Below are 57,671 nucleotides of genomic sequence, written 5' to 3'. Positions count from 1 at the left end.
AGCAAAACTAATGATGATCAATTCTACCTGATCGGCGTGCACAGCTTTTAAGATGTCACGCCGCGCAGCATCGCCAAAATAGACCTTTGCGCCACCAGCAATAGCCTCTTGTACGCGCTTGGTGTCGTGATCAATGGCCAGATGGTCAATGCCTTCATTGGTTAAAAAGCGGCTAATGGTCTGTCCGACACGTCCAAACCCAAGCACCAAGACGCGTTTAGGCTCAGATACATCGGGTTGAGTGATGTCTTCTTCGTCACTCCGCGAGCGGCCGCGAACCAGTGGCGTCACTAATTGCCGACAGCGTTGAATAACCAGCGGCGTGACCGCCATTCCCAGTACACCGACCCCGACCAGTAGCGATGCGATGTCCTGTGGTAGTAAGGCATAGGTCAGTGCCAACGAAACTAAGACGAAGCCGAATTCTCCCATTTGGAATAGCATCAGGCCGGCGCCCCATGCGTCTTCCTCGCGCTCTCCCATACCGCCAGCTAACAGGCGCACAACGACCATCTTTATCGCGCCGATAAGCACAACGGCAAGTAAAATCCAATGTAGATTCTGCCAGAACACAGCCAGATTCAGCTGCATGCCTACAGTGATGAAGAAAAGGCCCATCAGAATATCGCGAAATGGGCGAATATCCGCTTCAAGCTGATGCTTGTACTTACTTTCACCCAACATCATCCCAGCTAAGAACGCCCCCAGCGCCATCGACAACCCAAACACGTGGGTGAGACCACCAGCAACCAATGCGACCAACAGCGTTGCCAGGACAAAGAGTTCATCGGTACGCAAGCGCGCAATCTCGCGAAAGATGTGGGGTAGCACCCATTTGCCAATGGCCATCAGGACGACCACGACACCAGCCCCTTTGAGCAACGCTATGCCGAGGCTCTCCCAGATACCTACTTGTGCATTCTCAGCAGCAAGTAATGGAATAATGATCAACATTGGCACCACGGCGATATCTTGGAATAACAACACGGAGACCGTGGCCTGCCCTTTGCGGGTGGTCAGCTGGGAGGACTCCCCTAATTGTTTTATCACCACCGCCGTTGAGCTCAACGCCAGTGTACCGCCAATAACCATCGCCGCCGTCCAATCGCCCATCCAAATGTAAGCTAATCCGGCAAAAATCAACGTGCAGATGATGACCTCACCAGCACCGAGCCCAAATACAAGGCGGCGCATGGCAATCATTTTCGGCAATGAGAATTCCAAACCGAGCGAGAAGAGTAAGAGCACGACACCTAACTCAGCAACGAAATGATAGTCATTGGGATCTTTGATCCAAGCGGTTACGTCGGGGCCAGCGATAATTCCGGCCACCAAATAGGCCAAAATTGCAGGCAATTTTATGCGCCGAAAAGCCCACACCAATGCCACCGCAATAGCTAGCAACAGCAGTACGTCAGCGAAGGCTCCGTTCATACTTTTTTCCTTTGTAGATATAGACCAAGACAAATCAAGCTTAGTCCAATTAAGGTCGTAACTTGAATAACTTCATCCAATATAAAGTAAATAAGTAACAAACTCATGAACGGGCTCAAGAAAATCAGCATTGATAGTTGCGACGTTCGTTCGGCTGTGCGCATGGCGGTCAACCAAAGTAAAAATGTGATACCCATCTCAAATAAGCCGACATAGGCCGCTGCCGCCAGAGCTCGCCACTCGTGCCAAGGCAACGGACGCGGGTCAAACAACAGCGCCAGCGCTAACAACAAGCTACCAAAAGCAAAGCACCAAAACATTGCTGGGATAGGTGCGTCTTTATTTTTGGTGTTGATCAGCCAATAACTCGCCCACAACAGGGTACTTAATAGTGCTAACCCTATTCCCAGCCAATTGGTCTCGGCAAAATTCCATTGCCCTCCAGTGGCTATCAACACCACGCCACCGTAGGCCACCACCATTGCCAACAGCTCCCGTTTCGTTAAGCGTTGTTTTAACATCGGCACTGCTAACAAGGCCATGGTAATCGCCCACGTATAGTTGATGGCTTGGGCTTGCTGAGCGGGGAGTTGGTCATAGGCAGCGAAGAGCACCCAATAATACACAAATGGGTTAAGTGCACCTTGGCCCAAATAGAACAGCCAACGCTGCCGCCCTAGCCTTATGGTTTCTATGCAGCGACCTTGCCAGACGAGCAGAGCAAAAAAGGTAAGGGTGCTGGTCAGTGCGGCGAGAAACAACAGATGTAGTGGCGTTAGATAGCCCAAAGCAAGCTTAAACGCAGTTGCCACCGTCGACCAAAGCGCCACTGCGGCTAAGCCAAACATCAATGCACGACGTTGGTTCTGTGCCACTGGAGGAGCCGCCATGTTCTATCCTTAGCTGCTGGTGCGTTGCTGCAATTGCAAGTAGCGGTCGCGAGACCGAGTCAGTAAAAAACGCCCCCATGCGACTTGGGGCTGTTTATCATTGCCGGTTTGCACCATTTGAGTGCGTATTTGTTCAAGTTGCGCATACGACGGCATCGTTGCACCATTTTGGTGCAGCCAAGCGCGCAGTAAAGCTCGCTGCGTGGCCGCAGAATGCGACTTCAGTTGATCAACCGCCAGTTCCCCTGCTTCGTTCACCGCCGGTTTCAGTTGCTCATGCAGTAACTCTTCAAGAACATCTTGCTGTTCTGCACAAAGCTGGGCACTACGTAACACCGAATTACCAAACTGAGGCCAGCGCTCTTCAAGTTTCGGCACCACCTCATGCCGCAAGAAGTTACGATCTATTGCTGTGTCATAATTGGTGTCGTCTTCGATCCAGTGTAATTTGTGGTGTTCAGCATAAGCGTAGATTTCGGCTTTGCTTACCCCCAGCAAAGGGCGCAGCCACGTCTGAGAGCCAGAACGATGAGCGGCTTCGCCATCGATGGTCTGAGCCATTGCGGCCAAGCCTTTTGGTCCGGCTCCGCGCTTGAGCTGTAGCAGAAACGTTTCGATTTGATCATTGCGATGCTGTCCGAGCAGCATTACCGCATCATCGTCAGCAAGCTCATTGAGCCGCTGATAACGCGCTTCACGCCCCGCCGCTTCTTTGCTAATCCTTGCCCCCTGCGGCACCGGCAAAACTTCACAGAGCATTGGAAAGTTGCGTCGCAGGCAGTCCTGGCGGAGACCTTCGGCCCACTCACCGGAACTCGGATGAAAGCGGTGATCAAGATGAATAGCTAAATAATTAAAGTCAGGATGCTCGCTGCGCCAGCGGTCGAGCAGATCAAGAATAGTTTGCGAATCGGCGCCGCCGCCAAGACAGGCAACGAGTTGTTGGTGCGGTCGCAGCGTTAGTTTGGCTAACGCTGCGGCAAATTCAGGATAAAGGTCGCGATACTCAGTGTTCACGTAAGTCGATGACGCCGCTGTTTAGCAATAACCAAACGACATGAGCTTCTGGTAACGCTGCTCGAGCAACGCGGTTTTATCCAGACCTTTCAGCTCACTCAAGTCGGTTAACAAACGCTGCTTCAGGCTTTGTGCCATGGCCGTGTAATCGCGATGCGCACCACCCAATGGCTCTGGAATAATCTGATCAATCAAGCCTAGCTCAAGACTGCGATCTGCGGTTACGCCCATTGCTTCGGCAGCAATTGAGGCCTTCTCAGCGCTCTTCCACAAAATCGAAGCACAGCCTTCAGGCGAAATGACCGAATACGTTGAGTATTGCAGCATGTTCACGCGGTCACCGACGCCAATCGCCAGTGCACCACCTGAACCACCTTCACCAATAACAGTACAAACAATAGGTACGTTCAAGCGCGCCATCACTTTCAAGTTCCGTGCGATAGCTTCTGATTGCCCGCGCTCTTCAGCACCGATACCTGGGTATGCCCCTGGCGTGTCGATAAAGGTAATAATCGGCATCTTAAAGCGTTCAGCCATTTCCATAAGACGCAACGCTTTGCGATAGCCCTCAGGTTTTGGCATACCAAAGTTACGAAAGATTTTTTCTTTCGTCTCACGCCCTTTCTGGTGACCAATAATCATCACTGGTTGACCATCAAGGCGCGCAGTACCGCCGACAATTGCACGATCGTCGGCAAACGCACGGTCACCGGCGAGCTCGTCAAAATCGGTAAAAATATGCTCAATGTAGTCCAAGGTATAAGGACGCAACGGGTGACGCGCCATCTGCGCGACTTGCCAAGCGCCTAGGTCACCGAAAATCTTTTCGATCAGCTGTTCCCGCTTCTCTTGCAGCTTAGCAATCTCTTCTTCGATGGAAATGTCGAAGTCACCTTTGGCACCGACTGCCTTCAGCTCGTCAATTTGTGCTTGTAGCTCAGCAATTGGCTTCTCGAACTCTAAAAATTGCAAATTCATTTGGACTCCCATATGCAACGGCAATATGCCGTTGCGGATCAAAATTCTAGTGCGACCTGTTGCGGTCCAAGCTGCTGTTCCAGCTCATAAATTAATTCATCTTCTGGTGTTATGAACCATTCGGTTGCGGCTTGATAGCTCGCTTTCACATCGGGCCGTTGATAGTCGATCAACAGCGGGCAAGCGCCGCCTTTATAGGCTTGCAATGTCGCGAGGAGGCGCTTCATACCTGCACCTTCAAGGTGTTCAGGCCGCACCGCAACGCGCAAACCTTTCGCATATTGCTCACGCATACCCGTAATGGTCATCACTTCTCGGGCGGTCATTGTATTGCCCCCCGAGTAATCATCAAAGCTGACCTCTCCTTTTATGACCAAAATTTGGTCTTTCGCCAGCAAATGCTCGTAATTTTCATAATCTTGCGCAAAAAAGCGTACATCAAACCGGGCCGTTTTGTCATCTAGCGTCACAATCGCCCAACGCGCACCTTTTTTATTCACCATAACCCGCATGTCGATCACGAGCCCAGCAATGGTGGTCATTTGATCACGCCCTGTCGGCCGTACGTCACTTAGGTTACAGGGCACATAATTGCGTAATTCACGTCGAAAGCGATTGATCGGGTGTCCGGTTAAGTATAGTCCAAGGGTTTCCCGCTCGCCGTCGAGCCAAACTGCCTCGGGCCACTCTGCAACCTGCTCAAACTCATGTTCAATAGTGTCAGTATCGGCTGCACTCGTAAGAACCCCGAACAAATCTGACTGGCCAATTGCTTCCGCACGCGCATGCTGCTCTGCTTGGCGCATGGCTTTTTCCAAGGTTGCCATCAGCGCCGCACGGTGTGGCCCCAATGAGTCCATGGCACCGGCACGAATCAAGCGCTCCAACACTCGGCGATTGAGCTTTTTCAAATCCACCCGACAGCAAAAGTCGAAGAGATCACTGAATTCACCACCTTCATTACGAGCCGCTAGAATTGCCTCAATCGGGCCCTCGCCGACACCTTTAATCGCACCAATGCCGTAGACAACATGACCTTCATCATCCACGGTAAATTTGTACTGACCGACATTGACGTCAGGTGGCAGCAACTTCAGTCCCATTTGTTCACACTCATCGACCAAGGTAACGATTTTGTCAGTGTTATCCATATCGGCCGACATAACTGCTGCCATAAACTCTGCGGGATAATGGGTTTTCATCCATAGCGTTTGATAGGACACTAAAGCGTAGGCAGCCGAGTGTGATTTGTTGAAACCATAACCAGCGAATTTCTCTACCAAGTCAAAGATTTTCATCGCCAGATCTGGGTCAATGCCGTTCTTTTCAGCACCTTCCGCAAAAACCGCACGCTGCTTGGCCATTTCTTCTGGTTTTTTCTTACCCATGGCACGGCGCAGCAAATCGGCTCCGCCGAGTGAATAACCTGCCAACACCTGAGCAATCTGCATGACCTGCTCTTGGTACAAAATAACCCCGTAGGTAGGCTCCAGAATCGGCTGCAGCAACTCATGTTGGTAGTCTTTATCGGGATACGAGATCTGCTCGCGACCATGCTTACGATCGATAAAGTTGTCGACCATGCCTGACTGCAATGGCCCAGGCCGGAACAACGCCACCAAGGCGATAATATCTTCAAAACTATCGGGCAACAGCTTCTTAATCAGCTGTTTCATGCCGCTCGATTCAAGCTGAAATACCGCGGTGGTTTGGGCTTTCTTCAATAATTTAAAGCACTTCGGATCATCGAGTGGAATCCGCTCAATGGCAATCGGCCCATCACCTGTACGCGCGCGTTTGTCATTCACCATATCCAGTGCCCACTGGATAATGGTTAAAGTACGCAGACCTAAGAAGTCAAACTTCACCAAGCCGGCAGCTTCGACATCATTTTTGTCGAACTGAGTAACCGGTTGTTTCCCTTCTTCATCGCAGTACAACGGCGAAAAATCAGTGATTTTCTCGGGTGCGATAACGACACCACCAGCATGTTTGCCGGCATTACGCGTTACCCCTTCAAGAATCCGTGCCATATCAATCAGATCACGCACATCTTCATCTTGATCGTACATTTCAGGGAGACGTGGCTCGACTTCAAAAGCTTTTTCAAGGGTCATGCCGGGATCGCCCGGCACTAATTTGGTGATCTTATCGACAAAACCGTAGGGGTGGCCGAGGACACGGCCAACATCACGAATCGATGCCTTGGCGGCCATGGTACCAAAGGTAATAATTTGCGAGACCGCTTCACGACCATACAGTTCCGCCACATGATCGATAACCTCATCGCGGCGCTCCATACAGAAATCGATATCGAAATCCGGCATAGAGACCCGCTCGGGGTTCAAGAATCGCTCGAAAAGTAGATCGAGTTCTAGCGGATCAAGGTCAGTGATTTTTAACGCATAGGCAACCAATGAACCAGCGCCTGAACCACGCCCGGGGCCGACAGGTATGTTGTTATCTTTTGACCACTGGATAAACTCCATGACGATCAAAAAATAGCCAGGAAAGCCCATTTGATTAATCACGTCGAGCTCTATTTTTAAGCGCTCGTCGTATTCTTTACGCTTTTCTGTACGCTCAATCTCGTCAGCAAAGAGTTGTTGTAATCGTTCTTCGAGCCCTTCTTGCGATTTCTTGACCAAGAAGTCCGCTGGCGTCATCCCACCGGTCGGAAACTCAGGCAAAACGTACTCGTCAAGCGTGATGGTGACGTTACAGCGCTTGGCAATTTCCACCGTATTGGCGAGTGCCTCTGGAATATCGGCGAACAGCTCCGCCATTTCAGCGGAGCTTTTTAAGTATTGCTCGCGGCTGTATTTTTTCGGACGGCGCTTGTCATCAAGGGTGTAGCCATCGGCGACTGCAACCCGCACTTCATGGGCATGAAAGTCATCCGGTTTGAGGAACACTACCTCATTGGTCGCCACCACCGGCACGTCATGTTCGGCCGCCAATGCCACCGCCGCATGCAAATAATCATCTTCTTGCGGACGCCCAGTGCGCAGTAACTCGAGATAGTAGCGATCAGGGAAATGCTGTTGGTAAAACGCCAGTTCGGCTTCTGCTTCGGTTTTGCGGTTTTGTAAAAGTTTACGACCGACATCACCCTCACGACCACCGCCTAGTAACAGTAAGCCCTCTGCATGCTCAGCAAGCCACTCCTTATTCACGCACGGTCGCCCAGCGCGGTGTCCGGCTAGATAGCCGCGGCTAATCAATTGGGTAAGCTGCTGATAACCGTCATTGTTCATCGCCAACGCAGTTAAGCGGAATGGGGGCTCTTGATGGTCCGGCGTCCAGCCCTCTGGTAACACCCATAAGTCGCAGCCAACAATGGGCTTTAGCCCTTTACCTTGAGTGGTGCGATAAAACCGCACAAGGCCGCACATATTCATTTGATCGGTTAACGCCAAGGCTGGCATTCCAAGGTCTGCGGTCGCACCGCAAATGGGTCCAACTTTGGCAAGGCCATCGATCATCGAGAAATCGCTGTGTACCCGTAAATGAATAAAGGTCGGCGCTGATTCTTGAGCTTGTTCCGTCATGCGCAATCGGCTTTTCTTATCGTGAGACTATGCATCTATTGTGCCGCATGCTTCGACCGATGTCATGTTCTGATTCCATCTGTCATGGTGTCTTTTCTGTGTTAATCAGCTAAGCTCAGGCGACACCCATTTCATGAGGTTTAAATGATGAAAAACATACTGCTAAGTACACTTTTGCTTGTGGTTCTTGCGCCATGCGCCGTAGCGCAAGAGCATCACATCGAGGTGATTAGTGACGGTCACCAGTTTACTGAGGGCCCTCTTTGGCATGATAACGCGCTATGGTTTTCGGATATTCCCGCCAACACCATTTGGCGTTGGCAGCCCGACTCAACAACCGAAGTAGCGGTGCGCCCCTCCAGCGAAGCAAACGGCTTAATCGTCGACCACGACGGCCAGTTAGTGATGGCACAACACTATGCGCGACGCATCGCTCGGTTAAATAAAGATGGCACCCAAACAGCACTTGCCACGGAGTATCAGGGCAAACGCCTCAACAGTCCAAATGACCTTGTGCTGGGCGACAACGGCGTACTCTATTTTACCGATCCGCCCTTTGCCATTAGCGAAGAACAACAAGAACTCTCTTTTTCCGGTGTTTTTGCGCTGTCTCCCACTGGCGAATTGACACTCATCGACGATGAACTGCATCGCCCCAATGGCATTATCCTTAACCCTCAACAAACAACGCTTTATGTAACCGACGCCTACCGTTGGCAAATTTTTGCTTACGACGTCACCGCCGAAGGAGTAAGTAACAAACGACTCTTTGCCGAGCTCGACGGTGACTACGATCAAGGCATGGACGGCATGGCGGTAGCAGGCGATGGTACCTTGTACGTGGCAGGTCCTGAAGGAATTTACGTTTATGCGCCAACAGGCGAACTAAAAGAAACCATTTCGCTACCCAACTTTACGGCGAATGTGACATTAGTTGAGACCGACAAGCGGGTACTGTACGTGACCAATCAAACCGAGGTGATTAAAATCACGCTTAACCATTCCAATTAAGGTATTCAGCATGCGACGTACTTCGATGACCACATTAAGCTCAGCCTTGTTGGCGCTGAGTGCTCTGCAGATAAGCAATGCGGCAGAAACCGAAACCACCGAAAACGCTTATGCTGCAGGTTACCTCGCCGGTTTTACCTGTAGCGCAGTGTTTAATGGTAACAAAGAAGTTAGCGCTATTCGTCGCGACGAGCTCACTGGGATCTATCCGCTGGTGGCTGACAAAGTTCAGCAAATGGAGCCAGAAATCAACCGTGACCACCGCTATGTTCGCGTTACCTACGATGAAGGACAACGTGCACGCATTTCGGTTTGGCGGCCAAAACTCGGTTGTGTCGACTTACCGGTAGGTGCCAGCATCAACGCTATCGCTAAGGTCGCTAATCCTTTTGCTGATGCAGTAGCTTCCAGTGGCGACGATGGCGCACCGTGGGCGGAACGCCCTCTACGACTCAACGATGAACAGCAACAAGCCTTAACTGCAGTGATTGACCGCGCGTTCGGCAAAGCGTACGGCAGCGGCGCCCGAACATCGGCTGTGTTGGTGGTTAGTCCTGAACATATTATCGCCGAGAAGTATCAACCGGGTTTTACACCAGAAACAGCACAACGCACTTGGTCGGTTGCCAAAAGTATCGGCGCCAGCGTCATTGGCGCCGCTGTGCAGCAACGTTTGCTCGAAGTTGACGAACCCGCAGGTCTCGAAAACTGGTCCCACGAACTCGACCCTCGTCGCGCCATAACCCTCGAAAACTTATTACACATGGCATCGGGGCTCGACAGTAATAAAGCGGGTAACCGCACCGACCGTGTCTACATGGGGGGAGGACTGGTTAGCGATACCGCCACAGAAAGCGCATTAGAAGTCACCCCAGGTGAGCGTTGGAAGTACGCTAATAATGACACCTTACTTGCCCTACGTACGTTACGCGAGCGGTTCGCCACACTCGACGACTACCTGCGCTTCCCTTATGCGCAATTGCTCGACAAAGTCGGCATGGAACACACGTTTTTAGAGACCGATTGGCAGGGGGATTTCATTCTTTCGTCGCAAGTGTGGACCACCGCCCGTGATCTTGCGCGACTCGGCGTTTTACACCTCAATAATGGCGTCTGGAACGGCGAACAAATCTTACCCGCGGACTGGCTGAACTACATCAGCAGCCCTGCTCCAGCACAACCGCCGACAGCAGCTCCCGGTTACGGCGCACAATGGTGGCTATACAACGAACGCTTTCCGGAACTCCCCAATGACACCATTGCGGCGCGCGGAAATCGGGGCCAGTTCTTAGTGATTATCCCCAGTCGTAATCTCGTCATCGTTCGCCGTGGCTACGATATTGCTGGTGAGCCCGGTTTCAATGAGCACGACTTCACCCGAGATGTGCTAAGGGCGCTCGCGCTCTAAGTAAATGCGATAAAAACCGTCACTGTCCGTGGCATCGAAGATTGTTGAATAGTCTTCGGTGTACCACGGCATCTCGATCAAACGCTTTTGCAGCCGCATCATGGTATCAATGGGCGAACCTGTACGTGCCGACACCAGCACCTCACATAACGTCATACGACAGGTAACGCCGCCCAAATGTTCCTTATCAAGCCCGGTAACGTCGGCAAATACACGCTCAACATCACTGGTTACCTGATAGTTCCAATCTTGATCAACACCCTCACGCTGCAAACGTTGAGGATAATTTTGCGCACGTTGAAGCTGTGCTAGCATGCGCGCATTCGCGTCTTCATTGGCGTCATTGTTCGTCGCTTCCGGCGCTGACGGCAATTGCTCGTCGTTATCAGCTAGCGCGCCATCGTCGGCCGCCGCTGTTGGTGGGACGCCATTCGCTTCGTCTGCAGATACCCATGTTGCGGTCGCACTATCATTAGATTCGACATCTGCACTCGTGATTTCAGTTTGCGTTGCCTCGCGCGCCGCTGAATTGATTTCAGCACTTTTCTCAATAGTGGTTACACCACTACTTGACGGCATGTCTTGGTGCTCCCGCCAAAGCAACATAGCTAAAATGATAATCACCGACCAATAAATAAAGTGCATTAACTTTGTCATGGGTACTTTGTCTCAAAGTTGTTAAAAAATGATTTCATAAGCTAGCACAAATTGCTGCAGTGTCACCAGTAACTATGATACAAATACATCCCACGTACGACTCAGTGCAATCGAGGTAGGCATGCAACCTGTCATTTTGTTTATTCATGGTTTCGGTTCTAACGGTTTTGGCAGCAAGGCACAAATTATGCGTGACTATTGCGCCGCACACGACATCAGGTTTATCGCCCCGTCGCTGTCTCATATTCCGGCGTTAGCATGGCAAACCCTGACAGAGTTAGTCGAACAACTCAACGCAATGTTAGCGCCTAAGCAATTGTGCTTGATGGGATCATCATTAGGTGGTTTTTATGCTCACGCATTGGCACAGAAATACGACCTCAAGGTCACACTTATCAATCCGTCTATGCACGCGGGCAAATCGTTACGGCGCGCTTTAGGACAAGCGATCAACTATTTCGATGACAGCCCATACGAATGGCGCGAAAGCTACGTCGAAACGCTACAGCAACTTGAGCCTCACTATCCATCAGCATTAACACCGCAAACCTGTTGGTTACTGGTACAAACTGGCGATGAATTGTTGGACTATCGTGAAGCGACAGCTGCCCTCCCCGATGCAAAACACACCATAGAGCAAGGTGGCGATCATGGGTTTGTCGACTTTGCTCGTTATCCGAAGGAAATCGTTGCGTTTTTTTCCGCAGCACTTTAGGCATTTTCGACACTAAAAGCTTGGACAAAATCTAGACAGCTTCTCGCTGACCGAGTAAGGTTAGTACATGTAACCGCAATCTTGGTATGGCACTGCAATGCGCTATCAGAACAAACCTGCGATCACCTTCATCGTTTTTGCATTGTCATTGCTAAGCACTCCTGCGTTCGCCGAATTGAAAGAAACTTACACGGGACTCTTCGACGAACAATCGCCCGTTACTCCTGCGACGACAACACCACAACAAGATCCCGAGCTTGAAGCGCGCTTAAATGAGCTCATGGACGGTGACTTCACGCCGAGTAATCATGCTGCATTAGAAGAGTTACTGCGAACCGTTGATGTCGGTACGCCAATCGAAACCTTTGTCCGTGCGCAAGGCTATCAAATCGTCTCATTGGCAATGGAACAAAAGCTTCCTGCAGCACTTGCGATCGCCGATGAGGTTCTTATTATTGCAGAAAAATCTGGGAATCCTAATGCGATAGCCGAAGTACACATCGATATCGCTGAAGCCTACCTTGCCAATTCTGACTATGCGGCAGCTCTTGCGCAAACCAAGAAAATAGAAGCTTGGTTGCCCGATGTCACCAACCCACGCGTGCGCTACAATGCGAATCACTTGATTGCTCGCACCTTACAACAAAACGGGCAAATTCCCGCAGCCTTGGAATATTTGCTTGCCGCACAAACACTCATTCCGCAAACCGAACCCAGCGAACAGCAGCGCCGGCGCCAGTTTTTGAATCTTCATTTAGCGCGCATTCAAGCCAACTTAGGCCGTTGGCAAGCTTCCGCAGAGACTGCTGAGCGCGCCATCACAGAAGCGTTACGCACGGGCAACACTAATCACCTTGCCGATCTCTATTTAATCGCAGCCTACTCTCGTCAATATCAACAAGGCCCCTCTGATGAAATCGTTGCTGCTTTTCTAAAAGCTGCTGAGGCCGGTAAACAACTGGATAATCCACGTGTTGAGATGCTCGCCTACAACAATGCTGGAGCAGCCAAGCTGCTGATGGAACAGCTCGACGAGGCCAAACTCTATTTGGAGCAGGGGCTAGCGATTGCCAAGCAAATCGGCAATGTCAACGAACGTTCGGTGACAGAGTTTAACTTAGGCTATATCAAGGTACTCCAAGGACAGCACGAGCAAGGTCTGCAAGAGATGTTGGCAGCCGCTGAAGTATTTAATAGCTTTGCGCAAAAACGTGAGCAAGCCATCTTACTTTCGCATATTGCCAAGGCTTATGAGGTTGCGGGTAAGTATCAAAAGCAAGCAGAAATACTAAAACAACAAGTGCAAATGACGTCAGAGCTCGCGGCGGCTGAACGAGATCAGAAAGTTAACGAGCTACAGGTGCGTTACCAAGCTGCGGAGAAATCATACGAAATTAAACTTCTCGAACAACAGGCCGACCTACAAACACAAGAACTCGCCGTGCAACAACGTCAACAACAGCTTTTTGCTCTTGCCGCCGGCTCATTGGTTTTGCTCATTCTACTCTTCGCCTTCGGCTACCGTAAAACGCGTAAATTGAATGCCTTGCTGAATGAAGCGAACGCCGAATTGCACGAACAATCGCTACGCGATCCGTTAACCGGTCTTTATAACCGTCGTGCTGTTTATGATCAGTTACTTCGCGACGAAAAACGTCTATACACTGGCAATCATGCAGTATTTATCATCGACATCGATCACTTCAAAACCATTAATGATAAACACGGCCACAGTGTAGGCGACGAAGTCCTCATCGAATTCGGGCGGCGATTAAAACAAGCTGTGCGGAAGACCGATATGGCAGTGCGTTGGGGCGGTGAAGAGTTTCTTTTAGTGTTAGAACACGTGAATGCCGAACAGGTGTTACAAGTTGCGCGCAAGTTACTCAACGACATTAGCGAAAAGCCATTTCACACCAGCGCTGGGCGTTTGCATATCACCTTAAGTGGCGGTTGCCGGGTCATCGCAAGTAGCCGAACACCACCAAACTGGGAAACCACGGTGAAAGATGTCGATACCCTTCTCTATCAGGCCAAGAGCGAAGGGCGCAATCGAATACGCTACCAAGTTCCAGGTGCTGAGCCGGAAACTCTGGTGGTGCATTAAATACAAAAAAGCCGCAATCTAAATTGCGGCTTTTGTTTCTTTTACCTAACTTATCCGTTAGTCAAACTTACAGATTTGCAAGCGCTTCATTCAAGGTTGTTGAAGGCCGCATTGCGGTCGAAACGAGTTCACCATTTGGTTGATAATAACCACCAATTTCAACTGGCTTGCCTTGTACACCGTTAAGCTCATCGACAATCTGTTGTTCATTGTCGTTAAGGAAGCTTGCTAGTTTACCCATGCGCGCTGCCAAATCTGTATCGTCTGTCTGCGCAGCCAAGGCTTCAGCCCAGTACATGCCTAAATAGAAGTGGCTACCACGGTTATCGATTTGACCTAGCTTACGTGCAGGCGACTTATCGTTTTCGAGGAACTTAGCGGTCGCTTTGTCCAACGCATCAGCTAAAATCTGAGCACGTTGGTTATCGGTACGCTGAGCTAAGTGCTCCAACGAGGCAGCAAGTGCCAAAAACTCACCCAATGAATCCCAACGCAAATAGTTTTCTTCAACGAACTGTTGTACGTGTTTCGGTGCTGAACCACCTGCGCCAGTTTCAAATAAACCACCACCGTTCATCAAAGGTACGATCGACAGCATTTTAGCTGAAGTACCCAGTTCAAGGATTGGGAACAAGTCAGTTAGATAGTCACGTAAAACGTTACCAGTCACTGAAATAGTGTCCTTACCTTCTTTCATACGTTGTAAGGTATGACGAGTGGCGTCGACCGGCGCCATGATCTGAATATCAAGACCATCAGTGTCGTGCTCTTTGAGGTAAGTCGTTACTTTCTCAATCAACTGCGCATCATGAGCGCGATTCGCATCTAGCCAGAACACAGCTGGCATGCCACTCAAACGTGAACGATTAACAGCAAGTTTCACCCAATCGCGAATTGGTGCGTCTTTGACCTGACACATGCGCCAAATGTCGCCTTGCTTCACGTCGTGGCTGAATACTTCTTCACCTGCCTGATTCAGTACTTTCACAGTACCATCTGCTGGAATTTCAAAAGTCTTATCATGAGAACCATATTCTTCAGCTTTTTGCGCCATCAAACCAACATTCGGGCACGTTCCCATGGTTGCTGGGTCGAAAGCACCGTTTTCACGACAGAAAGTAATGGTTTCTTGATAAACACCTGCGTAGCAACGATCTGGGATCATCGCACGGGTATCTTGGCGCTCATCGTTTTTATTCCACATTTTACCTGAGTCACGGATCATCGCCGGCATCGATGCATCGATGATGACATCACTTGGAACGTGCAGGTTCGTAATGCCTTTGTGCGAGTTCACCATGGCTAAATCAGGTTGATTCTCGTACACCGCTTGGATGTCGGCTTCAACTTCGGCGCGTTGCTCGGCTGGCAGTTCAGCGATTTTCGCAAGCACATCACCGAAACCATTCGTCGCATCAACACCCAAATCTTTGAACAGATCAGCGTGCTTATCAAACAACGCTTTGAAGTACACCTTCACCGCATGACCAAACATGATAGGGTCAGAAACCTTCATCATCGTTGCTTTCAGGTGCAACGATAACAATACACCCTCGTCTTTTGCCTTCGAGGTTTCACGCGCAAAGAATTCTTGCAGTTGCGCAACGTCCATACGCGCGGCGTCAACGACTTCACCAGCTAAGACTTTTACCGAGTCTTTTAATACGGTTTGGCCGGCTGGTGTATTCAGAACAATCTTTAAGTCGTCAGCTTGTGCGAAAGTGGTCGATTGCTCGCTGCTATAAAAGTCCCCATCATCCATGTGTGCAACACGGGTCTTGGAGTCATTACTCCACGCGCCCATACGATGAGGATGCTTTTTCGCATAATTTTTTACTGATGCTGGCGCACGGCGGTCAGAGTTACCTTCGCGCAACACAGGGTTCACCGCAGAGCCTTTAACCTTGTCATAACGAGCTTTAATGTCACGTTCTTCATCAGTTTTTGGCTCAAATGGGTAATCCGGCAAGGCGTAACCTTGGCTTTGCAACTCTTTAATACACGCTGTCAATTGTGGGATCGAAGCACTGATATTTGGCAACTTGATAATGTTCGCTTCAGGCGTTTTCGCAAGTTCGCCAAGCTCAGCCAAAGCATCATTGATGCGCTGTTCTTCGGTCAAAAATTCAGGGAACAATGCAATTACACGGCCAGCCAATGAAATATCGCGAGTTTCAACTGACACCCCAGCAGCCTCAGTAAAGGCGCGGATAATAGGCAGTAACGAATAGGTCGCTAAACGTGGCGCTTCATCCGTTTCCGTATAAATAATCTTTGATTTGTCATTCGCCATTGTCATTCCTTACTTGGTTGCACTTACCTAAATCGACGAAAAAACGTTCGTCGCCAATAGGCTCGCAAAGGATGTGAAAAGTGGCGCGAAGTATAGCAAGAAAGCGGATTATAGACCAGTAAGCAAAGCTTGAATTTGACTATTCATCACATGAATTAAGCCCCTATCTTTGACAGTTCAGCAGCCAGGGTCTATCTCTCTAAGTGGCCATTCGCATGGTTAACCGAACAAATAACAACAAAGAGGAAACCAACATGGTACTTAAATGGCTTAAAATCTTACTTACCGCTAGCTTAGCGCTACTGTGCCTATTTTACGCGCTGCAAAATATTGCCAATCTGGATGCGGTATACAGTGTAATGGCGGCGGTGATGGGCATGGAAAACCATAATTACTATCCTGCTACTTTTGCCTTTGCGATCTCACAACCCACACTTATATGGCTGGCAGCAGCATTGGTTATTGCCGCCGAGCTCACTGCTGGCCTAGTGTTTTTAGTCGCTGTATGGAAACTCATCCAAGTGCGCAACGCCCCATCCAAACTTTTCCAAGCCGAGAAGTCTTGGGTTCTTATAGGTGCAGGAATTGCATTGTTCGTTTGGTTTGGCTTTTTCCAAGTCATCGGCGGTGCCTTTTTCCAAATGTGGCAAACCGAGCTTGGCGACGCTTCCATGCGTGGTGCATTCATTTACCTAGCGTCTGTAGCCTTAGTGACCTGGTTTGTTTATCAACCCGAACCTACTTAAAATTCGCCATAAAAAAAGGGACGGTAGAGCCGTCCCTTTTTTATGCTTTGGTCATCGAATTAAAACTTATAACTGAATTTACCGTACACAAAGCTACCGCGAGGGTTATGGACAGATGATGCGTAACCATAAAGGTCGCCATCACCATCACCAATTGCAAACGGTGGTTCTTCGTCGAGCACGTTCGTGCCGCCCAGAACTAATTGCATGCTGGTTGACACGTCATAGCGTACTTGCAGATCCAAGAGCGTTTGCGCATCAATCGTGCGCGCCTCACTCGACTCGACAGCTTGTGGAGCTTGGTAATCTTCAAACTCACCGATGTACGTTAAAGTTGCAGTTGCACCAAAAAATCCACGTGTCCAGTCGGTCGAAGCAACCCAACGATGCTCAGGATAATTGTATTCACCAGCGTAATCGATACCGTTTTTCTCGAACTTAGTCATATACGACCAATCCAACGCAAACTTGAGGTCACCCATGTCATCAAGCGACATCCCATAATTGGTCGAGAAGTCGATACCACTCGCCTCTTGCGAGCTGATATTGATGTAGCTGTTATACAACCGCGACAACGGACCGAGGGTTTCGCCGGGCAGCGGATCTAAACGCACGCATACGGTACTGTTTTGGTTATCACACTCAGCCTGATAGACCAACTCATAGTCATTTCGGTCGATTTTATTGTCTTGCGTGATTGACCAGATGTCCGCGCTGATATCCCAGTCACGAGTTACCTGCCAAACTGCGCCAAGGTTCCAGCTTTCCGAAGTTTCAGCTTCAAGGTTCGGGTTACCACCAAAGACAATCGTATAGTCGGTTGCCGCACACGCTGGGTTGCTCGGATCAACCTCTGGACAGCGATAGGTATCGAGGAAGAACTGTGATACTTGTGACGGACCAAGGCCAATCTGTGCCAATGACGGAGCACGGAAGCCTTCACCGTAAGAAGCGCGGAAGCTTAAGGTATCAGTTGCCGTCCAGCGCAGCTTCACCTGTGGATTCGTTGTGGTACCGAAATCGCTGTAATCATCGTGACGAGCAGCAACACTTAGCTCAAGATCATCCGTCAGCGGTGCGAGGAACTCTACATAAGCTGCCCACTGGTCACGTTCAGCACTTGCCGACACCGATTCCGTACCAAAGATCAGACCACGCTGGAATTGGTCGTCTGGAATATCCTCAACATCTTCTTCACGGTATTCAAAACCTGCCGCCATCATAACTTGACGTCCGCCAAGCTCAAATGCCTCACCAGTGATACTGCCGTCTACTGCTGTTAAATGCGACTCGCCACGGCGTACGAGGCTGGTAGTAATCGCATCGATAACGCTTTGTGGATTGGTGACACCACCAAAGGGATTGTAGCGACCTGCGTTAATTTCTTGCTGTAGAAAGTCAGTGCGAACCCAGCCTTGTGACTTATCCCCTGTTTGCAGTGAACGACTTCGGGCTTTTTGCACTGCAACGTCCCAGTCCCACATACCGACCATACCGCGCAAACCAGCTACTAAGCGTAAAGTATCAGACTCGATACTCCAAACACGGTTTCCTGCATCAACAGTGCGATAGCGGTTAATGTCGACGCGTTCACCCCAAGGGTTATTTGGGTGGTCGGCTGGCACGTAGAGCCCCGCATCGAGATCTAATGGTGTCGCTGCACCACCTGCCATTGACGAGTTGTGTTGCGCCGCTATTTCGACATAGCCCTCGACGTTAGTGCTCAGTTGTCGGTTGGCGAGAATCAGTGCGCCGACCCGCTCAGCTTCTGGAATGGTCATGGTCCAAGGACCATAATCATACACACAGGTTTGCCCGAAGGCGTTTTCCGCAGGACAATCTGGGTCGATGACTACTTCACCATTGAGAATGAAGTTGCCCGGATAGCCGCGCGATGAACGGAAGTCGTTACCACCATAAGGTGCTTGGTTTGCGGTACCAAAACGCCCCATTTCGTAACCCATGATCGATGAATTTTTAAAATAATCCAGAATAACCGTGGTGTTACCTGACGAATCGCCATTTCCCCAAACAGTGCTAAACGTGGTTTCGTCATAAGATGGTCCCGTAGTCCCACCATAACCAGCATTAAACTCCGTACCCACGTAATCGTCACGCAGAATAACGTTGACCACGCCGGCAACGGCGTCCGACCCGTAAATGGCCGAAGCGCCATCCTTCAAAATATCAATACGCTCAATAGCCGCCACTGGAATGGTATTGATATCCACAAAAGAATTCGCCACACCTTCAGCAAAAGCCGACACATTAACCCGACGTCCATTAACAAGAACCAACGTCGCATCGGCTCCAAAACCGCGCAAGCTAACAGCAGCCCCACCATTAGCGGTGGAGTCTTGACTGTTCCCACGTGTTGAGAACGTGCCTACACCGGCAGCTGGATTACGTTCAAGCAATTGCTGTAGGTTAGAAAAACCGGAGGCTTCAATTTCGTCGCGCGAAATAACATCAACCGGCGATGCCCCTTCTAAGTCGGTGCGATTAATACGCGAACCGGTAACTTGAATTCGCTCATCCGCTTCAGCACTATCATCGAGTGCTTGAGCCATTGTTTGCGGTGAGTAAAAGGCACTCAGAGCAAGTGCACATAGAGATAATTGAAATGGTGTTTTCATGATTATATTCCCTGGATTAAGTTCCACATGAGTTAACATATTCTTAAAGAATATGAACTTAATATATGGCATAACCCAAGGAATTCAGCAAGATAACAATGTAATGATAATGTAAAGCCCGACAAACCTTTACGATTTGTCGGGCTTTTTAATACGCTAATTTCGACTAAAGTTGCAGTCGCGATTAGTCGATTGTTGGCGCTGTTAAACCACGACGCTCAAGTAGCGCATCAACGGTTGGCTTCTGGCCACGGAAGTCAATGTACTGTTGCATCGGATCTTTACTGTTGCCTTTTGACAAGATGGCATCACGGAAAGCTTGTCCATTTTCCAACGCAAGACCGCCGTTATCCTGAACAAACTTAAACGCGTCAGCGGCTAAAACTTCTGACCACATGTAGGCGTAGTAACCTGCGGAATAACCGCCAGCAAATACGTGAGCAAAGAAGTTAGATTTGTAACGTGGTGGAACAGCTTCCACCGCTACGCCGTTACGAGTGAGGGCCGCTTGCTCAAAGCTATTGACGTCGGCAATACCGGCAGCTGCGTCAGGCGTCAGTGTGTGATATTCCAAGTCCAACAATGCTGCAGCAATGTACTCAAGGGTGTCATAACCCATGTTGAAGTTCTTCGCTGCCATCACTTTGTCGAGCAGTTCTTGTGGAATTTGCTCGCCGGTCTCATGGTGTTTAGCCATGTTCGCAATAACTTTCGGGTTCAACGTCCAATCTTCTTGGAAGGTTGACGGGAACTCAACGTAGTCACGCGATACTGAAGTACCGGCCAATGACGGGTAAGTTACATCTGAGAACATACCGTGTAAGGCATGGCCCATTTCATGGAACATGGTACTCACTTCGTCAAAGCTCAATAGCGTAGGTTCGCCATCTGCTGCCTTGGTGATGTTCATGTTATTTAGAATAACGGGTTTGTTACCGAGTAGGTGTGATTGACCTACGAATGAACTCATCCAAGCACCGCCGCGCTTGCCGTCACGCGTGAACCAGTCACCGTAGAACAAACCAAGACTTTCACCGTCAACATCTTTGACTTCGTAAACGACGATGTCGTCCGCATACGTTGGAATGTCATCACGTTTTTCAAAAGTGATACCAAATAATTGATTCATGGCGTAGAACACACCATCTTCAACCACGCGATTGAACTCGAAGTATTGCTTCACTTCGTTCGAATCCAGTGCGTATTTTTCTTCACGCACTTTTTCAGCATAGAATGCCCAATCCCACGGTTGAACGTCGAACTCACCGCCTTCGCCATCAATGACTTGTTGGATCTCAGCCATTTCAGCTTCAACGTTGCTCACTACGGCTGGCACTAAGTCACGCAGCATTTGCTGAGCCGCACTTGGCGTCGCTGCCATGCTTTGTTCAAGCACGTAGGCGCCCCAGTTTTCGTAGCCTAACAACTGTGCTTTTTCGGCACGTAACTGAGCCATTTTCTTCACTAATGGACGGTTATCGGTCGCTGTGTTACCTGTGCCACGCTCGGCAGACGCACGCCAAACTTTCTCACGAAGCTCGCGATTTTCAAGCGACTGTAAAATTGGCTGACGCGTTGTATTCGTGACAGTGATCACGTATTTGCCAGGCATTTCTTTGGCTTCTGCAGTTGCTGCTAATTGCGCAATCTGTGAATCGCTCAAACCAGCCAGTTCAGCTTTGTCTTCAACCACGACCATGTTTTCGTCAACCAAGTTCATCAGGTTGTTACGGAATTCGGTCGTTAACGAAGACAGCTCAGAATTAATTTCACGAATGCGCGTTTTTTGCTCTTCGTTCAACTCGGCACCGGCGCGCACGAAACCTTTGTACGTATCTTCGATAAGGCGAAGCTCTTCACCTTCAAATTGATCACGGTTTTCGTAAATCGCTTTTACCCGCGCAAATAGTTCTGGGTTTAAACTGATATTGTCACCATGGGCTGCATACTTCGGTGCCATTTTGACTTGCAGCGCGCGGAAGTCATCATTACCTGCAGAACCAGCAACGTTGCCAAAGACCGAACTAACGCGGCTAAGTAACGCACCTGATTTTTCCATTGCGACGATGGTATTCTCGAAAGTCGCTGGCTCAGGATTGGTTGCGATCGCTTCGATTTCTGCCGCATGCTCTTCCATACCCGCTAATAATGCAGGTTCATAGTGAGCAAACTCGATCTTAGTGAAATCTGGTGCGTGGAACGGCAGTGTGCTTTCCGCGTAGAACGGATTGGCTTCGTTAAATTCCGCCGCAGCTGTTTGCTGCTCGGCTTGTTGAACTTGTTGTTCTGCTTGTTGGTCAGTTGTTTGCGCTGCTTCTTTATCGGCACATGCAGCAACAGTAAGTGCTGCACCGATAGCAACGGCGATCAGGCTTTTACGCATGAGTAGGACTCCCCTGTGAATAATGTAGCTCTCTACCTTAACAGATAGGGCTGAGTTATAACGTTCAATAATGTAACCGTTGGTAAACAGGGGCTCAAGAGCTTTTCGTAGCGCAAAACCAGCATTTGAGCGGATTACGCTACTTCTTTAACAGGAATTAATGGTGGCAGACCGTGTTTGGCCCGAGCTTTATCACAAAAAGGATTCGCTGCTTCGTCGCCGGCGACAAACTCACGACAAGGCGACGGACGGTTGCTGTAGATACTGCACCCTACTTGCTTGCCGATGGTACCTTCAAGGGCGACGCAACGCGGACTAGCTTGGTTAGTACCTTGCATGCACAGTAGATGCGGGTGAAAGTTTTCGGTGAGTTCAGAGGGAACAAAACCAGCAGGAGCGCCAGTAGCTTCACCCCAGTAAAACGAAACACGATAGGTGGCGCAGCAAGCCCCACACGTCAAGCAGGCCGAAACCGTACTCATCGCGCAACACTCCACAACAGAAAATCATGTTTGAAATGGCGGAGCGGACGGGACTCGAACCCGCGACCCCCGGCGTGACAGGCCGGTATTCTAACCAACTGAACTACCGCTCCGCAGCGGTGATTTGCGTTTCAGGAAAGTGGCGGAGCGGACGGGACTCGAACCCGCGACCCCCGGCGTGACAGGCCGGTATTCTAACCAACTGAACTACCGCTCCAACTTCCTGATTCTGGGTTTCCCGAGTGGGTCCCCCCGAATGCGGAGCGAATATTACGAGGGCTGTTCTTTCCCGTCAACCTTTTTTTTGAAGATTTATTCCGTTTGCCTGAAAAACAATCAGATCGTACTATTTTTACAAGTTTTAAGCCTTGCCGCGGGTTCGCAAACCCTACACTTTAAGGTACTCTTTCATTCATTACTCGCGTACCAAAGGAAGCCATTACGATGCGACAAATCGTTCTCGATACGGAAACCACCGGCCTCGACCCCGCGCGCGGCCATCGCATTATCGAAATTGGTGCTGTTGAAGTGATTGGCCGCAAGCTGACCGGGAACACGTTCCATGTGTATATCAATCCGCAGCGTGTGGTTGAACAAGAAGCCATCGAAGTTCATGGCATTACCAACGAATTCCTGCAAGATAAACCGGTTTTTTCACAAGTTGCCGATGATTTTCTAAAGTTCATCGATGGTAGTGAGTTAGTGATTCATAATGCGGCGTTTGACGTCGGCTTTATCGACCATGAATTTGCCCTGCTACGTAATGGCTTTGGCAAGACGACCGATTACTGCAAGATTCTCGATACGCTAATGCTGGCACGCGAAATGCGCCCGGGGCAAAAGAATAATCTCGATGCCCTTTGTCGCGCCTTTGACATCGATAACTCCAATCGGACCTTCCACGGCGCATTACTTGATGCGGAACTGTTGGCTGACGTCTATCTAATGATGACTGGCGGGCAAACGAAGCTCGAATTAGCTACACAAAAGAAAAGCCATCAACACAATGGCCAAACCGTCGACTGGAGTCGAGTCAGCAATAAGCCTCAATTGCGCGTCGTTAAGGCCTCTGCTGAAGAAGAACAAGCACATTTAGAGCGTTTGAAGCTAATTGATGCACCACTTTGGCAGGAGCCCAACGCGTGAATGCAGCTAAGAAAAAGGTACACATTTATACCGATGGTTCCTGTTTAGGTAACCCAGGCCCAGGCGGCTACGGTATTGTCATCGAATACGGTAAGCATCATAAGGAACTTAGTGCTGGATTTCGATTAACCACCAATAACCGCATGGAAATGCTGGCTGCGGTCAAAGCCTTAGAAGCGCTTAACCAGCCCTGCGACGTCACCCTGACGTCCGATAGTCAGTACCTGAAAGACGGTATTCAAAAGTGGATTCACAACTGGAAGCTTAATGGTTGGCGTACGGCGGCGAAAAAACCGGTAAAGAATGCAGATCTGTGGCGTGCGCTGGATGCAGCAACCCAACGTCATTCAATACATTGGAAGTGGGTTAAAGGTCACGCTGGTCACCCACAAAACGAACGTTGTGACGAATTAGCAAGACAAGCAGCCAGTGGCTCAGATTTAGCTGATGACACTGGCTACGAAGGTTAGACGGAGAACGGTTATTCACCTGTGACTTGCGGGTATTTTTTCTCTTCCCAAGCCTGCATGCCACCGTCAACCGAGTAAACCTTGTCAAATCCCATACGCTGCAATGATTCTGCAGCAAGCGCAGAACGGCCGCCAGAACGGCAAATTAAATACAACGGTTGCTCGGCAATACGTTGTAGCGCATCGTCGTACCCAGCAACATCGGGATGTTGGTTTAATTGCATTTCTAAGACACCACGCGGCATATTCACGGCCTGACGAATGTGGCCGGCTGCATATTCACCGGGTTCACGCACATCGATCACTCGAGCGCCTTCAGCAATTCGCTCCTGCAGTTGCTCAATATCGACCTCCTGCACGTTACCTTTTGCCTTCGCACATAACTCTTGTGGACTTAACATCATAACTCCTTTATTTGCGTTTGATTCGCCAATGGAACAGTTTGTAAATTCGGCTGTACCCGCTTACGTTGCGCACGCTCGGGTAACAACGTTAACGGGTACTCACGTTTGCGCGCGACAATCACATAACAACTCGCCAACTGCGGTACCCAGTTATGAACCTTGCTGGCAAGTCGCTCAGGCCATTGCCACCGCTGTTGCAAAAAACCTGGAGCAAAATACTGCGCTTCGCTCACTTCAAAATTTAACAACGCTAACCAATCCAGCACTCTCGATCGTGTAAATGAACGGCCACACCACGGGTATTGGTTCACATTCGCTGGCCATAGCTGCTGGATTTGGTGCCACGCTAACGGGTTAAAACCGACATAAATCAATTTACCATCAGCAATAAGACTATGATTCACTTCTCTAAGTATCTGGTGGGGATCTTTGGCAAATTCAAGTTCTCCAGCCAAAAGAACAGCATCTAAGCTCGCTTCCGCAAAAGGCAAATGGATCGATTCCGCGCAAACCTGCACGTTATTGGATGCTTCACCAGCAAGACTAAAACAATGTTTGATTGCGGAGTGCGGTAGCTGCAATTGCGCAGTTAAGCGCCCTACCGTGGCGAAGTGATAGCCATACAAACGCTCGATGTGCGATGCCACTATCTGCTCGACTTGGCAACGCAGCCACTCGCCGTTGGCAATATCCTGCCAACTTTTCGGGGGTGCTGCGACTCGTTCTCGTAATGCTGGTTTTAACATCGTGCCCTAGGCCCTGTATACTTATTGCAATGTTAGCAACGAAAGATGAATGCGCCATGATCATTACGCCCATCCCTGCCTTTGATGATAACTACATTTGGGCTATTCAGCCAACTGCGAATGACGATGCCGTTATTGTTGATCCCGGCGATGAAAAACCTGTCTTAGCTTGGCTAGCAGCACAAGGCATCGGTCTCGCCAGTATTCTTATTACGCATCACCACTGGGATCATACCGATGGTTTGCTACCACTGCTTGAGCATTATGCGGTGCCGGTTTATGGCCCAGACAATCCAAAAATCAAAGGCATTGAGCATACACTAAAACACGGTGATCGTTTCACACCGGCAGGGCTTGAGTGTGAATTCGAGGTACTCGAAACGCCAGGACACACACTTGACCATCTTAGCTTTTATAGTCCGGGTTTATTGTTTTGCGGTGATACCCTCTTTAGCGCCGGTTGTGGTCGCATGTTTGAAGGTACAGCCCCGCAATTTTTTTCATCTTTACGCAAGTTAGCCGAACTTCCGCCGGCCACTCGAGTCTATTGTACGCACGAATACACGACCGCGAATTTACGTTTTGCACGCGCTGCCGAGCCAGATAACAAGGCTATTCAGTCCGCCGAAAGTGAAGTTCATCAATGGCGCGAAAAACAGCAACCTTCGCTGCCGTCAACCATTGAGCGTGAGCTTGCGATTAATCCGTTTCTGCGCGCTAAAGACGCTGCAGAATTTGCCAAGTTAAGGCAGTGGAAAGATAATTTCTAAAACCTTAAACTGCGTTAAAGTACGCAGCAAGTTAAACCTACCGATAGGAAGGCATGCATGAAAAAACTGATAATGCTGACGCTAAGTGCGTCGGTTTTGGCTGCTTGCCAATCAACACCGACGGACACCGCGACAACAACAACGACAACTCAGCAAGATCAAAGAGCTAATGTTAAAGCCCCACGCGCAAAACAAGCTGAAGCGCCGTCGCAAACGCAGTTACTCAACCCTGAACTGATCGCGCCACTACCCTTAGTTGAAAAGGTGACGCCACAACAAGAAGCAGATCTTTGGCAGCGTATTCGCCGCCAACTCGCGATGCCTATTCCAGAAAACGCTCGGGTTGAAGCGCAGCGCAACTTCTATCTGCAACATCCAGCATACATGGATCGGGTCGCAAAAAGAGCGGCGCCGTTCATGCATTTCATCGTTGAAGAGATTGAAAAGCGGAACTTGCCATTGGAATTAGCACTATTACCCATCGTGGAGAGTGCCTTCGATCCTTTTGCCTATTCCCACGGCAGTGCAGCTGGCATTTGGCAATTCATTCCCGGTACCGCTCGTCAGTACGGTTTGGACATCAACTGGTGGTATGACGGCCGCCGTGACGTTTACTCCGCAACTCATGCGGCACTTGACTATTTAACCGCCTTGAATAACCGTTTTGACAATTGGCTACATGCTTTAGCTGCCTATAACTCAGGGGGTGGCCGCGTCAATTCTGCAATTCGCCGTAACGCTCGAGCGGGCAAGCCAACCGACTTTTGGTCACTTGACTTACCCCGCGAAACACGAGCTTACGTACCTAAATTGCTCGCGCTGGCAGATATTTTACGACACCAAGAAAAATATCAAGTGAGCTGGTTACCGATTGAAAATACGCCTTATTTACGCGTAGTCGAAACAGATAGCCAAATTGACTTAGCGCTTGCCGCCGAAATGTCTGGGCTCGAACTGGAACAATTACACCACTATAATTCCGGCTACAATCGCTGGGCGACAGACCCTGATGGCCCCCACCGCCTGCTGCTACCATTAGCAAATGCCGAACGTCTCGAACAGTGGTTGGTGAATGCCGAACAAAGTGACTTAGTGCGCTGGCACCGTCACAAGGTACAGTCAGGCGAGAGTCTCATTGTGATTGCCAAGCAGTACCACACCACGGCACACGCGATTCAGCAAGCGAACAACCTCTCTGGACATTTGATCCGCGCTGGTGATTATTTACTAGTGCCTGCGGCTGCACGTGAACTCGATGACTACAGCCTTTCCGCTGATCAGCGTTTATCGGCGACCCAGTCACGCCAGCAAGGCAGCTACAAAATCGACCATACCATAAAGCGCGGTGATACACTTTGGGACTTGAGTCGAAAATATGACGTCAACCTTCGTCAACTCGCAAAATGGAATGGCATAGCGCCAACCGATCCGCTCCGCCCCGGACGTAAACTTGTGGTTTGGCAAGGCGAGGAGAAAACGTCGGGCGTTACCCGCAGCATTCATTATCAGGTCCGTTCAGGGGATTCGTTAGCGCGCATCGCCAACCGATTCAATGTGACGATCCGCGATATCGAAAAGTGGAATCAGATCAACCGCAGTAACTATTTACAACCTGGTCAACGCTTAAAGTTGATTGTCGATGTTACGCGCATGACGAACGACATCTAAATCTTGCGAATGCTGGGCTCGTTCATTGCGAGCCCAGTCATTTAGTCCAGTAGTTTAACCAGGTCATCTTCACTCAACACCGGCACGCCCAACTGCTCTGCTTTGGTCAGTTTTGAGCCAGCATTGTCGCCTGCAATCACTGCTGTAGTCTTCGCCGAAACACTCCCAGTAACTTTAGCACCGCGCGCTTGTAACGCTTGTTTTGCTTCATCGCGAGTCATCTGCGTCAAGGTACCAGTAAGCACGTAAGTGTTTCCTGCCAGTGTCGCTTCACTTTCCGCAAGCCGTTCTACTTCAGGCCATGCAATACCTTGCGCGAGCAACTCGGCAATGACTTCTTGATTATGCGGTTCGCGGAAAAACTGATAGATGTGACTGGCGACCACGCTACCAACGTCATTGACCTGCTCAAGTTGTTCCTCGTCGGCCGCCATTAATGCCTCAAGCGAAGCAAAGTGACTGGCTAAATTAGCCGCTGTCGCCTCACCTACTTCACGAATACCTAACGCATACAAAAAGCGCGGCAACGTGGTGGTTTTACTCTGTTCAATGGCAGCGACAATGTTCTCCGCCGACTTGTCGCCCATACGCGGAAGCATCGCTAGCTCGCGCGCCTTCAGCTTGAATAAGTCAGCGGGCGACTTCAACCACTCACGTTCAACCAAGAGTTCAATCAATTTGTCGCCCAAACCATCGATATCCATCGCTTTACGAGAGGCAAAATGCTTCAAGGCCTCTTTACGCTGAGCTGCACAAATAAGGCCACCAGTGCAGCGGGCAACGGCTTCACCTTCAGCGCGTTCGACGTGAGACGCACAAATCGGACACTCGTGCGGAAATTCGATTTTCGCGGTATTCGGCGGACGACGCTCTTTGACGACACTGACCACTTGTGGAATTACATCCCCGGCGCGCCGAATGATCACCGTATCACCAATACGCGCATCAAGTCGGGCAATTTCGTCAGCATTGTGCAGGGTCGCATTCGACACCGTGACGCCCCCTACCGAGACAGGTTCAAGTCGCGCAACAGGCGTAATTGCACCGGTTCGCCCTACTTGAAAGTCGACGCCTTGCAAGACCGTCATTTCTTCTTGTGCAGGAAACTTCCAGGCAATAGCCCAACGTGGCGCCCGAGACACGAAGCCAAGATCTTGCTGCTGATGGATGTTATCTACTTTGAGCACGATGCCGTCAATTTCATAACGCAGTTGCTCACGGCGGGCCATGATAGCGTTATAATATGCTTCGCAGCCTTCGGCATTGGTCACGCGCTGAACTTCGCCACTAATGGGCAAGCCCCAAGCAGCGAGTTGTTGTAAACGCTCAAAATGAGAGTTTTTGAGCTCTTTGTCGGCGCTGACAACTCCCATGCTATAAGCATAAAAGTGTAAAGGCCGTTGCGCGGTAATTCGTGAGTCGAGCTGACGTAAGCTACCTGCGGCAGCATTACGTGGGTTGGCAAAGGTTTTTTCACCGCGTGCCAACGCTTTTTCATTGTACTCCGCAAAAGCTTGCACCGGCATGAAGACTTCACCCCGAACTTCGAGCCGTTTTGGGTAGTCACCTTGCAGCTGTAACGGTAAGTTGCGGATGGTACGCACATTGGCAGTAATATCTTCACCGGTTTGACCGTCACCACGGGTTGCACCGCGGATTAACTTACCGTCTTCATACAAAATGCTTACTGCGGCACCGTCGAGCTTTGGCTCACAGCAGTAGGCGATCGCCGTCGCACTATCTAAACGCTCGGCAACGCGCTGGGCAAAGGCTGCAAACTCGTCACTGTCGAACGCGTTATCCAACGATAGCATCGGCATTTCGTGGGCAACTTGGCTAAATGCGTCAAGCGGCTGACTGCCAACTTTCTGCGTCGGTGAATGTGCGCTTTGCAACTCCGGATAGTCGCTTTCGAGTTGCTGTAGTTCGCGGAATAGGCGGTCGTACTCGGCATCGGGAACCGTCGGCTCATCAAGCTCGTAATATTCTCGATTGTATTGGGTGATCAGCATGCGCAACTGCTGCGCACGCTCGACAACTGCTGAATCTGTCATAGGCCTACTGTCGGATTAAACGTTTACGTTCGTATTCACGAATACTTTGATGAATATGCTGCACTGCTTGACGGGTCAGTGGATTACGATGTTCATCGAGCACTTGCCCACCTTCGACTGCTGCGGCAATTTTTTCAGCAGCATTATGCATCATGGTAAAAGCTTGTGTTGAGTTGCTCTTAATCGGCAGCGCTAAAAACAGAGCAATGCCTTTGGTTTCAAAATGTTCCATAGCATCAATATCAAAAGTGCCTGGATTGAACATATTGGCAAGGCTGAATAACACCGGCCCGGTACCTGCGGTATCGACATGGCGGTGGAAAATATCAAACTCACCGTATTTGAAACCCAGTTCTGTCAACTGTTGCAGTAAAACAGGACCGCTGATCTGCCCCACCACATGAAGCGCAATCACTAGATCCGGTTCTTGCGTTAGCGGTGGCTCATCGTCGGGTTCGAGTGGCAATTCCATACTCTGCTGTGCTGGTTCGGCCGCTGCAGATTTCGCCGGTTTAGCAGGCGTAGATGTTTTGCTGGTGCCAGCTTTTGCGGTCGCTTTTGCTGCTTGCTCTGCTTGTTTCAGTTCGTCGGGTTGCGCCGCTACTGAAGGCAACTCAAAATCTTCGTCTTCGGCACTCGCACGAATACTATCCCGCGTTTTAGGCTGCGCTGCGGGAACTTCTTCTGGAGCCGTTGATGTCTGTGTTGCAGACGACTTGGTATTCTGTTCCGCAACCTTTTCGGTAGGCTTTTCCATGTTCTGTTGTTGCGCTTGACGTTCTGAAGCACGGCGAATCACGCGAACTTCGCCGATGCCGTCATCATCAAAGCCTGCTGTTCCCTGCGCACGCTGGCGTTTTTGCTCAAGTTCTAACTGTTGTTCGAGTTTACGACGTTCATTGCGACGAATATTCCACATGCCGTGGCCGATGATCAGCGCGATCAACACTAAACCAATAATGCTAAAAACAATTTGCATGCTACTCATTGCAGGCTTTCCATGATTCTGATGTTCTGTTGTTGTTTTTTTATGAAGCTTCGGTCAAGGCCACAGCTTCATCGACATCTACAGCCACCAAGCGTGAGACACCAGGCTCTTGCATAGTGACTCCAGCTAAATGTGACGCCATTTCCATCGCCACTTTATTGTGACTAATATAAATAAACTGCACTGTTTGCGACATTTCTTCTACCAAACGGCAAAACCGCCCGACATTCGCATCATCTAACGGTGCATCGACTTCGTCCAGCAAACAAAACGGGGCTGGATTCAAACGAAAAATCGCAAACACCAATGATAAAGCGGTTAACGCCTTTTCACCACCCGATAACAGATGAATTGTACTGTTTTTCTTACCTGGTGGTCGCGCCATGATCGCTACACCTGTTTCGAGTAGATCATCTTCGGTAAGTTCCAAATAAGCGCTACCGCCACCAAACACTTTTGGAAACAGCTCTTGCAAACCACCATTGACGGCGTCATAGGTGGTTTTAAAACGCTGTCGTGTTTCGCGATCAATCTTACGAATTGCCGTTTCGAGTGTTTCTAAACTTGAGCTTAAGTCTTCGTGCTGCTGATCTAAATACTCTTTACGTTCTGCTAAAGTTTCAGCCTCTTCAATCGCAGCCAAATTTATCGCGCCCAAGCGGGCAATCGCGCTTTGCAAACGTTCGACCTCTTGCTGCCATTTTTTCTCGTCAGCATCTTCTGGGAGTTGCTCCAAAACCGGCTTCAATGGTTGCTGCATTTCATCGAGCACCGACAGTACGTTACGACTACGTTCTTGCACCGCAGCGAGCTCCATTTGGCTACTTTGTAGTTGTTGTCGAGCCTTTTCTATCTGCGTTTCGACACCTTTTACACCGCTACTTACATCATGTAACTGCTGCTCAATTTCAGCTAATTTATTGGCCCAGACCCGCCGTTCCTCGTCAACTTGCTCGCGCTGCTGCAGCAGCTCTTCCAGTTGTAAGGCTAACACTTCTGTTTCTTCTTGATCTTCACTACCGTCAGCCAATAGCTGTAACTGCTCTTGCGCTTGTTGTTGTTGTTGCTGTAAGCGCTGCACCAAGGTCTGCATGTGCTGAAGCTGGCTCTTGTATTGCTCTACTTTGAGTTTCTTGTCTTGCCATTGCTGCTGATAGTGTTGCGCCTGCTCGCGTAAATGCTGACGCTCGGCTTGCAGGAGCTCGCGTTTACTTTGCCATTCCTGTTCGTTGCTGCGCGGCTGTTGCTCTTCAGCATCAGCTAGCGCAGAAACCACTTCTTCAAGCTGTAACTGCAAGGTTTCGGCGGTCTCAACAAGTGATTGTTGCTGCTCTTCACTGCGTAAAAGTTTACTTTCCAATTGGCTTTGTTGTTCAGCCTGCCAACGTTGTTTTTCGCGCCAAGTTGCTGCATTTGCCTGCGCCTCGTTAAAGCGCTTTTGGGCGCTCGACAACTCTGCTTCCAGCGCTTCGCGCCGGGCATTGCTCTGCTCAAGTTGTTGCTGCTTAGCCGTACGCTGCGCACGGACCTTCGCCAATTGTGTGGAGGTCTGTTCAAGCTCTTGTTGTTGTAACAGTTGGCTCTCTTGGGCTTCGACCTGCTGCGCTTGATAACCACCAGCGCTCCACAATTGGCCTTCCTTGGTCAGTGTTACACGGGCCGAGACGCCTGCAGATAAGCTGCTCGCCTGAGTTGCATCGTCGCACAACAGCATCTGTTGCGGCAGAGCCCACTGCTGTAACGGTCCCTTGATTTGCCCCGCGAGACTGTCTGACGGAGCCTTTGAGCTACCTAGCACCACCAACCGTGTACCAAGTTGTTCCGGCCAATGAGCTGGAGCTTCTTCAAGCACATAAGCATCCAGCCAAGCGTGACAGGCTTGTTCAGCGGCCAAGCGCCACTCGTCGCTCACATCGAGTAGCTCTCGCACTTGTCCAAGTGGTTGCAGCCCCTGCTCGCTTAGCCATTCCGCCACAATTGCTGGCCAATCGGCTTGTGCGGCGGCAAGTAAAGTTTGCAGCGAGCTTTCGCGGCCCACTAACTGTTGCTCTTGCTGCTGCACGTCGGTCAGTTGCGTCTGGTCTTGTTGACGCTGTTCGCGCAGTTGTTGGAGGCGTTGTTGTTGCTCAGTCAAGCCAAGTTCAGCGTCGGCAAGCTCTTGTTCAGCCCGTGCATATTCCTGCGCTGCTGCATGCTCAGTCAGCTCTGCAAGCTCTCGTTTAAGTTGTTGCGCTTGCTCTACGGCGTCTTGACGCTGTTGCTGAGTGCGCTGTAACTGGTCAGTGCAACGCTCGCGTTGCAACTGTAACTGTTGCAGGCGCTCGCGATGCTGCTGCTGTTCAGCTAAAAACGCTTGGTAGTCGTTTTGCAATTGCAACCAAGCTTCTTCATGCTGCTGGAAAGCTTCTTGGGCCTGTTCAGCTTGCTCTGCGGCCATTTCCAACTCGGGTTGCAACTGCTCGAGCTGCAAATTGATGTCTACCTCTTGCTCAACGTCACGTTGATAGGTTTCATCCAACTGCGTCAGTTCAGCTCGTAATTGTTGCTGCCGTTGTTCCCGCTGCTGCGCTTGCGTGCGCAGTGCTTGCAATTGATGTTCGGTGCGCGTGACATCATTACCAAGCTGATAAAAGCGCTGTTGGATTTCATCCAATTTAGTTTTGGTTTCGTTCGCCTGCTCCCGCAATTCCACTGTTCCGCGTTCACTACCTCGTTGCTCAGCGAGCCAACGCTCAAGTTCTGCCTCGTGCTCCCGAATGGTTTGTCGCAACCTTTCAGCTTGCTGTTCCTGGGTTAACCAACGCAATGCTTGCAGTTCAGCTTTAAATTTACGCTCTTGTTGCTTTAAATCTTTATAGCGGCGTGCTGCGGCGGCTTGGCGTTGCAGTTTATCCAATTGGCTACCAAGTTCATCGCGCACATCATTCAAACGATCAAGATTGTCACGGGTGTGCTGCATTCGGTTTTCAGTTTCACGGCGACGCTCTTTGTATTTCGATATACCCGCAGCTTCTTCAATAAATACGCGCAGTTCCTGAGGTTTCGACTCGATAAGCCGCGAGATCATACCTTGTTCAATGATCGCATAACTACGCGGACCTAACCCGGTACCAAGGAATAAGTCCGTAATATCACGGCGGCGGCACTTACTACTATTGAGAAAATAATCAGAGCGACCATCACGAGTGACGAGTCGTTTCACAGAAATTTCTGCGTAGTTAGCATACTCGCCCTGAATACGCCCATCAGAATTATCAAAAACCAGCTCGACACTGGCTTGCGATACTGGCTTTCGTGCGCCAGAGCCATTAAAAATAACATCGGTCATGGCATCGCCACGTAAGTTTTTCGCCGAGCTTTCACCAAGCACCCAGCGCACCGCATCAATCACATTAGACTTGCCACAGCCATTCGGCCCGACGACACAGGTCATCTGGTGCGGAAATGGCACTTTGGTAGCGTCGACGAACGACTTAAAGCCTACAAGTTTGATATGTTTGAGGCGCATGGGGTCCTGTTTTTAATTATTATGTCAGGGTTTGTGTTAGCAGACCTTCATAATGCTAGATTTTGTAACATTTTCAAGGTTAGTTCGAGATTATAAGTTTGTATACTGCGTAAAGCTCTCGCAAACACTATTTTCTTTTCGGTCGGAACCAGCAAGGAGTTAAGCATGGCGCAAGCAGGTTACAGTGATTTTGGCGCAAGTTACGTTGCCCGCGGCTTTGAGCTTGCCTTTCAAAAAGGCGTCCGCCGCTATGCGCTGATTCCATTAACAATTAACGTTCTGCTCTTTAGCGTTGCTATTGCCGCGGTCTTTCATTACACCACGCTTTGGGTTGCAGACTTTATGGCATGGTTACCAGAGTGGCTGCATTGGTTGGAAGTCATTCTTTGGCCACTCATCATCATTGCTGTGTTGCTGTTATTTGCCATGACCTTTACTAGTGTGGCCAATATCATCGCCTCGCCCTTTAACAGCTTACTGGCCGAAAAAGTCGAAGAACGGCTCACCGGCGTGCCCGCTGCTAACGGTGGGGTGAGTGGTATGATTAAAGACATTCCACGGACGCTAGGTCGAGAGTTCCAGAAAATACTTTATTTTATCCCACGCTCCTTGGGATTCTTCTTACTGCTTATCTTTGTGCCAGTCATCGGTCAGGTATTGTGGCTACTTTGGGGCGGATGGATGATGACAATTCAGTACGCTGACTATGCGTTTGACAATCATAAAGTCCCATTTCGAGATATGCGCAGCAGCCTGCACCGACATCAAGGCAAAAGCCTCACTTTTGGCGTGGTGGTTGCCTTTCTAGCATCAATCCCACTGATTAACCTGATCATGATTCCCGTAGCCGTTTGTGGCTCGACAGCAATGTGGGTGGATCATATGCGGGCAGAAAATTTAGGCTAGCGCTTCGCTTTAGCAATCGTTATGATGGTTAACCTAATGTTAGCCATACGAGGTTTTAAGTGTGCGTCTTGTGATACAAGCACTGACATTGAGTGCCCTAGTTCTAGCGACACAAGTCGTCAGTCCCCCTAAGGCACACGCACAGAAAGCCAGCGCAACCAAGGACTCCATTGTCTGGGGCGTGAATAATGCGCCGCCGTTTCACATCACCGATGGCTATTACGCTAACCAAGGCGTTTGCGATGTCATGATCGATGCATTTCAACGTGCGTTACCTGACGTTGAACAGAGTATCGAGTACTACCCACAGGGCCGTATTGCTGCGCATATTCGGCAGGGCGAAGATCTTTGTTTCCCGTGTATGATTCGCAATGTTCGCCCAGCAGATATTGTCACCTACTCGGATCTTGTGCTCGAGTACCCAGCACATGGCATTATTACCCGACCAGAGTTAGCAAAAGAGTTCACCAAGCAGTTTGGTAATCCCGTTGACCTTGTCGAGTTGCTGAAACAACGCAATTATCGTTTCGCCCAACCGATGGGCCGCCGCTATGGCGATCTGCAACCTTATATTGAGCGTTTTTTGCTCAATACTGAGCACTTCTCAGAGGTTTCCGGTAAAGACGCAAACGCCAACATGCTCGCCATGGTTAATGCCCGCAGGGTCGATTTTGTCATCGACTACCCGATGTTGTTGAACTACCACAATCAGGTATTACCGATCGATTTGGTGTTCATTCCAATTTTACAAAATCAAGCTACACACGTTGAAGGCGCAGTCGGCTGTCCGCCAACGGCTTGGGGCAACCGAGCCATTGAACTCATCAATCAAGCCATTCCGCAAGTTCGACAAGATGAAGCCTTTCAAGCCGCAAAAGATCGTTGGCTTCTGCTACAGAACCCGTAAAATATCAGCATCATTTCATTGACGGCTGACACTATGAATTTATCGAAACTTGCTCTTGCCGCTGCTGGTGCATTCGCTTTAGCGTCCGCGGCAAGTTTGGTCGCTACGCCCGCACATGCTTGGGGCAAAACTGGACACCGCATTACCGGTAAAATTGCGACACACTACCTCACCGACGACGCCCGCGCAGCGATTGCTGATTTACTTGGTCCCGAATCACTGGCCGAAGCCTCAACCTACGCTGACGAAATGCGCTCCAATCCAGATAAGTTTTGGCAGGAGACGGCGAACCCTTTTCACTATGTGACTTTGCAACAGCCGCATGACTACCATGCTGACGATTGCCCACCCGAGGGTGACGCTTTTAGCGCACTTGAGGACTTCACGGCAACGTTAACGAGTGACAGCGCAAGCCGACAAGAAAAACAACTGGCGCTGCGCTTTATTGTGCATATTATTGGCGATTTACATCAACCGTTGCACGTCGGTTCCGCAGCGCTCAATGATCGTGGTGGCAATGACGTTAAAGTGGTGTTCTTTGGCGAACAAAGTAACCTGCACCGAGTCTGGGACTCGGGCTTAGTCGACCATCAACAATTGTCTTACAGTGAGTTTTCTCATTGGTTGCAGCGTCGTATTACCGCCGAGCAAGCCAACACCTGGGCGACACCAGATCCGTACACGTGGATCCGTGAAAGTTCGAAGTTACGCGACGAAGTCTATCCACAAACTGACGAACCCTATTTGGGCTGGGATTATGTCTATAATTACACCCCGATTATGAAGCAACGTTTACAGCAAGGGGGCGTACGCATCGCTGCCTATCTCAACGACGTCTTTGCTAAAGCTGCGAGTAACGAAGGTTGATATGAGCGTTGAATCTTATACCCCTGATAGTAACGTCACGCTAAAGCAGCCGAAAATCGGTTTTGTCAGCCTTGGCTGCCCGAAAAACCTTGTTGACTCGGAACGCATTCTTACGCAGCTGCGTACCGAGGGCTACAACATCGTCAATACTTACGATAACGCCGACATGGTCATTGTAAATACCTGCGGCTTTATTGATAGTGCAGTGCAAGAATCACTCGATGCCATCGGTGAAGCATTGACCGAAAACGGTAAGGTTATCGTCACCGGCTGTTTGGGCGCTAAAGACGATGAAATCCGTGAGGTGCACCCGAATGTGTTAGCTATTACCGGCCCTCATGCTTATGAAGAAGTCATGGGACATGTCCATCAACACGTGCCGCAACCTGAGCGTATTCCGTTCGAAAATCTGGTTCCCGAGACCGGGGTAAAGTTAACACCGAGACACTTTGCTTACTTAAAGATTTCTGAAGGCTGTAATCACCGCTGCACGTTTTGCATTATTCCTTCGATGCGTGGCGACCTTGTGAGCCGCCCAATTGGTGACGTCTTGGCGGAGGCACAGCGGCTTGCTAATGCTGGGGTGAAAGAATTATTGGTGATTTCACAAGACACCAGTGCCTATGGCGTTGATGTGAAGCATAAAACCGGCTTCTGGGATGGCCAGCCGGTAAAAACGCGCATGCTAGAGCTCTGCCAAGCACTAGCTAAACTCGGTATCTGGGTGCGACTGCATTATGTTTACCCTTATCCGTCGGTAGATGAGATTATCCCATTGATGGCTGAGGGCAAGCTGCTTCCATACCTTGATATCCCGTTACAGCATGCGAACAAACGTATTTTGCGCCTGATGAAACGACCGGGTTCAGCGGACCGCACGCTCGAACGGATTCAAAACTGGCGTAAGATCTGTCCTGACCTAACCATTCGTAGCACTTTTATCGTCGGCTTTCCGGGAGAAACCGAAGAAGAGTTCGAAGAGTTATTGCAATTCTTGCGCGACGCACAACTCGATCGCGTAGGCTGTTTTACCTATTCTGACGTCGACGGAGCTAAAGCGAACGACTTACCGGACCCTGTGCCTGAAACCGTAAAGCAGGAGCGTTACGCACGTTTTATGGAAGTTCAGCAAGCGATCAGCGCGGCGCGTTTGCAACAAAAGATCGATCGCACGTTACAAGTTCTTATCGATGAGGTTGATGCTGAAGGAGCTATCGGGCGTAGTTATGCCGACGCGCCGGAAATTGACGGCTTGGTGTACCTGAATGGCGAGTATGAGGTGCAACCGGGTGAACTCGTACAGGTTCAGATCGAGCATGCCGATGAGTATGACTTATGGGGAACCGTTATACGTTAACGCTGCGCTAGCTCTAGCCTAGCTAAATAGACAAATGAACAGCGACGTCTAGGCGTCGCTGTCATCATCAAGCAGTTTACTATCGAGTTTTTTCGACGTTTGCACGCCCATTTCTTTGAATTTCTCAACCCGACCGATGAGGTTACCGCGGCCCGTTGAAAGCTTGTTCATAGCTCCGTCATAATGCTTACGCACGGTATCAAGGCTATTCCCAATTTTTTGCATGTCTTCAATAAAACCAACGAACTTGTCGTAAAGCTTACCCGCGTCGTCAGCAATTTTTTGCGCGTTGCGGTTCTGCTGTTCGTATTGCCAAATATTATTCACCGTTCTTAAGGCAACCAATAAGTTGGTCGGGCTCACCAACATAATATTATGCTCAAGCGCTAAGCGAATAAGTTCAGGATCACGGTCAACTGCAAGCAAAAAAGCTGGCTCAATGGGGATAAACATCAGCACGTAATCAAGCGTTCGCACGCTATCAAGCTGCTGATAATTTTTCTTCGACAACCCTTTGATGTGCGCTCGTAACGAGTTGACGTGTTCAGCAAGAGCCGCCTCACGTTCTTTGTCATCGTCACTGTTAAAGTAACGCTCATAAGCGACCAACGATACTTTCGAGTCAATCACCACGTCTTTTTCGTTAGGCAGATGCACGACAACGTCAGGTTTGAATGACTTACCATCTTCGTCACGATGATGGCTTTGCGTTTCGTATTCGTGGCCTTCACGTAATCCTGATTGATTCAAGATGCGCTCAAGAACCACTTCACCCCAATTACCTTGCGCCTTAGTGTCGCCTTTTAACGCACGAGTTAAAGCATCAGCTTCAGTCGCCATTTGTTTATTTAATTCTTTGAGCGAAGTAATCTCGGTCGTTAACGAGGCACGTTGTTTGAGCTCTTCGGTATATTGACTTTCAACTTGCTTCTTGAAGGCTTCAAGTTGCTGTTTGAAAGGTGCCAATGTCACTTCAAGCGTTTGTTTACTGCTCTGTTGCAAGCGTTCCGACTTTTGTTCAAAGATCTGCTGCGCCAGCCGCTCAAACTCTTTTTTCATGCGCTCTTCACTGGCTTCTAGCAAGCGCTGCTTTTCTTCGGCATGCTTAAGCGTGCTTTCCAACTTACTTTGGTTTGCAGCTAAATCTGCTTGGAGTTGGCTACGTTGCTGTTGCAACTGACGTTGCTCTTGCTCAGCCAGTTGTAAGCGCTGCTGGATTTGTTCAAGCGAATCTTCTAACTGCGCTTCGCGCTGGCTTGCTAAACCCGCTTGGTGTTCAAGCTGCTGGGCAGCCTGCTGTACTTTTGCGCGTTGCCACAACCAAGTGCCAACGGCACCAACGGCCAGCGCCGCAGCGCCAGCAGTTAGCCATTGCCAAAGTTGCAAACTAAGCATCAGCGGCTTCCAGTTTTACCCGCCATATCGCCGGGCCGGTTTCGTGAGCGTTTTCACCAGTGCTATCGACGGCCACAGTGACTGGCATGTCTTCGACTTCAAATTCGTAAATCGCTTCCATGCCAAGATCTTCAAACGCCACCACTTTGGCTTTCTTAATTGCTTTGGCAACGAGGTACGCGGCACCACCCACAGCCATCAAATAAACAGCTTTATGCTGTTTGATACTTTCAACGGTTGCAGGACCACGTTCAGCCTTACCGATCATGCCCAAAATACCGGTTTTATCGAGCATTAAGTCGGTAAATTTATCCATCCGCGTGGCAGTCGTTGGGCCTGCTGGGCCAACCACTTCATCACCAACGGGATCAACTGGGCCAACGTAGTAAATAAACTTGTTCTTAAAGTCGACTGGTAATGCTTCGCCGTTATCCAGCATGTCTTTGATACGTTTGTGCGCAGCATCACGGCCGGTGAGCATTTTGCCGGAAAGCAATACCGTCTCACCGGTTTTCCAGGTCTCGATATCAGCCTGCGTCAACTCATCTAAATTAACGCGTCGTGCATCATCACCAAGCTCAAAAGTAATATCTGGCCAGTCTTCCAGTTTCGGCGGCTGCAGATCAGCTGTTCCTGAACCATCAAGGTAGAAATGCGCATGACGTGTCGCAGCGCAGTTTGGGATCAACGTCACGGGCTTGGATGCTGCGTGAGTTGGTGCGGTTTTGATTTTTACATCCATGACGGTAGTCACACCACCAAGACCTTGGGCACCAATTCCTAGCTTATTTACACGCTCGTAAATTTCCAGACGCAATTCTTCTTCGGCGTTCTGCGGTCCACGCTCCAATAGTTCCTGAATATCCACCGGGTCCATCAACGCTTCTTTCGCCAGTACTGCTGACTTTTCGGCGGTACCGCCAATACCAAGACCAATCATTCCCGGCGGACACCAACCAGCACCAAGTTTTGGCATTGTTTCAACCACCCAGTCAGCGATCGAATCGCTAGGGTTAAGCATCACCATTTTCGATTTATTCTCTGAACCGCCACCTTTGGCAGCGATCATCACTTCAATTTTGTCACCTGGCACCATATCAATGTGCACAACAGCTGGCGTGTTATCACCAGTATTTTTACGTTTACCTGCCGGGTCTGCGACAATCGAAGCGCGTAGGGGGTTTTCTGGGTTGGTGTAAGCCTGGCGGGTTCCCTCGTCAACCATCTGCTGCACGGTCATATCGGTTTTGTCCCACTGCACACCCATGCCCACTTTTACAAAACAGGTTACAATACCGGTGTCCTGACAAATTGGGCGGTGCCCTTGGGCAGCCATGCGCGAGTTCGTCAAGACCTGAGCAATTGCATTTTTTGCGGCTTCACTTTCCTCTTTGTGATAAGCCTTTTCGAGCGCTTGAACAAAGTCGAGTGGGTGATAATACGAAATATACTGCAAGGCATCAGCGATGCTCTCAATAAAGTCAGCCTGACGAATAATGGCCATGATTTCCTCTACATCGTGCGGTTACAATTGCCCGCTATCATAGCGTTTTCAGGTCACTCTGACCAGTTTTAGCCGCGCTTATGTTAAGCTTACAACAAATGTTTTTGGAGTGACGATGTTGTGACTATTGTTGCTGTCCCTTTCTACTTAAAAGAGTGCAAAAAAGAGCACCTAAAAGCGGACATAAATGCGGGTCAAAAATCCGCAACGGATGTTAGTTTTGCCGAACTGTTTAGCGCTATCGCTATGCAGCCTGGAGCCCTATTACTCGATAGCTGCGGCCACCCAAACAGCCGTTACGACTTCATATTTTGGCAACCCGATGAGGTTGTCACCGCGCGCGAGTCGTGGCCACAACGGTTACAACAGCTTATGGCACAGTTGCCGGACTACGATGGGCCGAGCGAGTTACCTTTTCAGGGCGGCTTAGCTGGTGCTTGGAGTTACGATGCCGGTCGCGCCCTCGAACAGCTCCCGGAACGCGCCGTGGCGGACATCGACCTACCTGAAATCGCAGTGGGTTTGTACTCACGCGCATTGATCCGTGATCATGCCAGCGACCGCATTTGGCTACTGGCACCAGAAAGTGAAATTGCGCATTGGCAGACCTTTTGGCAATCCTTCTGGAAAGAGCAAACAACGGCGCAAACCAACGCCACTGACTTTGCCTTGACCAGTGCCTGGCAAAGCAACATGTCGCAAGCGGATTATTTGACGAAGTTTGCCCAAGTCCAGGACTATTTGCGCGCTGGAGACTGCTACCAAATTAATCTCGCACAGCGCTTTACTGCGAACTATGAAGGCGATGAATGGGCAGCCTACCAACGCTTGCGTGCAACGAATCAGGCTCCCTACTCTGGTTTTTTGCGTTGGTCAGATGGCGCAATCCTCAGTCATTCGCCCGAACGCTTTTTGCATGTTGATGAACATGGCAAGGTCGAAACCAAGCCCATCAAAGGTACGCGACCACGTGACCCCGATCCAAGTCGCGATCAAGCACTCGCAGCAGAGCTTCAAGCTGCCGCCAAGGATCGTGCTGAAAACGTTATGATCGTTGATTTGTTGCGGAATGACTTGAGTCGCGTTTGTCGCCCGGGAACAGTGCAGGTTCCGAAACTCTTTGCAATCGAAAGTTATGCCGCAGTGCATCATTTGGTAAGCACCGTGAAGGGCGAATTGAATACCACGCAACAACCGTTAGATCTACTTGCCGCATGCTTCCCTGGCGGCTCAATCACCGGCGCACCGAAAGTTCGCGCAATGGCCATCATCGACGAGCTAGAGCCCCACCGACGCAGTTATTACTGCGGTAGTCTCGGTTATATTTCACAGCATGGCGTTAGCGATACCAACATTTGTATCCGCACCCTCGTCGCCGAACAAGGACGCATTCATTGTTGGGCTGGCGGCGGCTTGGTGGTCGACTCGGAAGGCGCAGCAGAATACCAAGAAACGTTGGATAAAGTTGCTAAAATCTTACCGGTATTGGCGTCCACACAAAAGGACAAGGTACCTTCATGACTCGCGACGAATTTCTTCACCGCTTTCAATTGCACCATAAACGCCGTCACGAGCGCCCAGTGCTCAAGCGGCTACGCCCTGCTGCGGTGTTGATTCCATTGTGGGAACGCGAAGGCGAATTACAGGTCGTCCTCACCCAACGTAGCAATCATTTACGCCACCATGCCGGGCAAATTAGCTTTCCCGGCGGTCGCCAGGAGCTTGATGATGCCGACCTTTACGCCACCGCATTACGTGAGGCTCATGAAGAAATTGCGCTCAAACCTAGTGATGTTGAATGCGTTGGGGTGCTACAAGATTACCCCGTCATCAGCAATTTTTTGATCCGCCCCTACGTTGGCTTCATCACGCCAACTCAGCCGTTACGCGCGGATCCACGCGAAGTCGAAGAAATTTTTACCGTGCCATTAGCGCACTTAATGCAGCAACAGCAGCATTTCGCCTATCGCTTAAGGCGCTTTATCTACGATCAGGTATACTTTATTCCATATCAACATAGAAATATTTGGGGTGCGACGGCTGGAATTTTGCGAGAATTGGCCGATCACGTGTATCCTGAGCGTCACACATTGTATCGCTCTCTCAACGAAGGTTAACGATTACATTTATGATTAGTGTTTTTGATATCTACAAAGTGGGTATTGGCCCGTCAAGTTCACACACAGTAGGACCTATGCGTGCGGCCAAGGAATTCCTGCACGATGCAGCAAAAACCTTAGATCTCAACGAAGCTACTGGCATCAAAGTTGAGTTATTTGGCTCGCTTGGGCAAACCGGTAAGGGGCATGGCACCGGCAAAGCCGTTATTCTTGGACTCGCAGGTGAAGACCCAGAAACGGTCGACACCACCGAAGTGGATACTTTTTTGGCGGATACCGAAAAAAACCAGCGGTTGAAACTGCTAGGCGAGCACGAAATCAAGTTCCCGCGGGAAGGCGCTATCACTTTTCATCGTCGTAAGACCATGCCACGCCATGCCAACGCGATGGAGTTGCGTCTGTATAAAGGCGATGAAGTTATCTATAAAGACCTCTATTACTCAATTGGTGGCGGCTTTATCGTGCGTGATGCTGACTTCGATGACACTTTGGAAGAAGCCATCGAGCAATCAAGCAAGCCAATCCCCTACCCATTCGACAGCGCGGCAGAATTACTAGAGCAATGTAATGAGCATGGCTTACGGATTAGCTCATTAATGCTCGCCAATGAAAAAGTGTTTCGCAGCGAAAAAGAAATTCGCGAACGCCTGATGCACATTTGGCAGACCATGGACGAGTGTATCGACCGTGGTATTAAGACCGAAGGTATTTTGCCCGGCGGACTAAAAGTGCGGCGCCGAGCGCCAGGTCTTTACCAACGCCTGAAAAACGAAAAATCCGCTGATCCAATGCAAACCATGGATTGGGTCGATTTGTTTGCGCTTGCCGTAAACGAAGAGAATGCTGCCGGTGGGCGTGTTGTAACAGCTCCAACCAATGGTGCGGCTGGGATTATTCCAGCGGTCATGAAATATGCCGACAAATTTATCTCACCGTTAGACGAAGAAACCGTGGTGCGCTTCTTACTTACTTCAGCCGCAATCGGTATTTTGTATAAGAAAAATGCCTCGATTAGCGGTGCCGAAGTAGGTTGCCAGGGCGAAGTAGGTGTAGCCTGCTCCATGGCGGCTGGTGCTCTTGCAGAACTTATGGGGGGCAACGCCAGCAATGTCGAAAATGCCGCTGAAATCGGTATGGAGCACAATCTAGGCCTTACCTGTGATCCAGTAGGTGGCCTCGTCCAAGTTCCTTGTATTGAGCGGAATGCTATGGGCGCCATCAAAGCCATTAACGCCGCACGATTAGCTCTGCGTGGCAGTGGCGATCACAAAGTCTCGCTCGACAAAGTGATCAAAACCATGTGGGACACCGGTAACGACATGAAGACAAAATACAAAGAAACCGCGCGTGGCGGTCTCGCTGTGAATATTATCGAGTGTTAATTACAGCGTAGGTAACTGTATTTTTGTAAATAAGCGATCAACAGCGTCTTGCGTACGCTGTTGCATCGCCTCCTCGACCACTGGCTTGGTCAAGTGCGGCGCAAACGTCTCAATAAACTCAAACATGTAGTTGCGCAAAAACGTTCCTTTGCGGAAACCTATTTTGGTTGTACTAGGGGCAAACAAATGTTGCGCTGGCAAAGCCACTAAGCCTTTGTCGTGGTGCGCATCAAACGCCATGGTTGCAACTACCCCAACCCCTAAGCCTGCTTTCACATAGGTTTTAATAACGTCAGCATCGGTGGCAGTAAATACAACGTTAGGTGCGATTCCTGCAGCACTAAAAGCGCGGTCAAGTTCGGATCGCCCAGTGAAGCCGTGCACGTAAGTTACAATCGGAAACTCACCTAGCTCCTCAATCGTGACTTGGCTCGAGTTTGTTAACGGATGATCTTTCGGAACGATTACAGAACGATTCCAATGGTAGCAAGGCAACATGATCAAATCTTGATACAAGTGCAAGGCTTCGGTCGCAATGGCAAAATCAGCAGTGCCTTTCGCAGCTAGTTCGCTAATGTGCTCTGGCGAGCCCTGATGCATGTGTAACGAGACTTTTGGATAGCGCTGCATGAATTGCTTGATCTTGGCTGGCAAGGCATAGCGCGCTTGTGTGTGAGTGGTGGCGATATTGAGCTTACCTTGGTCAGGTAACGTATGTTCATTAGCTACCGCTTTTATGCTGTCTACCTTGCCCAAAATTTCGCGGGCAATCGCGATAACTTCTTCACCGGCTGGAGTGACCTTGGTTAAATGCTTGCCACTGCGCTCGAACACTTGCACGCCCAGCTCATCCTCAAGCATGCGGACTTGCTTACTAATACCGGGTTGCGAAGTATAGAGACTCTCGGCGGTCGCTGAAACGTTTAAGTTGTGATTTAATACTTCAACAATGTAGCGCAACTGCTGTAATTTCATGGCCGAGTCCTAACGTCACTGACGGGCGGTTGACTTATTCTAAAAATATATAACACGTTAACTAGTTATTCCAAGCTTAAAATATGAGGTTCTTGTGTCAAGCTTATCCGATCAATTAAAAAACTTAGGTTTTTCAGCGAGCACGGATTCATCTGAACAAGCTCAAGAAAATTCACAAGAAAGCGCGCTCGACACGAGCATTCCTGTGCGTATTCAACGCCAAACCAAAGGCCGCAAAGGCAAAGGTGTGACAGTAATTTTTGACCTTCCCGACGACGCCAAGCTACTTAACGACTTTGCCAAAGCCCTACGAAAACAATGTGGTGTCGGCGGTAGCGTGAAGAATGGCACCATCGAACTACAAGGTGACCAGCGCGAAGCGAGCATGGCTTTTTTAAAGGGGCAAGGCTTTAAAGTTAAACTCGCTGGTGGTTAACCAAGTCGCGATAAATCGTAACGGAAGCTAACTTTGCGCCCATCTGACGACCATTCAAGGCCGTCTGCTAACTGCATCAACAAAGCCAAGCCACGACCGTACGCTTGCTCGTCGTCGGTCGCTTCGGCATCAAGAGCTGCACTGGAGAAACGCCAAGCAGCACCGTTATTTTCTACTTCAAATTGCAGCTGATTTGCTTCACTAAAATAGGTGAGCTGGATGGTGATTTGTCCATCCTCCAGTTGCGACAATTTTTCTTGGCGTAACTCATAATACGTCTCAAAGCCTTGGTCTTGCGCCTTGATTTCCGATTCAAGCCCGAGCAGGCCATGCTCAAGCGCATTGTTAAACACTTCAGCTAACAGCAAATAAATAGTCGTTCGATGCGCCGTTAGCGGCGGTAACCGACCCAACGCCGAGACTAATGTTGATACGACATCGGTTTGTTGTAATTCACGACGCGAAAGCGTTGTCGAAAAATGAAACGGAAAAATATCGCGATTGCTTTCTTCGCGGCGCGGCTCAAGACCTGTTTCACGACACTCTAAGATCGCGAGCGACAAGTCATCTCGCAAGGGTTCTTCACCGCGAAAGTGTTCCAGCTCGCTCAGCAGATCGGTAAAACGCTCCCGTTCTGGGTAGCGGCGCAGTAAATCTTCTAGCGCATCAAGACCTAAAAATTCCCGTTGCTGACTCAACAACTCGATCACGCCATCGGTGTATAACGCAATAGAGTCGCCTGAACCGACTTTAAGTGTCGTAACATCACTTTCAAAATCTGCGGTTGGCACAATTCCCAAGGCCATATGTTCTGCCGTGAGGCGATGTTTTATTTCACCATCACTGCCGAACACCAGCGCTGGCGGCATACCCCCATTCCAATAAGTGATGCGCTCGCCATTCGCCGAGAGCTCCATTAAAAAGCACGCACAAAACATATTATCGGGGAGCAACCGCGACAAGCGGAAGTTGAACTCAGTAACCATCTCGGCGATCGAAACATTCCGCTCTGACATAGCAAAGAACGCTTGCGAAACTGGCAGCGCCCCGGTCGCCGGAGCGAGTCCGTGACCGGTAAAATCAGCCATCATCACATATAAACTGCCGGTCGGTGATGGTGCGACCAAGCATAAATCGCCATTAAATTTTTCCGCGGGTGCCAGCAGTGTACGAATATGCGGATAATCGAGATAATTACGGCTCATCGCATTGCGAAAAATATGCTCGATCAGTTCATGCTCACGCTCAATGCGCTGCATATACCACGACAAACTCTCTTCAAACGAAGCTAATTGGTTTTCGACACGATGCGAGGCACACCACAATGAAAGCCGCTTGCGAACCATCGCAGGAGAGCAATCCCCCATCAGCACATCGCCTTGCCAAGCATTTAACATCTGCTCGCTTAACTCTGTCGCTGTAATAAGCAACAAGTGCGAACTGGTCGCGAGTTCCTTCATCAGACTGGGAGCTTCACGACCAATAATGACCGTCGGCCAACGCTCTTTTAGCTTCTTCTTGGTAGCTGCAATAGTGGCTGGAAGGCCTAAGGATTCTTTGATAATCAGGAACGGAAAGCCTGAAAGCAAGTGAATGGTGTCATGCGCAAAACGCGAGTCATCGTGAAAGATGACCAACTCTAGGGGCGTGGTTTCAGAAGCTTGACTCGCCATAGGTTACGCATCATTCGATTTTAAAAAGTTTATCAAAACGGGATATCTCGAGAATACTTTTCACCTGTGGGTTGGTATTGATGATGGCAACCGATTCAACTTGATTAATAATCGCTTTTCGCATGTTCAACAACATTCCTAATGCCGAACTATCAAGGTACTCCGTATTTCTCAAGTCAATATAGACCACCGGCTTTTCATCACCAAGAGAGCTATAAGCGCGACGAAATTCATGCACGACGCCGAAGTCGAATTTACCGTGTATGGATATCGTTAGTTCCTTGCCATCGCTCGATAAGTGACGGGTTACCGACATTTTAGACCTGCCCTAATTGTTATATTTTGATAAGAGACTTGTAAATAGTGCCAACAGAAGCCACTAAACACAAGCGTTGAGGCCCCTTTTCCACTGGCAAAGCCACAAAAAAAGCCGATTCATCAGAATCGGCTTTAACGGTTAACATTTTACTTAAGGTTTTTGCTTATATTTATTATAGAGTTGCAGATGGCGATTGTTTAAATCAACCATTCGTCCCTCAATAAATAAGGTCTCTACATTTTGACCAATTGGATCCAGTAAGTCACCGGCAGAGATCACCAAGGTAGCCTGTTTGCCCGCTTCTAAAGAACCTAAGCGGTCAGCCACGCCAAGAAACTCTGCTGGCTTTAAGGTGATCGCTGCAAGCGCTGCTTCACGGTCCAGACCGTAAGCAACAGCGTTCCCTGCGGCAAATGGCAAGTTACGCACATCCCAATAACCAGGATAGCTAATGGCGAAATTCACTCCTGCTTCTGCCAATGCTGCTGGGGTCGAAAACGCTTGGTCGAAGCCTTCGTCGTGGCGACTCGGCAAACCGAACGGCGCACCGAATACCACGCGAACGTCAGCTTCGGCTAGCTCGTCAGCCATACGCCATGCATCGCGAGCGCCCATTAGCACCCAGTCAAAGCCCCATTCTTGCGTCAGCTCCATCGCTTCTTCAATTTGGCGCTTATCGTTGGCATGGACGAAGAGCGTCGAGCTACCGTCAAACAGACCGAGCATGGCTTCCCAGCGCAAGTCGGTTCCTTGCAGCTCACCGGCAAGCTTGGCGTCATAATACGCCTTAGCTTGCACAAAAGTGCGCTCTAAGTTTTTACGTGCTTCAGCGTTGGCCTTGCGCTGCTCCTCTGGTGAACGACGCTCCCACCAAGACGTATTAATGCCAACCCGTGGCCAATTCACATGCACACCAACATTCAGGCGTTCACCAGCGTCTTCATAAGTCCAACCATCAAGCTGCAGTAGACTCGAACGCCCAGTGACCAAGTTGCCTTGCGGCACGATTTGGGCATGCGACACACCGTTATAGCGGATCGTCGGGATCACCTCTGAATCCGGATTATAAGCGACATGCCCCGAGACTTCTGGCGTCACTGCGCCAACTTCTTCGGCATCTTCGGTTGCCCGCACGGCTTCAATTTCACGCAAGCCAATGGTGGTATCAAGTGCAATAACGCCTGGGTAGACATGCTTACCCGTTAAGTCGAGTACCTGCGCACCTTCTGGCACCGCAAGGTCGCTACCGATAGCACTGATTTTGCCGTCGACGAAGAGTAAATCGGTATCTTCCTGAACGCCATTGGTCACCGTATGCAAAGTACCATTTTGCAGTAAGATTGGTTGCTGTTGCACTTCACCCGGCACGATGTCGTGTGCGGCAACAGACAGCGTTACGGTTGCCGCTGCTACGGCGGTTAATAATTTCTTCATGATTAGTGTCCTCCGTGGCTATGGGCCGTAAATGTGCCAAGCCAGGTATCGTGTTCGGTATCACAGTGCCAAGCTGGCTGTTCGCGTTTGTAACCATTGCTGTCGCCATTGCTGGCATTCGGATCAGCAAGTACTTTTTGCATCAGCGCTTGTTTTTCGGCTTGCAAGTCGGCACGCAACTCTTGGTCACGCTCGCGATTGAAGTAGTTACGAGCATTGATCCAGGTTTGCTCAACCCGCGCATATGAGCTTAACGGATGGTTGTTCCAGATCACGAAGTCAGCATGCTTGCCTGTTTTGATACTACCGACATAGTCATCGATTTTAAGCTGTTTCGCTGGATTCAATGTCACCATTTTTAACGCTTCATGTTCATCCATGCCACAGTAAGTGACGGATTTTGCAGCTTCTGTGTTCAAACGACGTTGCAAATCGTTACTGTCAGAATTAATACTGGTTAACACGCCCTTCTCAGACATTAAACAAGCGTTGTGAGGGATGGCATCATAGACCTCGAATTTATACGCCCACCAATCCGCAAATGACGAGCCGCCAGCACCATGTTTAGCCATTTCAGAAGCAACTTTATAGCCCTCTAAAATGTGCGTGAAGGTGGTTAGCGTGAAATTGAAATCTTCCGCTAAGCGCAGCAACATCAAAATCTCGGATTGCACGTAGCTATGTGCGTGAACAAACCGCTCACGGTCGAGGATTTCAAGCAGCGTTTCTAAGCGATAGTCCGGACGCGGTGGTGCAGTTTTTGCCCGTTCGCTGCGACTAAGCTTTTTATACGCTTCCATTCGTTCACGGTATTCAAGCGCCGCAGTGAAGCCGTCACGCATTAAGGTTTCGACACCCATGCGTGTTTGCGGATAACGCGTACTTAACCACGAAGGATAACGACTTTGTTTAACGTTTTCGCCGAGCGCGAACTTAATCGACGGCGGCGCAGCGTCAAACTTCATTTGATCAGCTGTTGCCCCCCAGCGCAGTTTAATTACCTGCGCTTGTCCGCCAATCGGATTGGCCGAGCCGTGCAACAATTGCGCCATGGTGGTACCACCAGCCAATGAACGATAGATGTGAACATCATCAGGGTTCACCACATCACCGATGCGAACTTCTGAGGTAATCGCTTCAGAGCCCTCATTCACACCACGGTCAATGGCGATGTGCGAGTGTTCGTCGATAATTCCCGGCGTGACATGTAAACCGGTAGCATCAATTACCTCGTAACCCGATGGTGTGCGAAGATCTTGACCAATGCGATAGAACTCGCCATCGCGCACAAGAATGTCGGTATTCTCGAGGACGCCATCAGCGTCAGCAGTCCAAACCGTCGCATTCTTGATATGTAAGTTTTGCCGAGGTGGCAGCCCATCTAGACCATAGGCAACGTTCGGATAAGTCAAACGACTGACATAGTTTACCGCAGCGGCGTCTTTGCTTTCGGCGACTTCTTCAACTGCTGCTTCTGCGCGGCTACCTGAGAAGGCGAGCTCTTGACCTTGCGGTCCAACCGCCACACCGGCATAGGCCTGTTCAGCAGTTTGTTCGAGCTGCACGCGCCAAACACCCTGCGCGCCATTCAGTTCAGCGTCTACGACAAAACTTAGCGAGGCATCATCACGACGCACCGAGCGCAACTTGTGGCTAGTGCCGCCTACTTCCAGAGCGCCGTTTACCCGATCAGAACCTTTAAGTTCAAAGCGCAATTCTTGACCGCCAAGCTCCGTGACGATGGTTCCGGCGAAGTCAGCTTTGCGCAACGGCGCTAATTCGGTTTCTGCACCTTGCAGCCAAACCGACTTAATGGTGCCATCGGTGAAAAGATCACCTTCGGCAATCACAAAGTCTGCCATGTAACCTGGCGCTAATTTACCGGCTTTATCACTAACTCCCGCGATCTGCGCAGGAATAGTCGTCAATGCCGCCAAAGCCTGATTTTTATCAAGACCATGTTGAATTGCTTTGCGCAGGTTAGGCCAAAAATCGCCCGCCTTCTTTAACTGGTGCAAGGTAAATGAAAAGTCGATATCTGCAGCAGCCAATGCTGCAGCGTTACCCGGTGCACGTTCCCAATGACGTAAATCCGCCAACTCAACATCTAAATCATCATTGACCCCTGAAACTTCTGGAGCCGCAGGGAAGTTCAACGGCAAAATAAGCTTGGCTTGCGTCGCTTTAACGGCGTCTAGTCGAGCATATTCGTAATTCGAGCCCACAAAAGTGACGGGTACCTCAAACTCGCTCAACACTGAGTGCGCACGTAATAAGGATTTGTCGTCACTCACCGCAAACACCATGCCCTCTTGCTCAATCGGTCCGAGCTCAGCCAAGGCGGCATTGTACTCTACCGGACCGTTGTAGGCGTCCTTACCATACGCTTGCTCATACCAATTGGCGTCAGACAGAGTTTGTCTGATCAAAGCAATAGAACCCATTAATGAGTTCGGGTACTGCTGTTGTGATGTCCCTTTATCAAAAGAGCCAAAATGGCGGCTTTCAGCGTTGTAAACAACATCATTGGCGATTTTATCAGCCAAGGATAACGTCACGGCTTGCCCCTGAAAAATGCCATCTAAACGAGCACTTTGCACGGCGGTAAAGCCCTGTTCAATATAATCTTTTGCCGCTTTGGTATCGGTTGCTGCAGCGCTGACCCAGCGTTGTTGCGCATGAATAGCATCATTCGCTGCATTACCGCCTTCACGCTTGTTATTGTACTCAGGACGCGTCGAGAACCATGGTCCCTGCTGCTCTTTCTTCGGCGCAGGCACCCCATAATTGCTATACGCATCGATAAAGCCTGGATAAATCGTATGCCCAGTTAAATCAATCACCCGAGCGCCCTCTGGGGCACGGTTATTTTCGTTGATGCGCTCAATTTTACCGTTGCGAATCACCAGAGTCGCATTTTCGATGCTACGACCAGGTTCAGTAATGATGGTCGCATTTTGTAATGCGACAAACGTTGATGAGTTGTCATGCAACCCTTGCACAGTTGTGGTCTGCGAGGCACTTGCCAACACTGGTAGTGCGGCACACATCGCTACCGCCAACTTGCTGAGGCGGTTACTGCTAATCATCGGCATCCCCTTTGATAGGTTGTTCTGCAGTTAAAGTTTTGGGTTTAAATCAGTTACTTTCTTGCTTACAGTAAGTGGATTCATGCGTTGAGTGCAATGCAATAAGGGACAAACAGCTTAGTTCAATCGGTAAAGCGTTGTATGCTAGTCATAAGCTTACTTAACCTACCATCTCAACAGGAGTTCTTTTATGTTTGCCAACAGCCTAAAAACAATTACCGTTGCTGCTGCGCTTTTAGCAAGCACCGCAGTCATTGCCCAACATGCGTTTAATGACGCCGACAAAGCTGTGGAGTACCGGCAAAAAGCGCTCTCAGTTATGCAAAATAACTTCGCCTACATGGGCGACATGCTGAAAGGTGATATGCCGTTCGATGCTGCCATTTTCGCCGAGCGTGCCGAGACATTTGCAGCGCTGGCAGCAGTGCCATGGGTTGGTTTTAGCCAAGAAGGAGCAATGCCTGGCAACAACACCGATGCACTTCCAGCCATCTGGGATAACTGGGAAGACTTTCAAGAACGTACGCAACAATTGCAAGTCGATGCTAATTCACTCGCTGCTGTTGCTGCCTCGGGCGATCAAGATAAAATGCGGTCAGCTTTTATGACCGCGGCCAAAAATTGCAAAGGGTGCCACGATCAATATAAGGACTAACGTCCTCACCTCACCACCAGAAGTAGTAAGCACTGGCTGCTATCACAGCGGCCAGTGTCCAGCCGAAAAGACCATTCACTAACCGCGGTGGCCGTACATTTTGTCGCTTGCCATGCACCATAGCGCTCAGTAAGTTCACTCCTTTCATGCGGTAAAGCAAAATCGCCAACACATGTAATGCGATAACGGTGAGCAGCACATTGAAGTTGATTTCATGCAGATCGGTCAATTGCCCCTGCGTAGAACTGCTGACAAGGCTGGCAAGAGGTCCGGAAAAGAAAATTTCATCAGTCGCGAATAGACCTGTCGTTACTTGCACGAACAACAACGCCCACATCAACAACACCGCCCAACCTCCGGCTGGATTATGGGTCGCGGTCGGTTGGTAATTTTTGCGTTGTACGTCTCTAAGGTGTTCAACCACCTTTTGCGGCCTATGCACAAAGGCAGTAAACCGTGCGTTTTCACTTCCAATCAGGGCCCATACTACGCGGGCAAGCAGTAACGCCCCTACCGCAAGCGCTATCCGCATATGCCAGTCCATATACCCTTGCTCCGCGGTCCACCACAGTCCGGCAATCGCAATGACCAGTAACCAGTGATAACCACGTACAAAACTATCCCAAATTTTCATTGCGTGACCTTTTTCGTTATCCGCTGCTTAATGTTTGCTGTTTGGTGCTTTAAACTGTATTTTCGAACAGCAACCAGCGAATAGCAAACAACGTTTTTTTGGGGAGGTTTTATGTCTAATACACAGACCCATGTTGTGATTGTCGATGACGACCTTATCTCTCTCGAAGTCATGAAAGCGATGCTCGGTCACTTTCCTGAGGCCTCTATCAGTACGGCTCAAAGTGGTGAGGAAGCACTCGATCTTATTTTAAATGAACGCCCAGACCTCGTTCTACTCGACCATGAGCTACCCGACTTTAACGGTGTCGAACTCTATTGCAAAGTGCATGAACAGTTGGGTGACAAAACGCCAGTGACAGCGATGATCTCGGGTCATAACCCAAGCGATTTCCGCGACGAATGTGCAGCAGCTGGTATCAACACCTTGTTGCAAAAACCATTAGCGCCGAGCGACGTTGCTGAGCTGATGCGCATCGCCGGCACTAGCAAGTAGGCGTTGGCTATCTTCGAGGAACTTCTGCGAAAATTCACCAAAATAGTCACTTATTTCAGCAAATTTGCTGACAAAACCTGACTTATCGCCCCGTTCAAGTTGCTCAAGCACCTGCGCAAAGGTATCTAAGTATCTGCGCATCATGGCGAAGTTTTCCGGATGCGCCAAAATAATGTCGGCATACAAGTCAGCATTCTGCGCAAATAACCGCCCAACCATCATTAATTCCAAGCGATAGATTGGCGAGCTCAGATCGAGAAGTTCTTGTAAGTCTGCTTTCTCGCCGGCCAAATGCGCGCCATAGACGAAAGTTGATAAATGCCGCATCACTTGGATGAAGCCCATGGCTTCATCATGTCGCTCTGCGGTGGTTTGGTACAACTGCGCTCCCCAGCGAATGAGTGTATCTAATAACCACTGGTAAGCAGACGACATGCGCCCCTCGGTGACCACAATAAGCTGCTTCGCGAGCGTTGCGACTTGTGGGCCAAACATCGGGTGAAGGCCAACCACGGGCCCCTTGTGCTGGGTCAACATAGCTTGCAAAGGTTTAGCTTTTACACTGGTGACGTCAGCTAAAATACAATGCGCTGGCAATTGAGGAAGGTTATTAATGACACTGGTGGTCACCGCAATAGGAACACTGACCAACACCAGGTCAGCATCACTACACGCAGCCTCTAATTGATCTTGCTCGCCTTCGCCGATGCAGTGCACGCTGGCACCAGCCTCACGAAATCGTTCCGCAAACAAGCCTCCTAGCGCACCGTAACCACCAATGACGACGATGTTTTTGTCTTCAAGATGAACATCAGCGGCTTGCTGTTGTTGATAGGACTCACGAATGACACGCCGCAGTACGTCTTCAATCAGATCAGGAGATAAGCCAATCGCTTCAGCTTCAGCACGACGCGCGGCGATAAGTTTCGCTTCGCGTTCAGGTACGAATAGAGGTTGCCCAATACTACGCTTTACGGTCCCAACTTCGGCGGCGAGCTGACGGCGCCGTTGTAATAGCTGCAATAACGCATTATCGGATTCATCAATTGCTTCACGCAATTGTTGTAGGCGTTGCTCTGGGTCATTCGGGACTGCAGCGTCAGACATCTTCGACTCCTTACTTCTCTTGAGCTTACATTGTGCCTGATTTTAGGCATAAAAAAACCCGCCAGCGGCGGGTTTTTTCAGATCAAAGCTGATCTTAAGACAGCTTCTCACGGATACGTGCAGATTTACCTGAACGCTCACGCAAGTAGTAAAGCTTAGCACGACGTACCGCACCTTTACGCTTCACTTTGATGCTATCAATGATTGGGCTGTGCGCTTGGAAAGTACGCTCAACACCTTCACCATTTGATACTTTACGAACCGTGAATGACGAATGCAAACCACGATTACGCTTAGCGATAACCACGCCTTCAAATGCCTGAACACGCTCACGGTTACCTTCAACAACTTTAACATTAACGACCACTGTATCGCCCGGTGCGTAGTCCGGAAGGTCGGTTTTCATTTGTTCGTCTTCGATCGCTTTGATCAAATTTTGACTTACTTTTGCCATGTTAGCCTCACTTGCCTAGATTAACTACCCGCATCAGCGTCGGCTTGGTATTGATGAATAAATTCATCCAAAAGCTGTTGCTGCTCGTCAGTCAGAGCTAGGTTGTTTAACATTTCTGGACGTCGCAACCAGGTTCTACCTAGAGCCTGCTGCAAACGCCAGCGTCTTATTTGTTCATGATTACCACTCAGTAGTACTGGTGGTACCGCCTCACCATCTAAAACTTCTGGTCGTGTATAGTGCGGACAATCTAACAAGCCGGCAGCGAAAGAATCTTCTTCTGCTGAGTCTTGGTGCCCAAGCACTCCAGGAACTAAGCGTGCCACACTGTCAATCATGACCATGGCAGGCAATTCGCCCCCGCTTAACACGTAATCACCAATCGACCATTCTTCATCAACATGCCGCGTTATTACGCGTTCATCGATGCCTTCGTAGCGACCGGCAATTAAGATGAACTTGTCACGTTGTGCCAATTCTTGCACACCTGCGTGATCAAGCTTGCGACCCTGAGGTGATAAATACATCACCTTGGTATCGGCCCCTAGTTGTTGTTTTGCGGCAGCAATCGCATCAGTGAGCGGTTGCACCATCATCAACATACCAGGTCCACCGCCATATGGGCGGTCGTCAACGGTGCGATGTTTATCGTGAGTAAAATCGCGTGGGTTGGTTAGTTGAATATCTAACAGCCCTTCGCGTACCGCTCTACCCGTGACACCGTTGTCGGTAATTGCTTGGAACATTTCAGGAAACAGCGTAATCACGCCTACCTGTAGTTTCCCAGCCATTAAAAGTCCGACGGCCAATCCACAACAATACATTTGTTTGCTTTGTCGACTTCTTGAATGTACTGACTCTGAATAAACGGAATCAGACGTTCTGAGCGACCAAACGCATCATTGCTGTTCGCTTTCACCACCATTACATCATTCGATGCTGTGGCCATTAACTGGTCAACGACACCCATGTTATAACCGTCAGTATTCACTACAGTCATACCAATGAGGTCACGCCAGTAAAATTCGTCCTCTGGCAACTCAGGCAGCTGCTCAGCTTCGATGATCACGTCTGCACCAGTCATTAAATGCGCAGCGTCGCGGTCTTCTACACCTACCAGCTTGGCAATCAGTCCTTTATTATGTCGACGCCATTCCTCGACTTGAACTTCTTGCACTTTACCCTGTTTACGAATCTGCCAAGGGTGATAATTAAAAATGGCTTCAACGTCATCAGTGTAACTCTGAATTTTTAGCCAACCTTTGACTCCATACACTGCGCCTAACTGGCCAATGACGACATGTTCTACAGGTTGATTCATCGTTACTTCACTACCAACGTTGATTAAATTAAGCTGAATTAAGCTGCGCTACGCGCATCTTTTAAAAGCTTAGCTACGCGCTCAGATACAGTTGCGCCGTGACCGACCCAATGCTCTACACGCTCAAGATCAACACGTAGTTTCTCTTCTTGACCACGCGCTAACGGGTTGAAGAAGCCTACATTTTCAATGAAACGACCGTCGCGGGCATTGCGACTGTCGGTTACTACCATCTGGTAGAATGGACGCTTTTTAGCGCCGCCGCGTTGTAAACGAATGGTTACCATTACGTTCCTCGATACAGTTTTATAATGTTAAATAAATAGAAAAATCTCCGACCGGGGTCGAAGAGCCCGGCAATTCTACCGATTTTTCCGTCGAATGCAAGTATTCTCTAGCGTTTGGGGAACATTCCCGGAGGCATTTTGCCGCCCATTCCGCCCATACTTCGCATCATCTTCGCCATGCCGCCGCCTTTCATTTTCTTCATCATCTTCTGCATCTGCAAAAATTGCTTCAACAAACGATTGACGTCTTGTACCTGAGTACCCGAACCGGCAGCGATACGGCGTTTACGTG

Annotated in this window: 48 protein-coding genes and 2 tRNA genes (2 of these 50 running past the window's edge); 19 read left to right on the top strand and 31 right to left on the bottom strand. The window is 49.7% G+C overall.

The features are described 5' to 3' along the window. The 5 genes in view from CWI70_RS00810 to dnaE are tightly spaced (at most 38 nt apart) and all read right to left on the bottom strand, a layout consistent with a single transcriptional unit that may run on beyond the window. Positions 1–1,434, bottom strand: the 5' portion of a protein-coding gene (locus CWI70_RS00810) for a cation:proton antiporter (RefSeq protein WP_126769673.1). 534 nt of this gene lie to the left of the window's left edge; 1,434 of the gene's 1,968 nt are visible here — the first part of the coding sequence; the start codon lies at positions 1,432–1,434; the stop codon falls past the left edge of the window. After that, positions 1,431–2,324, bottom strand: a complete 894-nt coding sequence (locus CWI70_RS00805; protein WP_126769671.1) for a DMT family transporter — start codon at positions 2,322–2,324, stop codon at positions 1,431–1,433. The genes CWI70_RS00810 and CWI70_RS00805 overlap by 4 nt, the downstream gene beginning before the upstream one ends. 9 nt (positions 2,325–2,333) lie before the next feature. Continuing rightward, a complete protein-coding gene (gene tilS, locus CWI70_RS00800) occupies positions 2,334–3,341 on the bottom strand; it encodes a tRNA lysidine(34) synthetase TilS (protein WP_126769669.1) in 1,008 nt (335 codons plus the stop codon). Positions 3,342–3,362: 21 nt separating this feature from the next. Beyond that, a complete protein-coding gene (accA, locus tag CWI70_RS00795; RefSeq protein WP_126769667.1) occupies positions 3,363–4,319 on the bottom strand; it encodes an acetyl-CoA carboxylase carboxyl transferase subunit alpha in 957 nt (318 codons plus the stop codon). A 38-nt stretch (positions 4,320–4,357) separates the two neighbouring features. Then, the gene (gene dnaE / locus CWI70_RS00790; RefSeq protein WP_126769665.1) at positions 4,358–7,870 is read right to left on the bottom strand and encodes a DNA polymerase III subunit alpha; all 3,513 of its coding nucleotides are present in this window, start codon (positions 7,868–7,870) and stop codon (positions 4,358–4,360) included. A 144-nt stretch (positions 7,871–8,014) separates the two neighbouring features. On the opposite strand from dnaE, the gene CWI70_RS00785 reads away from it, so the two are divergent. Further along, positions 8,015–8,881 (top strand): SMP-30/gluconolactonase/LRE family protein, encoded by an 867-nt coding sequence (locus CWI70_RS00785; protein ID WP_126769663.1) that lies wholly within the window; start codon positions 8,015–8,017, stop codon positions 8,879–8,881. Between the two features lie 10 nt (positions 8,882–8,891). Continuing rightward, positions 8,892–10,289: a serine hydrolase domain-containing protein gene (locus tag CWI70_RS00780; protein ID WP_126769661.1), complete on the top strand. Its 1,398-nt coding sequence runs from the start codon at positions 8,892–8,894 to the stop codon at positions 10,287–10,289. Here CWI70_RS00780 and CWI70_RS00775 read toward each other — a convergent pair. Continuing rightward, complete coding sequence (locus tag CWI70_RS00775) at positions 10,269–10,946, bottom strand: hypothetical protein (RefSeq protein ID WP_126769659.1); 678 nt, start codon at positions 10,944–10,946, stop codon at positions 10,269–10,271. The genes CWI70_RS00780 and CWI70_RS00775 overlap by 21 nt on opposite strands. A 121-nt stretch (positions 10,947–11,067) precedes the next feature. On the opposite strand from CWI70_RS00775, the gene CWI70_RS00770 reads away from it, so the two are divergent. After that, the gene (locus tag CWI70_RS00770; protein ID WP_126769657.1) at positions 11,068–11,661 is read left to right on the top strand and encodes a YqiA/YcfP family alpha/beta fold hydrolase; all 594 of its coding nucleotides are present in this window, start codon (positions 11,068–11,070) and stop codon (positions 11,659–11,661) included. A 97-nt stretch (positions 11,662–11,758) separates the two neighbouring features. Then, the gene (locus CWI70_RS00765; RefSeq protein ID WP_126769655.1) at positions 11,759–13,768 is read left to right on the top strand and encodes a GGDEF domain-containing protein; all 2,010 of its coding nucleotides are present in this window, start codon (positions 11,759–11,761) and stop codon (positions 13,766–13,768) included. A 67-nt stretch (positions 13,769–13,835) separates the two neighbouring features. Here CWI70_RS00765 and CWI70_RS00760 read toward each other — a convergent pair whose 3' ends face one another. Beyond that, entirely contained in the window at positions 13,836–16,061 is a 2,226-nt protein-coding gene (locus CWI70_RS00760) for an NADP-dependent isocitrate dehydrogenase (protein WP_126769653.1), read from the bottom strand. Positions 16,062–16,315: 254 nt separating this feature from the next. Here CWI70_RS00760 and CWI70_RS00755 point away from each other — a divergent pair, with 254 nt between their 5' ends. Next, on the top strand, positions 16,316–16,807 hold the full coding sequence (locus CWI70_RS00755) for a DUF2165 family protein (RefSeq protein WP_157980838.1): 492 nt from the start codon (positions 16,316–16,318) through the stop codon (positions 16,805–16,807). Positions 16,808–16,866: 59 nt separating this feature from the next. Here the strand turns inward: CWI70_RS00755 and CWI70_RS00750 are convergent, their stop codons facing one another. The 5 genes from CWI70_RS00750 to CWI70_RS00730 form a co-directional block, all read right to left on the bottom strand. Continuing rightward, on the bottom strand, positions 16,867–19,443 hold the full coding sequence (locus CWI70_RS00750) for a TonB-dependent receptor plug domain-containing protein (protein WP_126769649.1): 2,577 nt from the start codon (positions 19,441–19,443) through the stop codon (positions 16,867–16,869). A gap of 184 nt (positions 19,444–19,627) precedes the next feature. Continuing rightward, positions 19,628–21,826, bottom strand: a complete 2,199-nt coding sequence (locus tag CWI70_RS00745) for a M3 family metallopeptidase (RefSeq protein WP_126769648.1) — start codon at positions 21,824–21,826, stop codon at positions 19,628–19,630. Between the two features lie 134 nt (positions 21,827–21,960). Further along, the gene (locus tag CWI70_RS00740; RefSeq protein WP_126769646.1) at positions 21,961–22,308 is read right to left on the bottom strand and encodes a YkgJ family cysteine cluster protein; all 348 of its coding nucleotides are present in this window, start codon (positions 22,306–22,308) and stop codon (positions 21,961–21,963) included. 36 nt (positions 22,309–22,344) lie between these two features. Beyond that, a tRNA-Asp gene (locus CWI70_RS00735) sits at positions 22,345–22,421 on the bottom strand. Positions 22,422–22,448: 27 nt separating this feature from the next. After that, positions 22,449–22,525: transfer RNA gene (locus tag CWI70_RS00730), tRNA-Asp, on the bottom strand. 227 nt (positions 22,526–22,752) lie between these two features. Between CWI70_RS00730 and dnaQ the strand changes: the two genes are divergently transcribed. Both dnaQ and rnhA read left to right on the top strand, forming a co-directional pair. Further along, positions 22,753–23,454, top strand: coding sequence for a DNA polymerase III subunit epsilon (gene dnaQ, locus CWI70_RS00725; RefSeq protein WP_126769644.1), 702 nt, complete (start codon positions 22,753–22,755; stop codon positions 23,452–23,454). Further along, positions 23,451–23,924, top strand: coding sequence for a ribonuclease HI (gene rnhA / locus CWI70_RS00720; protein ID WP_198677628.1), 474 nt, complete (start codon positions 23,451–23,453; stop codon positions 23,922–23,924). Before dnaQ ends, rnhA begins: the two co-directional genes overlap by 4 nt. A gap of 11 nt (positions 23,925–23,935) precedes the next feature. On the opposite strand, the gene CWI70_RS00715 is transcribed toward rnhA, so the two are convergent. Together CWI70_RS00715 and CWI70_RS00710 are read right to left on the bottom strand one after the other, a co-directional pair. After that, positions 23,936–24,325, bottom strand: a complete 390-nt coding sequence (locus CWI70_RS00715) for a rhodanese-like domain-containing protein (RefSeq protein WP_126769642.1) — start codon at positions 24,323–24,325, stop codon at positions 23,936–23,938. Next, complete coding sequence (locus CWI70_RS00710) at positions 24,325–25,074, bottom strand: class I SAM-dependent methyltransferase (RefSeq protein WP_126769640.1); 750 nt, start codon at positions 25,072–25,074, stop codon at positions 24,325–24,327. Before CWI70_RS00710 ends, CWI70_RS00715 begins: the two co-directional genes overlap by 1 nt. A gap of 56 nt (positions 25,075–25,130) precedes the next feature. Here CWI70_RS00710 and gloB point away from each other — a divergent pair, with 56 nt between their 5' ends. Together gloB and CWI70_RS00700 are read left to right on the top strand one after the other, a co-directional pair. After that, on the top strand, positions 25,131–25,844 hold the full coding sequence (gene gloB, locus CWI70_RS00705) for a hydroxyacylglutathione hydrolase (protein WP_126769638.1): 714 nt from the start codon (positions 25,131–25,133) through the stop codon (positions 25,842–25,844). A 57-nt stretch (positions 25,845–25,901) separates the two neighbouring features. After that, positions 25,902–27,512: a LysM peptidoglycan-binding domain-containing protein gene (locus CWI70_RS00700; RefSeq protein WP_126769636.1), complete on the top strand. Its 1,611-nt coding sequence runs from the start codon at positions 25,902–25,904 to the stop codon at positions 27,510–27,512. A 41-nt stretch (positions 27,513–27,553) separates the two neighbouring features. On the opposite strand, the gene ligA is transcribed toward CWI70_RS00700, so the two are convergent. Genes ligA through smc form a run of 3 tightly spaced genes read right to left on the bottom strand, consistent with a single transcriptional unit; the run spans position 27,554 to position 34,062 of the window. After that, a complete protein-coding gene (gene ligA, locus CWI70_RS00695) occupies positions 27,554–29,566 on the bottom strand; it encodes an NAD-dependent DNA ligase LigA (protein WP_126769634.1) in 2,013 nt (670 codons plus the stop codon). A gap of 4 nt (positions 29,567–29,570) precedes the next feature. Then, on the bottom strand, positions 29,571–30,554 hold the full coding sequence (gene zipA / locus CWI70_RS00690; protein WP_126769633.1) for a cell division protein ZipA: 984 nt from the start codon (positions 30,552–30,554) through the stop codon (positions 29,571–29,573). 40 nt (positions 30,555–30,594) lie between these two features. Beyond that, positions 30,595–34,062 (bottom strand): chromosome segregation protein SMC, encoded by a 3,468-nt coding sequence (gene smc, locus CWI70_RS00685; protein ID WP_126769631.1) that lies wholly within the window; start codon positions 34,060–34,062, stop codon positions 30,595–30,597. A gap of 165 nt (positions 34,063–34,227) precedes the next feature. On the opposite strand from smc, the gene cysZ reads away from it, so the two are divergent. From cysZ to rimO, 4 genes are all read left to right on the top strand, one after another. Continuing rightward, positions 34,228–34,968, top strand: a complete 741-nt coding sequence (cysZ, locus tag CWI70_RS00680; RefSeq protein WP_126769629.1) for a sulfate transporter CysZ — start codon at positions 34,228–34,230, stop codon at positions 34,966–34,968. A gap of 61 nt (positions 34,969–35,029) precedes the next feature. Then, positions 35,030–35,875, top strand: a complete 846-nt coding sequence (locus CWI70_RS00675; protein WP_126769627.1) for a hypothetical protein — start codon at positions 35,030–35,032, stop codon at positions 35,873–35,875. 33 nt (positions 35,876–35,908) lie between these two features. Then, entirely contained in the window at positions 35,909–36,742 is an 834-nt protein-coding gene (locus tag CWI70_RS00670) for a S1/P1 nuclease (protein WP_126769625.1), read from the top strand. A 1-nt stretch (position 36,743) separates the two neighbouring features. Further along, positions 36,744–38,099: a 30S ribosomal protein S12 methylthiotransferase RimO gene (gene rimO, locus CWI70_RS00665; RefSeq protein WP_126769623.1), complete on the top strand. Its 1,356-nt coding sequence runs from the start codon at positions 36,744–36,746 to the stop codon at positions 38,097–38,099. Between the two features lie 48 nt (positions 38,100–38,147). Here rimO and rmuC read toward each other — a convergent pair whose 3' ends face one another. Further along, on the bottom strand, positions 38,148–39,494 hold the full coding sequence (gene rmuC, locus CWI70_RS00660; protein WP_126769618.1) for a DNA recombination protein RmuC: 1,347 nt from the start codon (positions 39,492–39,494) through the stop codon (positions 38,148–38,150). After that, positions 39,487–40,998, bottom strand: coding sequence for a fumarate hydratase (locus tag CWI70_RS00655; RefSeq protein WP_126769616.1), 1,512 nt, complete (start codon positions 40,996–40,998; stop codon positions 39,487–39,489). The genes rmuC and CWI70_RS00655 overlap by 8 nt, the downstream gene beginning before the upstream one ends. Before the next feature lie 120 nt (positions 40,999–41,118). Between CWI70_RS00655 and pabB the strand changes: the two genes are divergently transcribed. From pabB to CWI70_RS00640, 3 genes are read left to right on the top strand one after another with little or no spacing between them, the layout of a single operon-like run. Further along, positions 41,119–42,519 (top strand): aminodeoxychorismate synthase component I, encoded by a 1,401-nt coding sequence (pabB, locus tag CWI70_RS00650; RefSeq protein WP_241967795.1) that lies wholly within the window; start codon positions 41,119–41,121, stop codon positions 42,517–42,519. After that, complete coding sequence (locus CWI70_RS00645) at positions 42,516–43,115, top strand: CoA pyrophosphatase (protein ID WP_126769614.1); 600 nt, start codon at positions 42,516–42,518, stop codon at positions 43,113–43,115. Before pabB ends, CWI70_RS00645 begins: the two co-directional genes overlap by 4 nt. Positions 43,116–43,126: 11 nt before the next feature. After that, complete coding sequence (locus CWI70_RS00640) at positions 43,127–44,500, top strand: L-serine ammonia-lyase (RefSeq protein WP_126769613.1); 1,374 nt, start codon at positions 43,127–43,129, stop codon at positions 44,498–44,500. Here CWI70_RS00640 and cysB read toward each other — a convergent pair whose 3' ends face one another. Continuing rightward, positions 44,501–45,475 carry an HTH-type transcriptional regulator CysB gene (gene cysB / locus CWI70_RS00635; protein WP_126769611.1) on the bottom strand — a complete coding sequence of 325 codons (975 nt, stop codon included), beginning with the start codon at positions 45,473–45,475 and terminating at the stop codon, positions 44,501–44,503. A 94-nt stretch (positions 45,476–45,569) separates the two neighbouring features. On the opposite strand from cysB, the gene CWI70_RS00630 reads away from it, so the two are divergent. Then, positions 45,570–45,911, top strand: a complete 342-nt coding sequence (locus CWI70_RS00630; RefSeq protein WP_126769609.1) for a translation initiation factor — start codon at positions 45,570–45,572, stop codon at positions 45,909–45,911. Here CWI70_RS00630 and CWI70_RS00625 read toward each other — a convergent pair. The 4 genes from CWI70_RS00625 to CWI70_RS00610 all read right to left on the bottom strand — a co-directional run bounded on the left by CWI70_RS00625 (position 45,908) and on the right by CWI70_RS00610 (position 52,426). After that, complete coding sequence (locus CWI70_RS00625; RefSeq protein ID WP_126769608.1) at positions 45,908–47,584, bottom strand: ATP-binding SpoIIE family protein phosphatase; 1,677 nt, start codon at positions 47,582–47,584, stop codon at positions 45,908–45,910. The genes CWI70_RS00630 and CWI70_RS00625 overlap by 4 nt on opposite strands. A 10-nt stretch (positions 47,585–47,594) precedes the next feature. Then, a complete protein-coding gene (locus tag CWI70_RS00620) occupies positions 47,595–47,900 on the bottom strand; it encodes an STAS domain-containing protein (protein WP_126769606.1) in 306 nt (101 codons plus the stop codon). A 153-nt stretch (positions 47,901–48,053) separates the two neighbouring features. Continuing rightward, positions 48,054–49,337, bottom strand: coding sequence for an amidohydrolase family protein (locus CWI70_RS00615; protein ID WP_126769604.1), 1,284 nt, complete (start codon positions 49,335–49,337; stop codon positions 48,054–48,056). A gap of 2 nt (positions 49,338–49,339) precedes the next feature. Then, a complete protein-coding gene (locus CWI70_RS00610; RefSeq protein ID WP_126769602.1) occupies positions 49,340–52,426 on the bottom strand; it encodes an amidohydrolase family protein in 3,087 nt (1,028 codons plus the stop codon). Between the two features lie 190 nt (positions 52,427–52,616). On the opposite strand from CWI70_RS00610, the gene CWI70_RS00605 reads away from it, so the two are divergent. Next, positions 52,617–53,081 carry a c-type cytochrome gene (locus tag CWI70_RS00605; protein ID WP_126769600.1) on the top strand — a complete coding sequence of 155 codons (465 nt, stop codon included), beginning with the start codon at positions 52,617–52,619 and terminating at the stop codon, positions 53,079–53,081. Positions 53,082–53,091: 10 nt separating this feature from the next. Here CWI70_RS00605 and CWI70_RS00600 read toward each other — a convergent pair whose 3' ends face one another. Beyond that, entirely contained in the window at positions 53,092–53,715 is a 624-nt protein-coding gene (locus CWI70_RS00600) for a cytochrome b/b6 domain-containing protein (protein WP_126769598.1), read from the bottom strand. A gap of 111 nt (positions 53,716–53,826) precedes the next feature. On the opposite strand from CWI70_RS00600, the gene CWI70_RS00595 reads away from it, so the two are divergent. Next, entirely contained in the window at positions 53,827–54,210 is a 384-nt protein-coding gene (locus tag CWI70_RS00595) for a response regulator (RefSeq protein ID WP_126769596.1), read from the top strand. Here the strand turns inward: CWI70_RS00595 and tyrA are convergent. The 6 genes from tyrA to ffh form a co-directional block, all read right to left on the bottom strand. Continuing rightward, positions 54,157–55,317: a bifunctional chorismate mutase/prephenate dehydrogenase gene (gene tyrA / locus CWI70_RS00590; RefSeq protein WP_126769594.1), complete on the bottom strand. Its 1,161-nt coding sequence runs from the start codon at positions 55,315–55,317 to the stop codon at positions 54,157–54,159. The genes CWI70_RS00595 and tyrA overlap by 54 nt on opposite strands. 94 nt (positions 55,318–55,411) lie before the next feature. Beyond that, the gene (rplS, locus tag CWI70_RS00585) at positions 55,412–55,771 is read right to left on the bottom strand and encodes a 50S ribosomal protein L19 (protein WP_126769592.1); all 360 of its coding nucleotides are present in this window, start codon (positions 55,769–55,771) and stop codon (positions 55,412–55,414) included. A gap of 20 nt (positions 55,772–55,791) precedes the next feature. Next, the gene (gene trmD, locus CWI70_RS00580) at positions 55,792–56,562 is read right to left on the bottom strand and encodes a tRNA (guanosine(37)-N1)-methyltransferase TrmD (protein WP_126769590.1); all 771 of its coding nucleotides are present in this window, start codon (positions 56,560–56,562) and stop codon (positions 55,792–55,794) included. Continuing rightward, positions 56,562–57,092, bottom strand: a complete 531-nt coding sequence (rimM, locus tag CWI70_RS00575) for a ribosome maturation factor RimM (protein ID WP_126769588.1) — start codon at positions 57,090–57,092, stop codon at positions 56,562–56,564. The genes trmD and rimM overlap by 1 nt, the downstream gene beginning before the upstream one ends. Before the next feature lie 38 nt (positions 57,093–57,130). Beyond that, entirely contained in the window at positions 57,131–57,379 is a 249-nt protein-coding gene (gene rpsP / locus CWI70_RS00570) for a 30S ribosomal protein S16 (RefSeq protein WP_126769587.1), read from the bottom strand. Positions 57,380–57,486: 107 nt separating this feature from the next. Next, positions 57,487–57,671: the final stretch of a signal recognition particle protein gene (gene ffh, locus CWI70_RS00565; RefSeq protein ID WP_126769586.1), read on the bottom strand. It continues 1,189 nt past the right edge of the window; the window shows 185 of its 1,374 coding nt (coding positions 1,190–1,374); its start codon lies off the right edge, out of view; the stop codon is at positions 57,487–57,489.

This window comes from Pseudidiomarina homiensis (assembly GCF_003987225.1).
In the GTDB taxonomy this organism is placed as follows: Bacteria; Pseudomonadota; Gammaproteobacteria; order Enterobacterales; family Alteromonadaceae; genus Pseudidiomarina; species Pseudidiomarina homiensis.
This window is presented reverse-complemented; position numbering and strand designations above follow the sequence as displayed.

Coding starts and splice junctions, on each gene's coding strand:
- CWI70_RS00805 (WP_126769671.1), bottom strand. CDS start 2,324: ATGGCGGCTCCTCCAGTGGCACAGAACCAACGTCGTGCATTGATGTTT.
- accA (WP_126769667.1), bottom strand. CDS start 4,319: ATGAATTTGCAATTTTTAGAGTTCGAGAAGCCAATTGCTGAGCTACAA.
- dnaE (WP_126769665.1), bottom strand. CDS start 7,870: ATGACGGAACAAGCTCAAGAATCAGCGCCGACCTTTATTCATTTACGG.
- CWI70_RS00785 (WP_126769663.1), top strand. CDS start 8,015: ATGATGAAAAACATACTGCTAAGTACACTTTTGCTTGTGGTTCTTGCG.
- CWI70_RS00780 (WP_126769661.1), top strand. CDS start 8,892: ATGCGACGTACTTCGATGACCACATTAAGCTCAGCCTTGTTGGCGCTG.
- CWI70_RS00775 (WP_126769659.1), bottom strand. CDS start 10,946: ATGACAAAGTTAATGCACTTTATTTATTGGTCGGTGATTATCATTTTA.
- CWI70_RS00770 (WP_126769657.1), top strand. CDS start 11,068: ATGCAACCTGTCATTTTGTTTATTCATGGTTTCGGTTCTAACGGTTTT.
- CWI70_RS00765 (WP_126769655.1), top strand. CDS start 11,759: ATGCGCTATCAGAACAAACCTGCGATCACCTTCATCGTTTTTGCATTG.
- CWI70_RS00760 (WP_126769653.1), bottom strand. CDS start 16,061: ATGGCGAATGACAAATCAAAGATTATTTATACGGAAACGGATGAAGCG.
- CWI70_RS00755 (WP_157980838.1), top strand. CDS start 16,316: ATGGTACTTAAATGGCTTAAAATCTTACTTACCGCTAGCTTAGCGCTA.
- CWI70_RS00750 (WP_126769649.1), bottom strand. CDS start 19,443: ATGAAAACACCATTTCAATTATCTCTATGTGCACTTGCTCTGAGTGCC.
- CWI70_RS00745 (WP_126769648.1), bottom strand. CDS start 21,826: ATGCGTAAAAGCCTGATCGCCGTTGCTATCGGTGCAGCACTTACTGTT.
- CWI70_RS00740 (WP_126769646.1), bottom strand. CDS start 22,308: ATGAGTACGGTTTCGGCCTGCTTGACGTGTGGGGCTTGCTGCGCCACC.
- dnaQ (WP_126769644.1), top strand. CDS start 22,753: ATGCGACAAATCGTTCTCGATACGGAAACCACCGGCCTCGACCCCGCG.
- CWI70_RS00715 (WP_126769642.1), bottom strand. CDS start 24,325: ATGTTAAGTCCACAAGAGTTATGTGCGAAGGCAAAAGGTAACGTGCAG.
- CWI70_RS00710 (WP_126769640.1), bottom strand. CDS start 25,074: ATGTTAAAACCAGCATTACGAGAACGAGTCGCAGCACCCCCGAAAAGT.
- gloB (WP_126769638.1), top strand. CDS start 25,131: ATGATCATTACGCCCATCCCTGCCTTTGATGATAACTACATTTGGGCT.
- CWI70_RS00700 (WP_126769636.1), top strand. CDS start 25,902: ATGAAAAAACTGATAATGCTGACGCTAAGTGCGTCGGTTTTGGCTGCT.
- ligA (WP_126769634.1), bottom strand. CDS start 29,566: ATGACAGATTCAGCAGTTGTCGAGCGTGCGCAGCAGTTGCGCATGCTG.
- zipA (WP_126769633.1), bottom strand. CDS start 30,554: ATGAGTAGCATGCAAATTGTTTTTAGCATTATTGGTTTAGTGTTGATC.
- smc (WP_126769631.1), bottom strand. CDS start 34,062: ATGCGCCTCAAACATATCAAACTTGTAGGCTTTAAGTCGTTCGTCGAC.
- cysZ (WP_126769629.1), top strand. CDS start 34,228: ATGGCGCAAGCAGGTTACAGTGATTTTGGCGCAAGTTACGTTGCCCGC.
- CWI70_RS00670 (WP_126769625.1), top strand. CDS start 35,909: ATGAATTTATCGAAACTTGCTCTTGCCGCTGCTGGTGCATTCGCTTTA.
- rimO (WP_126769623.1), top strand. CDS start 36,744: ATGAGCGTTGAATCTTATACCCCTGATAGTAACGTCACGCTAAAGCAG.
- rmuC (WP_126769618.1), bottom strand. CDS start 39,494: ATGCTTAGTTTGCAACTTTGGCAATGGCTAACTGCTGGCGCTGCGGCG.
- CWI70_RS00655 (WP_126769616.1), bottom strand. CDS start 40,998: ATGGCCATTATTCGTCAGGCTGACTTTATTGAGAGCATCGCTGATGCC.
- CWI70_RS00645 (WP_126769614.1), top strand. CDS start 42,516: ATGACTCGCGACGAATTTCTTCACCGCTTTCAATTGCACCATAAACGC.
- CWI70_RS00640 (WP_126769613.1), top strand. CDS start 43,127: ATGATTAGTGTTTTTGATATCTACAAAGTGGGTATTGGCCCGTCAAGT.
- cysB (WP_126769611.1), bottom strand. CDS start 45,475: ATGAAATTACAGCAGTTGCGCTACATTGTTGAAGTATTAAATCACAAC.
- CWI70_RS00625 (WP_126769608.1), bottom strand. CDS start 47,584: ATGGCGAGTCAAGCTTCTGAAACCACGCCCCTAGAGTTGGTCATCTTT.
- CWI70_RS00620 (WP_126769606.1), bottom strand. CDS start 47,900: ATGTCGGTAACCCGTCACTTATCGAGCGATGGCAAGGAACTAACGATA.
- CWI70_RS00615 (WP_126769604.1), bottom strand. CDS start 49,337: ATGAAGAAATTATTAACCGCCGTAGCAGCGGCAACCGTAACGCTGTCT.
- CWI70_RS00610 (WP_126769602.1), bottom strand. CDS start 52,426: ATGATTAGCAGTAACCGCCTCAGCAAGTTGGCGGTAGCGATGTGTGCC.
- CWI70_RS00605 (WP_126769600.1), top strand. CDS start 52,617: ATGTTTGCCAACAGCCTAAAAACAATTACCGTTGCTGCTGCGCTTTTA.
- CWI70_RS00600 (WP_126769598.1), bottom strand. CDS start 53,715: ATGAAAATTTGGGATAGTTTTGTACGTGGTTATCACTGGTTACTGGTC.
- CWI70_RS00595 (WP_126769596.1), top strand. CDS start 53,827: ATGTCTAATACACAGACCCATGTTGTGATTGTCGATGACGACCTTATC.
- tyrA (WP_126769594.1), bottom strand. CDS start 55,317: ATGTCTGACGCTGCAGTCCCGAATGACCCAGAGCAACGCCTACAACAA.
- rplS (WP_126769592.1), bottom strand. CDS start 55,771: ATGGCAAAAGTAAGTCAAAATTTGATCAAAGCGATCGAAGACGAACAA.
- trmD (WP_126769590.1), bottom strand. CDS start 56,562: ATGGCTGGGAAACTACAGGTAGGCGTGATTACGCTGTTTCCTGAAATG.
- rimM (WP_126769588.1), bottom strand. CDS start 57,092: ATGAATCAACCTGTAGAACATGTCGTCATTGGCCAGTTAGGCGCAGTG.
- rpsP (WP_126769587.1), bottom strand. CDS start 57,379: ATGGTAACCATTCGTTTACAACGCGGCGGCGCTAAAAAGCGTCCATTC.